This is a genomic window from Psychrobacter glaciei, assembly GCF_014652895.1.
Taxonomy (GTDB): Bacteria; Pseudomonadota; Gammaproteobacteria; order Pseudomonadales; family Moraxellaceae; genus Psychrobacter; species Psychrobacter glaciei.
The window spans coordinates 1-57,671 of record NZ_BMZR01000006.1; the positions used below are offsets into that span (position 1 = coordinate 1).

59 protein-coding genes and 2 tRNA genes (1 of these 61 running past the window's edge) are annotated in these 57,671 nt (G+C 43.2%); 50 read left to right on the plus strand and 11 right to left on the minus strand.

The features are described from left to right. Positions 1-452 precede the first annotated feature (452 nt). The 16 genes from IE130_RS11705 to IE130_RS11775 all read left to right on the plus strand — a co-directional run bounded on the left by IE130_RS11705 (position 453) and on the right by IE130_RS11775 (position 14,908). Positions 453-779, plus strand: a complete 327-nt coding sequence (locus tag IE130_RS11705; protein ID WP_025653165.1) for a hypothetical protein — start codon at positions 453-455, stop codon at positions 777-779. A 133-nt stretch (positions 780-912) separates the two neighbouring features. Continuing rightward, positions 913-1,185: a hypothetical protein gene (locus IE130_RS11710; RefSeq protein WP_101205939.1), complete on the plus strand. Its 273-nt coding sequence runs from the start codon at positions 913-915 to the stop codon at positions 1,183-1,185. 61 nt (positions 1,186-1,246) lie between these two features. Next, positions 1,247-1,837 (plus strand): c-type cytochrome, encoded by a 591-nt coding sequence (locus tag IE130_RS11715; protein ID WP_102078921.1) that lies wholly within the window; start codon positions 1,247-1,249, stop codon positions 1,835-1,837. 165 nt (positions 1,838-2,002) lie between these two features. Next, complete coding sequence (locus IE130_RS11720) at positions 2,003-2,641, plus strand: DUF411 domain-containing protein (protein WP_189586180.1); 639 nt, start codon at positions 2,003-2,005, stop codon at positions 2,639-2,641. A gap of 67 nt (positions 2,642-2,708) precedes the next feature. Then, on the plus strand, positions 2,709-4,406 hold the full coding sequence (locus IE130_RS11725) for a copper resistance system multicopper oxidase (RefSeq protein WP_189586183.1): 1,698 nt from the start codon (positions 2,709-2,711) through the stop codon (positions 4,404-4,406). A 31-nt stretch (positions 4,407-4,437) separates the two neighbouring features. Next, positions 4,438-5,625: a copper resistance protein B gene (locus tag IE130_RS11730; RefSeq protein ID WP_189586186.1), complete on the plus strand. Its 1,188-nt coding sequence runs from the start codon at positions 4,438-4,440 to the stop codon at positions 5,623-5,625. 95 nt (positions 5,626-5,720) lie between these two features. After that, positions 5,721-6,197: a DUF305 domain-containing protein gene (locus IE130_RS11735; RefSeq protein WP_201574525.1), complete on the plus strand. Its 477-nt coding sequence runs from the start codon at positions 5,721-5,723 to the stop codon at positions 6,195-6,197. A 145-nt stretch (positions 6,198-6,342) separates the two neighbouring features. Further along, positions 6,343-7,686 carry an APC family permease gene (locus IE130_RS11740; RefSeq protein ID WP_240991030.1) on the plus strand — a complete coding sequence of 448 codons (1,344 nt, stop codon included), beginning with the start codon at positions 6,343-6,345 and terminating at the stop codon, positions 7,684-7,686. Positions 7,687-7,815: 129 nt separating this feature from the next. Then, the gene (locus tag IE130_RS11745; RefSeq protein WP_068037334.1) at positions 7,816-8,469 is read left to right on the plus strand and encodes a methyltransferase family protein; all 654 of its coding nucleotides are present in this window, start codon (positions 7,816-7,818) and stop codon (positions 8,467-8,469) included. 112 nt (positions 8,470-8,581) lie between these two features. Next, positions 8,582-8,860, plus strand: coding sequence for a DUF5676 family membrane protein (locus tag IE130_RS14365; protein ID WP_025645689.1), 279 nt, complete (start codon positions 8,582-8,584; stop codon positions 8,858-8,860). A 98-nt stretch (positions 8,861-8,958) separates the two neighbouring features. Continuing rightward, positions 8,959-9,114 carry a hypothetical protein gene (locus tag IE130_RS11750; RefSeq protein WP_156770962.1) on the plus strand — a complete coding sequence of 52 codons (156 nt, stop codon included), beginning with the start codon at positions 8,959-8,961 and terminating at the stop codon, positions 9,112-9,114. A 138-nt stretch (positions 9,115-9,252) separates the two neighbouring features. After that, complete coding sequence (locus IE130_RS11755; protein ID WP_189586189.1) at positions 9,253-11,862, plus strand: copper-transporting P-type ATPase; 2,610 nt, start codon at positions 9,253-9,255, stop codon at positions 11,860-11,862. Between the two features lie 80 nt (positions 11,863-11,942). Next, a complete protein-coding gene (gene tatA / locus IE130_RS11760; RefSeq protein ID WP_011959992.1) occupies positions 11,943-12,227 on the plus strand; it encodes a Sec-independent protein translocase subunit TatA in 285 nt (94 codons plus the stop codon). A gap of 55 nt (positions 12,228-12,282) precedes the next feature. Further along, positions 12,283-12,669 (plus strand): Sec-independent protein translocase protein TatB, encoded by a 387-nt coding sequence (tatB, locus tag IE130_RS11765; RefSeq protein ID WP_036599454.1) that lies wholly within the window; start codon positions 12,283-12,285, stop codon positions 12,667-12,669. Next, entirely contained in the window at positions 12,666-13,535 is an 870-nt protein-coding gene (gene tatC / locus IE130_RS11770; protein ID WP_068037325.1) for a twin-arginine translocase subunit TatC, read from the plus strand. The genes tatB and tatC overlap by 4 nt, the downstream gene beginning before the upstream one ends. Before the next feature lie 83 nt (positions 13,536-13,618). Beyond that, a complete protein-coding gene (locus tag IE130_RS11775; RefSeq protein WP_189586191.1) occupies positions 13,619-14,908 on the plus strand; it encodes an ATP-grasp domain-containing protein in 1,290 nt (429 codons plus the stop codon). A gap of 48 nt (positions 14,909-14,956) precedes the next feature. Here IE130_RS11775 and IE130_RS11780 read toward each other — a convergent pair whose 3' ends face one another. Then, positions 14,957-15,316: a hypothetical protein gene (locus tag IE130_RS11780; RefSeq protein ID WP_227676212.1), complete on the minus strand. Its 360-nt coding sequence runs from the start codon at positions 15,314-15,316 to the stop codon at positions 14,957-14,959. Positions 15,317-15,703: 387 nt separating this feature from the next. Between IE130_RS11780 and IE130_RS11785 the strand changes: the two genes are divergently transcribed. Further along, complete coding sequence (locus IE130_RS11785) at positions 15,704-16,093, plus strand: DUF6122 family protein (protein WP_189586198.1); 390 nt, start codon at positions 15,704-15,706, stop codon at positions 16,091-16,093. Between the two features lie 692 nt (positions 16,094-16,785). On the opposite strand, the gene IE130_RS11790 is transcribed toward IE130_RS11785, so the two are convergent. Continuing rightward, positions 16,786-16,862 (minus strand) — tRNA-Arg (locus IE130_RS11790). A 364-nt stretch (positions 16,863-17,226) separates the two neighbouring features. On the opposite strand from IE130_RS11790, the gene IE130_RS11795 reads away from it, so the two are divergent. The 9 genes from IE130_RS11795 (at position 17,227) to IE130_RS11830 (ending at position 24,245) form a co-directional block, all read left to right on the plus strand. Further along, positions 17,227-17,907 (plus strand): c-type cytochrome, encoded by a 681-nt coding sequence (locus IE130_RS11795; RefSeq protein WP_189586201.1) that lies wholly within the window; start codon positions 17,227-17,229, stop codon positions 17,905-17,907. 426 nt (positions 17,908-18,333) lie between these two features. Then, positions 18,334-19,296, plus strand: a complete 963-nt coding sequence (locus IE130_RS11800; protein WP_189586204.1) for an ABC transporter ATP-binding protein — start codon at positions 18,334-18,336, stop codon at positions 19,294-19,296. Between the two features lie 32 nt (positions 19,297-19,328). Further along, entirely contained in the window at positions 19,329-20,102 is a 774-nt protein-coding gene (locus IE130_RS11805) for an ABC transporter permease (RefSeq protein WP_189586377.1), read from the plus strand. 89 nt (positions 20,103-20,191) lie between these two features. Further along, positions 20,192-21,064 (plus strand): hypothetical protein, encoded by an 873-nt coding sequence (locus IE130_RS11810; RefSeq protein WP_189586207.1) that lies wholly within the window; start codon positions 20,192-20,194, stop codon positions 21,062-21,064. Between the two features lie 56 nt (positions 21,065-21,120). Next, positions 21,121-21,243: a hypothetical protein gene (locus IE130_RS14340; RefSeq protein ID WP_264997272.1), complete on the plus strand. Its 123-nt coding sequence runs from the start codon at positions 21,121-21,123 to the stop codon at positions 21,241-21,243. A gap of 102 nt (positions 21,244-21,345) precedes the next feature. Further along, on the plus strand, positions 21,346-21,951 hold the full coding sequence (locus tag IE130_RS11815) for a hypothetical protein (protein ID WP_189586210.1): 606 nt from the start codon (positions 21,346-21,348) through the stop codon (positions 21,949-21,951). A 27-nt stretch (positions 21,952-21,978) separates the two neighbouring features. Next, positions 21,979-22,818, plus strand: coding sequence for a hypothetical protein (locus IE130_RS11820; RefSeq protein WP_189586213.1), 840 nt, complete (start codon positions 21,979-21,981; stop codon positions 22,816-22,818). A gap of 63 nt (positions 22,819-22,881) precedes the next feature. Further along, entirely contained in the window at positions 22,882-23,757 is an 876-nt protein-coding gene (queF, locus tag IE130_RS11825; RefSeq protein ID WP_189586216.1) for an NADPH-dependent 7-cyano-7-deazaguanine reductase QueF, read from the plus strand. An 86-nt stretch (positions 23,758-23,843) separates the two neighbouring features. Then, complete coding sequence (locus tag IE130_RS11830) at positions 23,844-24,245, plus strand: lysozyme inhibitor LprI family protein (protein WP_189586219.1); 402 nt, start codon at positions 23,844-23,846, stop codon at positions 24,243-24,245. An 87-nt stretch (positions 24,246-24,332) separates the two neighbouring features. Here the strand turns inward: IE130_RS11830 and IE130_RS11835 are convergent, their stop codons facing one another. Then, positions 24,333-26,051 (minus strand): proline--tRNA ligase, encoded by a 1,719-nt coding sequence (locus tag IE130_RS11835; RefSeq protein WP_010196605.1) that lies wholly within the window; start codon positions 26,049-26,051, stop codon positions 24,333-24,335. A 614-nt stretch (positions 26,052-26,665) separates the two neighbouring features. Between IE130_RS11835 and IE130_RS11840 the strand changes: the two genes are divergently transcribed. Both IE130_RS11840 and IE130_RS11845 read left to right on the plus strand, forming a co-directional pair. Continuing rightward, complete coding sequence (locus IE130_RS11840; protein WP_189586222.1) at positions 26,666-27,424, plus strand: DUF4230 domain-containing protein; 759 nt, start codon at positions 26,666-26,668, stop codon at positions 27,422-27,424. A gap of 295 nt (positions 27,425-27,719) precedes the next feature. Beyond that, a complete protein-coding gene (locus IE130_RS11845; protein WP_189586225.1) occupies positions 27,720-27,944 on the plus strand; it encodes a hypothetical protein in 225 nt (74 codons plus the stop codon). Between the two features lie 82 nt (positions 27,945-28,026). Here the strand turns inward: IE130_RS11845 and IE130_RS11850 are convergent, their stop codons facing one another. Continuing rightward, complete coding sequence (locus IE130_RS11850) at positions 28,027-29,661, minus strand: cryptochrome/photolyase family protein (RefSeq protein WP_189586228.1); 1,635 nt, start codon at positions 29,659-29,661, stop codon at positions 28,027-28,029. 171 nt (positions 29,662-29,832) lie between these two features. On the opposite strand from IE130_RS11850, the gene IE130_RS11855 reads away from it, so the two are divergent. From IE130_RS11855 to IE130_RS11900, 10 genes are all read left to right on the plus strand, one after another. Further along, positions 29,833-30,504, plus strand: coding sequence for a phosphoribosylanthranilate isomerase (locus IE130_RS11855; RefSeq protein WP_189586231.1), 672 nt, complete (start codon positions 29,833-29,835; stop codon positions 30,502-30,504). A 192-nt stretch (positions 30,505-30,696) separates the two neighbouring features. Continuing rightward, on the plus strand, positions 30,697-31,899 hold the full coding sequence (trpB, locus tag IE130_RS11860; protein WP_189586380.1) for a tryptophan synthase subunit beta: 1,203 nt from the start codon (positions 30,697-30,699) through the stop codon (positions 31,897-31,899). 84 nt (positions 31,900-31,983) lie between these two features. Continuing rightward, on the plus strand, positions 31,984-32,685 hold the full coding sequence (locus IE130_RS11865; protein ID WP_189586233.1) for a hypothetical protein: 702 nt from the start codon (positions 31,984-31,986) through the stop codon (positions 32,683-32,685). Between the two features lie 85 nt (positions 32,686-32,770). Then, positions 32,771-33,595: a tryptophan synthase subunit alpha gene (gene trpA / locus IE130_RS11870; RefSeq protein WP_189586236.1), complete on the plus strand. Its 825-nt coding sequence runs from the start codon at positions 32,771-32,773 to the stop codon at positions 33,593-33,595. 500 nt (positions 33,596-34,095) lie between these two features. Next, positions 34,096-35,058 carry an acetyl-CoA carboxylase, carboxyltransferase subunit beta gene (accD, locus tag IE130_RS11875; protein WP_189586383.1) on the plus strand — a complete coding sequence of 321 codons (963 nt, stop codon included), beginning with the start codon at positions 34,096-34,098 and terminating at the stop codon, positions 35,056-35,058. A 182-nt stretch (positions 35,059-35,240) separates the two neighbouring features. After that, on the plus strand, positions 35,241-36,593 hold the full coding sequence (gene folC / locus IE130_RS11880; RefSeq protein ID WP_189586239.1) for a bifunctional tetrahydrofolate synthase/dihydrofolate synthase: 1,353 nt from the start codon (positions 35,241-35,243) through the stop codon (positions 36,591-36,593). 335 nt (positions 36,594-36,928) lie between these two features. Next, positions 36,929-38,131, plus strand: a complete 1,203-nt coding sequence (locus tag IE130_RS11885; RefSeq protein WP_189586242.1) for an SPOR and LysM peptidoglycan-binding domain-containing protein — start codon at positions 36,929-36,931, stop codon at positions 38,129-38,131. 296 nt (positions 38,132-38,427) lie between these two features. After that, positions 38,428-38,958 carry a DUF2726 domain-containing protein gene (locus IE130_RS11890; RefSeq protein WP_189586245.1) on the plus strand — a complete coding sequence of 177 codons (531 nt, stop codon included), beginning with the start codon at positions 38,428-38,430 and terminating at the stop codon, positions 38,956-38,958. 250 nt (positions 38,959-39,208) lie between these two features. Then, complete coding sequence (locus tag IE130_RS11895; RefSeq protein ID WP_189586247.1) at positions 39,209-40,669, plus strand: hypothetical protein; 1,461 nt, start codon at positions 39,209-39,211, stop codon at positions 40,667-40,669. A 118-nt stretch (positions 40,670-40,787) separates the two neighbouring features. Further along, a complete protein-coding gene (locus tag IE130_RS11900; protein ID WP_189586250.1) occupies positions 40,788-42,050 on the plus strand; it encodes a hypothetical protein in 1,263 nt (420 codons plus the stop codon). 74 nt (positions 42,051-42,124) lie between these two features. Here IE130_RS11900 and IE130_RS11905 read toward each other — a convergent pair whose 3' ends face one another. The 7 genes from IE130_RS11905 to gatC form a co-directional block, all read right to left on the minus strand. Continuing rightward, complete coding sequence (locus IE130_RS11905; protein ID WP_189586253.1) at positions 42,125-43,081, minus strand: DUF1853 family protein; 957 nt, start codon at positions 43,079-43,081, stop codon at positions 42,125-42,127. A 101-nt stretch (positions 43,082-43,182) separates the two neighbouring features. Next, the gene (locus IE130_RS11910; protein WP_189586256.1) at positions 43,183-43,362 is read right to left on the minus strand and encodes a hypothetical protein; all 180 of its coding nucleotides are present in this window, start codon (positions 43,360-43,362) and stop codon (positions 43,183-43,185) included. A gap of 118 nt (positions 43,363-43,480) precedes the next feature. Beyond that, positions 43,481-44,449, minus strand: coding sequence for a hypothetical protein (locus tag IE130_RS11915; protein WP_189586259.1), 969 nt, complete (start codon positions 44,447-44,449; stop codon positions 43,481-43,483). After that, a tRNA-Pro gene (locus IE130_RS11920) sits at positions 44,416-44,492 on the minus strand. Before IE130_RS11920 ends, IE130_RS11915 begins: the two co-directional genes overlap by 34 nt. A gap of 114 nt (positions 44,493-44,606) precedes the next feature. Continuing rightward, entirely contained in the window at positions 44,607-46,133 is a 1,527-nt protein-coding gene (gatB, locus tag IE130_RS11925) for an Asp-tRNA(Asn)/Glu-tRNA(Gln) amidotransferase subunit GatB (protein WP_189586262.1), read from the minus strand. Next, positions 46,133-47,629, minus strand: coding sequence for an Asp-tRNA(Asn)/Glu-tRNA(Gln) amidotransferase subunit GatA (gatA, locus tag IE130_RS11930; protein ID WP_189586264.1), 1,497 nt, complete (start codon positions 47,627-47,629; stop codon positions 46,133-46,135). The genes gatB and gatA overlap by 1 nt, the downstream gene beginning before the upstream one ends. A gap of 70 nt (positions 47,630-47,699) precedes the next feature. Then, positions 47,700-48,014 (minus strand): Asp-tRNA(Asn)/Glu-tRNA(Gln) amidotransferase subunit GatC, encoded by a 315-nt coding sequence (gene gatC / locus IE130_RS11935; protein WP_189586267.1) that lies wholly within the window; start codon positions 48,012-48,014, stop codon positions 47,700-47,702. 662 nt (positions 48,015-48,676) lie between these two features. Between gatC and IE130_RS11940 the strand changes: the two genes are divergently transcribed. The 12 genes from IE130_RS11940 to rplV all read left to right on the plus strand — a co-directional run. Next, complete coding sequence (locus IE130_RS11940) at positions 48,677-49,714, plus strand: rod shape-determining protein (protein ID WP_026037076.1); 1,038 nt, start codon at positions 48,677-48,679, stop codon at positions 49,712-49,714. 284 nt (positions 49,715-49,998) lie between these two features. Then, complete coding sequence (gene mreC, locus IE130_RS11945; protein ID WP_010196660.1) at positions 49,999-50,865, plus strand: rod shape-determining protein MreC; 867 nt, start codon at positions 49,999-50,001, stop codon at positions 50,863-50,865. Between the two features lie 136 nt (positions 50,866-51,001). Further along, positions 51,002-51,487: a rod shape-determining protein MreD gene (mreD, locus tag IE130_RS11950; protein ID WP_189586270.1), complete on the plus strand. Its 486-nt coding sequence runs from the start codon at positions 51,002-51,004 to the stop codon at positions 51,485-51,487. A gap of 161 nt (positions 51,488-51,648) precedes the next feature. Beyond that, complete coding sequence (locus IE130_RS11955) at positions 51,649-52,314, plus strand: Maf family protein (RefSeq protein ID WP_189586272.1); 666 nt, start codon at positions 51,649-51,651, stop codon at positions 52,312-52,314. Positions 52,315-52,485: 171 nt separating this feature from the next. Next, positions 52,486-54,096: an Rne/Rng family ribonuclease gene (locus tag IE130_RS11960; RefSeq protein ID WP_189586275.1), complete on the plus strand. Its 1,611-nt coding sequence runs from the start codon at positions 52,486-52,488 to the stop codon at positions 54,094-54,096. A gap of 407 nt (positions 54,097-54,503) precedes the next feature. Continuing rightward, positions 54,504-54,815, plus strand: a complete 312-nt coding sequence (gene rpsJ, locus IE130_RS11965; protein ID WP_010196670.1) for a 30S ribosomal protein S10 — start codon at positions 54,504-54,506, stop codon at positions 54,813-54,815. 48 nt (positions 54,816-54,863) lie between these two features. Continuing rightward, positions 54,864-55,502 (plus strand): 50S ribosomal protein L3, encoded by a 639-nt coding sequence (gene rplC, locus IE130_RS11970; protein ID WP_010196672.1) that lies wholly within the window; start codon positions 54,864-54,866, stop codon positions 55,500-55,502. A 14-nt stretch (positions 55,503-55,516) separates the two neighbouring features. Beyond that, entirely contained in the window at positions 55,517-56,119 is a 603-nt protein-coding gene (rplD, locus tag IE130_RS11975) for a 50S ribosomal protein L4 (RefSeq protein WP_010196673.1), read from the plus strand. Beyond that, a complete protein-coding gene (gene rplW / locus IE130_RS11980; protein ID WP_010196677.1) occupies positions 56,116-56,466 on the plus strand; it encodes a 50S ribosomal protein L23 in 351 nt (116 codons plus the stop codon). Before rplD ends, rplW begins: the two co-directional genes overlap by 4 nt. Before the next feature lie 11 nt (positions 56,467-56,477). Next, the gene (gene rplB, locus IE130_RS11985; RefSeq protein WP_010196679.1) at positions 56,478-57,305 is read left to right on the plus strand and encodes a 50S ribosomal protein L2; all 828 of its coding nucleotides are present in this window, start codon (positions 56,478-56,480) and stop codon (positions 57,303-57,305) included. 12 nt (positions 57,306-57,317) lie between these two features. Next, entirely contained in the window at positions 57,318-57,593 is a 276-nt protein-coding gene (gene rpsS, locus IE130_RS11990; protein ID WP_010196682.1) for a 30S ribosomal protein S19, read from the plus strand. Positions 57,594-57,603: 10 nt separating this feature from the next. Next, positions 57,604-57,671, plus strand: partial view of a 50S ribosomal protein L22 gene (gene rplV, locus IE130_RS11995; protein WP_010196689.1) — the beginning only. It continues 262 nt past the right edge of the window; 68 of the gene's 330 nt are visible here — the first part of the coding sequence; its start codon is at positions 57,604-57,606; its stop codon lies off the right edge, out of view.

Genomic DNA, 57,671 nt, shown 5'->3' on the forward strand with positions numbered 1-57,671 from the left:
TCCATCAGTATCACGCTAAACTCTTCCGTCATCAATGCGTGATAGCCATCTAAACCTGTTAGGTGATGGTCAACAATAAACCCCGCTTCCGTTAGCCCTTTCTTTATATACTCTCCAAGTTTTTTCTCATCTTCTATCAATAGCACTTTCATAGTTTTTCCACCTAATGTCATTATAGTTATCAATAAAGTCTATCAAGCCCTTTGTCATAAACGATTGCTTTGGATAAAAGTATATTCTGACGCCTAATATTAAGAGAAGAAAGATGACAAAGTTGTATTGTTTATGACAAACATGTCATGTCTCAGTCATCAAGCTGTCAGTCACCATTTAGTATTATAAATCAACGCTACATAGAAGCTCTTCTATAATACAGATAGATTCTATAAATTCAGCGGTTATTTTAATTAGACATTCTATTACTCATCTACTCATCTTTAAAAGGACTTCACATGAAAAATTATAGTTCACTCAAAAAAGCGGTACTACTATCAGCATCGATGCTTATCGGTGTAACAGCGGCTAATGCGCATACGACCAATCTAAGCACTTCAATTATCGATAGCTGCGATAACGTTACCAAGTTTGCTAAAAACCTAGATCACAATAATGCAAATGTATCGGATGCTGAAATGAAAAGCTATATCGATGCTAGAGTTGCTTGTGAAGTTCAGCATCAAGATCAGCACTTGCAGTCTGAAAAGGATTTCGTGAACAAATATGGTCGCGATCGCGATAGAAGCCCTCAAGTCATACTAAAGGATTCTATTAAGAATTAAAATCTAAAGCGGTGAGAATGACAGAATTGTAATCTTAACGTCATCTGCCAGTCAGAATAAATGATGTATCATTTAGGCTGGTTTAACAGCTATTGAACTCAATAACCTTTAATCCAAATAATAGGAATTAATCATGTCACAATTTAAATTACTGTCTAAATCAATCGCAATGACGGTCATCGCTCTTGTCGTATCGACCTCAGCTATGGCGCATGATCCAAAATTGCATGCTAAAAAAGATCAAATGAACTGTGAAAAAATGCAAAAGAATATGCAAATGATGCAAAAAATGGATCATAGCAAGATGGATATGAAAGATCCTGCTATGAAAGCAATGATGGCTAACATGGGTAAAATGAAGCAAATGTACCAAAAAAACTGTGTTACTAACGACAGTAAATCTTAAAAATTTTAGCTCTGCTAAATAGCAGTCAACACTTAACGAAAATAAAGTTTTAGGAAAACATATGAAATTTTTATTGGGTGCGCTCTTTACCGTATTTGTGGCAATCGTTGGCGTGTTTGCGGTTGTTACTAGTGGTGTTGTCAATGTGGGAGCTGACCAAGAGCATAGCCCAATGATGTTTAGCTTTTTGGAAACCGCTCGCAATCGTTCCATAGCAAATGCCAGTAAAGATATTGTGGTACCAGACTTAGAGAAGGTCGATATCATTTCTGGGGGCGCGGACTATAAGGATATGTGTGCAGGCTGTCACTTGTCTCCGGGAGTGGCACAAACTGACTTTAGTGAGGGCTTATATCCAAAGCCGCCCAACTTTACCAAGGCTGATATTGTCAAACGTTATCAAACAGAAGACGGTGCAAAGCAAGGCTTTTGGGCAATCAAGCACGGTATTATGGCATCTGGAATGCCTACGTGGGGCGCGTCCCATGATGACGCTAGAATGTGGGCAATGGTCGCTTTTATCAGATCGTTACCTGAATTAGATGAAGCTCAGTACACGATGCTAACCACTAGGATAGATGGCGATATGATGGACATGTCATTTGACGGTGATATGAATATGTCGGATGATGGATCTGGAATGCAGCATTAATACTTTCTAGATATGAAAGCCTCCTAACTCACGGTTGTCGCTATCACCAATGTAGTACTGAACAGTGCTGCATTTAATGTTTTTAGTTAAGTACATAAGAATTCAAATATAGGGTGTAAGTTTTTAGAATATCGAGCATAATAATAGACGTTTAGGAGTAATTTAATGAGACATTACACACATGTGCTTTCTAATGGACATAGCTGGTTATCCGGTCGTGTCCTTTTATTGGTGGTGACATCGTCACTCTCGTTAACGCTAGCCGCTTGCAGCCAATCTAATACCAGTGGCTCTGATTCTCAACCAGTAAAGGTTGAACAGTCTGCTACCCAGAATGCACAAGTACAAAATGAAAGTTCTGCTCCTACAAATGCTCCCGTTAACAGCTCGTCATCATTACTCAAAAACGTCTCAGCCACGGTTTATAAAGATGCCAACTGCGGCTGCTGTAAAGAATGGGTAGGCTATGCCGAAGGTCATGGTCTAAGCGCAACTGCGCAAGACGTTACAGATTTATCTTTATTTAAAGAGCGTTATGGCGTACCACAGCAAATGCGCTCTTGTCATACCACCGTTACCACCGACGGTTTTGTCTTTGAAGGGCATGTCCCTGCCAAATACATGGCACAGTTTCTAGCCAATCCGCCAACTGATTCCATCGGTCTTGCGGTACCGAGTATGCCAGTTGGTAGTCCGGGCATGGAATATCAAGATAAATTTATGCCCTATAAAGTCATGCAATTGAACAAGGATGGCAGCACTCAAGTGTATGCGGCTATTGAGTCGCCAGCGCAGCAGCTGTAGTTCTATTAATAAGTTATCAGATATATAAGTTCAACTCTCATTTCATGGATTAACTTAGGTCAATATTATGAATAAAAACAGATTTAACCGCAGGCGTTTTTTGACAGGGTCATCTACGCTACTTGGCGCGTCGATGCTATCCACACTACCGACGATGGCTAATAGTGCTTTAACTAAAAGCCAAAATGTCGTAGTCAATAGTGATAGAGCCGATCACATTGTACCTATACTGACAGGCAAAGAGTTTGATCTTTATGTCAGCAAAAAACCCATCATTGTTGATGGCAAGTCAAGCACGGCGACGCTCATTAATGACTCATTACCAGCGCCAACGCTAAAAATGCGCGAGGGCGATACGGTAGTGATACGCGTCCATAACCAAATGAATGAGTCGACCTCTATTCATTGGCATGGTCTACTAGTACCGTTTGAGATGGATGGCGTGCCCGGCATTAGTTTTGATGGTATACCAGCAAATAGCACCTTCACGTACAAATTTAAACTGATACAGTCAGGCACTTATTGGTATCACTCGCATACTGGCTTCCAAGAGCAGACCGGTATGCGCGGGGCTATTGTGATTGAACCTAAAGGGCGCGAACGCTATCCTATCGAGGAAGATCACGTTATCCTGCTTAGTGATTGGACGCATCGCGATCCGCATAATCTGCTAAAACTACTTAAGCAGCGTGCTGACTTTGATAATTATCATCTGCCAGACTTTAAAAAGCTATTGTCCGATATTGCCGCTACGGATCTTGAGGCGGCTTTTGATAAGCGCAAAACGTGGAATCAGATGCGGATGATGCCGACAGACTTTACTGATTTATCTGGTGAGACCACGTTTACTTATCTTATGAATGGTAAAACCACAGCGGCTAACTGGACGCAACTTGTCAAGGCTGGACAGCCTGTCAAACTACGTTTTATTAATGGTTCAGCGCAGACGATATTTGATGTACGCATCCCCGGCCTAAAAATGAAAGTCGTCGCGACGGATGGGATTGATGTCAGTCCCGTCGATATCGATGATTTCCGTATTGGGGTGGCCGAGACTTATGATGTCATCGTGACGCCCACTAAAGACGCGCATACCATATTTGCTCAAAACATAGATCGGTCAGGCTATGTTGCGACAACGCTTGCTACCAAAAAAGGTGCTCGTCCTGCGATACCTGCTATGGACAAAATCGAATGGCTGACGATGGCCGACATGATGGGCGCCATGGGATCGAATGGCTATAACGCTAAACATGCCAAAACAGAATATGACTTTAAGTCCGATATGCGCGTTGATAGTCCGCGTATGAACCTTGATGACCCTGGTATTAATCTACGTAACATTGATAGAAAGGTTTTGAATTATAGTCAGTTGCGCTCTGTCGGCGATGAGATAATGGCAGAGCAGCGCAAACCCACCAGAGAGATTGAAATACATCTGACGGGAAACATGGAGCGCTATATTTGGGCTCTAGACGGGGTTATGTTCAAAGATGCCGCACCGGTCAATATTAAGCCGGGTGAGCGCGTACGTATTACCTTAGTCAATGACACCATGATGAATCATCCCATGCATTTGCATGGTATGTGGAGCGATCTGCGGATGCCTTCAGGTGAGTTTCAAGTACGTAAGCATACGATAATGGTACAGCCTGCACAAAAGATAAGCTTTGATGTCACCGGAGAAGCTGGCAGATGGGCATGGCATTGCCACTTGCTCTATCACATGGAAGCAGGGATGTTTAGAGAAGTTGCCGTTGTTTAAGCAAATCTTTGGTTGATAGGTGAGAGATGAGATGAAAATACATAAAGTAGGTTTACGGTTCGCCGGGGTATCATCATTGGTATTATTAGCATCATCATTTGCTAATGCTGCTGACCCGTCCACGGTTAAAAAAGACATGACTATGTCAGATATGGACCATAGTAGTATGGACATGTCGAACATGGATCATGGCAGTATGGACATGTCTGGTATGGATATGTCTGGTATGGATATGTCAGATATGGATCACAGCAGCATGGATATGTCGGGCAATATGTCAGATATGGACCATAGTGGCATGGATATGTCAGGCGATATGTCAGATATGGACCATAGTGGCATGGATATGTCAGGCGATATGTCGGATATGGATCATAGTGGTATGGATATGTCAGGTGACATGTCAGATATGGATCACAGTGGCATGGATATGTCAGGCATGGACCATAGCAAAATGGATATGTCAGGCATGGACCATGGCAGTATGGATATGTCAGGTACGCAAGGTGGTAAAGCTCCAGCTGATGCTCGCAGTCCTGACTATTCAAACGGCGTTCCCTATGGTCGCTTTGGTAAGCCTGTGATGATGGATAGCTTACCGTTATGGGGTGTGTCAGTAGAAACTTTGGGCTATCAGTTTGAGAATGACCAAATCGATTTTGAGTTTGATACGTGGTACGGTACTGATAGTAATCGTGTCACTCTACGCAGTGAAGGTAGTGCTCAAACTAACGATGATAAAGAGATCGATAGCTTAACCTCACTCGCTTATTGGAAGCCGCTCGGTATCTTCTGGAATGGAGAAGCGGGTATTGCTTATAATACTGAAAACGATAAGTCCGCAATCATGGCAGGCATTGTTGGTACGGCGCCGTACTTCGTTGAGACTGACGCAAGAGCTTATCTATATACTGATGGTCAAGTCCAGCTTGATCTTGGGACAGCGTACGAGTGGCGCTTAGATCAGCGTTGGGTGGTCAGACCAGAAGTGCAGTTGACTGCTTTCAGTAAAGATGATACTGACAACGGTATTACTAAAGGTTTTAATGAGCTTGAAACTGAAGTTCGGTTAGCTTATGAAACCCTAAGTCGTCAATTATCACCCTACGTTGGTTTTAGTTATGCATCAGCCTTAGGGGATGCACGAGACTTACGCCGCCAAGAAAACGTAGCCGTTGATTCTAATAGTCTGACTGCTGGTGTGATGTTTTGGTTCTAGTGTTAACCATGTAAGTAACAACAGTTTATAACACTAGCTCTAAAAAAAGGCACCTCTTTATTTAGGTGCCTTTTTACTAAATTAAGGACAAGAATATGAATAACCATATGGATAATAAACAGAAGCAAATGAACCCTTATGTAAAGTTCACAATCATGATTTTAACATCGACAGTCGTGATGTTTATCATGATGTATTTTAATACTTATCAATGGGATCACGTTTATTTTAGCGAAACCAGAGCTTATATGGCGCTGTATATGGGCGCGGTAATGGCAATTATCATGCTCGCCTTTATGACTAATATGTATAAAAAAACCAAGATAAACTTGATGGTTTATGGGATTAGTGTCGTGCTATTTGCCTTTGGTTTATGGGGCGTTAGATCACAACAAACGGTCGATCAAGTGGATTGGATGCAGGCGATGATACCGCATCACTCGATTGCTATTTTGACCAGTTCGCGTGCTGATATCGAAGATCCACGTGTACGTCAGCTTGCTGATGACATTATCGAAGCACAAAAGCGTGAAATCGGTGAGATGCAAGCACTTATTGATGAGTTGGAATAATATATTATGATACCAATAAGTAAGCTCTTCTTTAAAAACTATTTACTATATCGCGTCTTTTAATTCTAACTATACCTACTCCTTACTTCAAAAATAACCTGTAAAACTGAAGTTCTACGAAGAAATAAATTAAGGTCGAATAAGTATGAAGCAAGATAGAACGACTCGCTATCAGAAGGATAGTTTGACATTATCAGGAACAGTTATGCTAGGTACCGGTGTCATGATCGGTGCTGGTATTTTCGCTCTGACCGGTCAGATGGCTCAGATGACGGGTTCGCTTTTCCCACTTGCTTTTCTAGCCGCCGCAATCGTTGTTTCTTTTAGTGCCTATTCTTATATCAAAATCTCTAACGCTTACCCGTCGGCTGGCGGTGTTGCAATGTACCTGCATCAGGCATACGGAGATCGTTTACCGACTGGATTTAATGCCCTGCTGATGTATTTCTCCATGGTTATAGCGCAGAGCTTTTTGGCCCGGACGTTCGGGTCATACACTATGCAGTTATTCGGTGGCGATGACAGCGGTCGCATGGTATCCATCCTTGGCGCCGCGCTTATTCTTGCTGCGTTCTTTATCAATTTACTTGGTAATCGTTGGATTCAGGGGGTTGCATCGGTTATCGGTATTATAAAAATTGTCGGTATTCTTATATTCGGGTTGGTTGGTATCTGGCTAGCTGATAGCTTTGCAGTTGATTCTTCTACATTAGATGACACTAATACTATTGGTGACTTTCTTGGCGCAACGGCGCTAGGCATACTGGCATTTAAAGGCTTTACCACGATTACCAACAGTGGCTCGGAAGTAAAAAATCCTCATCGCAACGTCGGCCGTGCCATTGTAATATCAATCGCAATATGCGTAGTTATTTACACTCTAGTCGGTTTCGCGGTGTCTAGTAATCTATCTCTTGCCGAAATCATCGAAACTAAAGATTACTCCTTGGCTGCCGCCGCACGCCCAGCACTTGGCGACTATGGTCTATGGTTCACAGTTGCAATCGCAATGGTAGCTACCGCTGGCGGCCTCCTTGCTAGCATCTTCGCAGTCTCTCGTATGCTTGCTATGTTGACTGAGATGAAGCTGGTGCCTCATCGTCATTTGGGAATGCCGGGAAGCGTTCAAAAACATACGTTGGTCTATACTGTGGTGTTGGGTTTAGCTTTTACGACGTTATTTGACTTATCACGAATTGCAGCGCTTGGCATTGTTTTCTATCTAATTATGGATATCGCCATTCATTGGGGTGTTTTGCGATACCTTCGTCAGGATATAAAGGCGGTGATGTGGGTGCCTATAGTGGCCATACTTCTTGACCTGTTGGTTCTCGGCGGTTTTGTCTGGATTAAACTAAACTCAGATCCATTCGTACTTGGCGTAGCAGTCGTCACTATTGTAGTGATTGCTGTGGCTGAGCAGGTTTACCTGAAATCTTCAGCGAGGAAAAAAGCTATCGAAAAAGATACGCTTGCAGACCATCATTGACAGTAACATCAAAGAGTTTACAGAAAATTGTTTGGTTAAAAATTGCATAGATTTAAGTGTCTGCTTACTATCTTCAAGAATTGATTTCATGCAATACGATATTCATAAAGACAACAGGGAAAGTAAGCTATGAATGAGTCATTTAATCACGCTGGAACTTGGGGTCTCGCACTAATTGTTATTGTTCTGATTTCTTGGTTCTTTTACCGTTATTTCGCACCAAAGAACTGGCGTGAATGGGCGGGTGCTGGTGTAGTTCAGGCTTTCATTATTGCACTTTACGCAGAAATGTATGGCTTTCCGCTCACTATATATTTATTAGTACGGTTTTTTGGTTTGGACAGCCAATATGTCAGCGCTAGCTTATGGTCGACCCTTGTTGGTTTAGGTGAGACAGGCATGATGATCTCAATGCTACTCGGCTATGCTATTGCATTTTTAGGAGTCGGTCTTTTTGCTCAAGGTTGGCGCCAAGTCCACAAAGCACGAGGGGAAAATCGTTTAGTAACTGATGGACTCTATGCCTACGTACGTCATCCTCAGTACACCGGGTTGTTTATTGCACTGTTCGGTGAGGGTGTGGTGCATTGGCCAACTCTGTTTTCAATCGGTCTGTTTCCAGTGATTGTGCTTGTATACACATGGTTAGCTCGACGTGAGGAACGGCATATGTTTGAAGAGTTTGGTAAAGACTACCTTGCTTACAAACAGCAAGTGCCAATGTTTATTCCTCAATGGGGTCAATGGCGTCAACTTGCCGCCGCCGCACGAGTTAAAAAGTAATATCAATACAGGATAAAGCTTTAATTCATACAAATCCTTAGAGTTAGCATGGTTAGATACGATTGGTTATCTTGAGCTTGAACCACATCATACAATAGTGAGGATTACTAAGATGGTCAAATCAAACTTAACAACAAGTACTTTAAGGATTGCCCCTGTTGGCAACAGTGTATCGTTGTTTCTACTTATTAGTTATCTATTATGCATAGGGTTTGGTTTACTCGCACCCGAACAGATAGCGATGCACGAAGCTTGGGCACCTCTACTACCTGGCTTTGAGTGGTTAACATGGACAGGTTTTCTAATTGGACTTGTAGAATCATATCTTTACGGTTGGTATTTCGCCATCTTGTTCGTGCCACTATATCGTTGGTTCGCCAAAGTGCGCTAAAGATATTGATATATTAACAGTCAGTAAACCTCTTCGGTTCGAGTAAAAATTAATTGAAGAGTTGGAGTGATCACAGTTTAGACTGAGGAGAAATCATAATGAATGGGTCAATGCATGGCATGATGAACGGCTCAATGATGTATGGCATGGGCTGGGTTATGATGCTTATCTGTTTGTTATTCACCCTACTATTTTTCGCAGTACTAGTACTAACAATCATGGCACTGCTCAAGTATTTGCGTGATAAAAACTAAATTCCAATTGAAAAGTATAGAAATTATTTTTTAGAGGTTTTTAGATTAATGATTAGATGAATAGCAATCGAGGATTGATGATAGTGCTTTAAGAGTTGTACTTATTATCAATATTTATTGTCTTCAAGGAGTGATTTTATGAAACATATTGCCGATGAAAAATCTATCAAAGGTGGTCAGTACGATAAAGTGCCAGAAAACTATAGTGGTACGGTTTATATCTGCCCGATGCATCCTGAGGTTAGAGATACTGAGAAGAGCGATTGTCCGATATGCGGCATGTTTCTCAAACCTGAAGACGAGGTTGCTGAATCCAACAGTAATGAGGGCAGTCATGCGCATTGTCATAAAGCGGATGCTAATAATAGTACTGAGTTAAAGTCTGTCGAAGGCAATAAGTACGACAAGATACCAGAAAATTATAACGGCACGATTTATATTTGTCCTATGCATCCAGAAGTAAGAGATGTTGAAAAAAGTGACTGCCCAATATGTGGCATGTTTCTTAAACCTGAAGACGAAGTTGCTAAAGATGATAGTCACGCTAGCTGTCATGGAAAGGATACTGATAGTAGCGGAGTAAAATCTGTTAAAGGCGGTAAATACGATAAAGTACCTGCTGATTACGATGGCACGGTATATACCTGTCCTATGCATCCTGAAGTGAGAGACGTTAGAAATAGCGGTTGTCCGATATGTGGTATGGCGCTTGAGCCCGAAACGCTTACTATCGGTGAAGAGGACACCTCAGAGCTTGACGACATGACTCGTCGTTTTTGGATATGTACCGTGTTGACTGTACCGCTATTAATATATGTGATGAGCGGTATGTTTGGAGTTGACTTTAGTCAGTATGGTATCTCTTCAAAGATCTTACAATGGGCTGAGTTAGTGCTCGCGACCCCTGTAGTGCTTTGGGGCGCCGCCCCGTTTTTCGTCCGTGGCTGGCAGTCTATAAAAAGCCGCAATCTAAATATGTTTACCTTGATTGCGATAGGCGTAGGCGCTGCTTATATTTTTAGTATTGTCGCGACCTTTTTTCCCGATATTTTCCCAGACAGTTTCAGAGATGCCTCTGGTCAAGTCGGAGTCTACTATGAAGCGGCAGCGGTCATTGTGACCTTGGTGCTACTGGGTCAAGTATTAGAGCTCAAAGCTAGAAGTCAAACTTCAGGTGCGATTAGAGCTTTGCTTGAGCTCGCACCACCAACCGCAAGACGTGTCGATGAAAACGGTGAAGAAGTCGAAGTCTCGCTTGATGAGGTCGTCACTGGCGATAAGCTACGGGTTAAACCAGGTGAGAAACTACCCGTAGATGGTACAGTGATCGATGGTAATAGTAATGTTGATGAATCAATGGTGACGGGTGAGCCAATCCCTGTATCAAAAGTAGCAGGAGATACAGTGACTGGTGGTACGGTAAATGGCACCGGAACGCTATTAGTCGAAGCGGTCAATGTTGGAGCAGATTCAGTATTATCTAAAATTGTACAAATGGTTGCTGAAGCCCAGCGTAGCCGCGCGCCTATCCAGCGCTTGGTAGATCAAGTGGCGGGTTGGTTCGTACCTATTGTTATTGTCAGCTCTATCATAACCTTTATTGTCTGGGCGATATTCGGCCCTGAGCCCGCTATGGCCTATGCTTTGGTTAACGCGATTGCGGTACTGATTATTGCTTGTCCTTGCGCCCTTGGTCTAGCGACGCCGATGTCCATTATGGTTGGTACCGGCAAAGGCGCGCAAAACGGCGTCCTCATCAAAAATGCTGAAGCGTTAGAGAGTATGGAAAAAGTCGATACCATTGTCGTCGACAAGACCGGAACACTGACCGCTGGTAAGCCCGGGCTTACCGCAATTGATGCGCAGGTAGGTCAAGATGAAGACGAGTTCCTCGCATTGGTAGCCTCAGTAGAAAGCGCTAGCGAGCATCCTTTAGCAGAAGCTATCGTTAGAGCAGCTCAAGAAAGATCACTCATTATTCCTAAAGCTACTGACTTTAATTCGACTACTGGCGAAGGCGTACAAGCCGTGGTCGATGGTAAGAAAGTCGCTATTGGTAACTCTAAGCTTATGGAAAGCCTAAATAGTTTTGATAATGAGCTGTCCACTAAAGCTGATGTCCGTAGAAAAGACGGTGAAACGGTAATGTTTGTGGCTATAGACGGTAAAGCTGCTGGTATTATTTCAGTTGCTGACCCTATTAAACCAAGCACTAAAGAGGCTATTTCACTGCTTCATGACGCAGGTTTAAAAGTTGTGATGCTAACCGGTGACAACGAAAAAACCGCGCAGGCAGTCGCCAATAAACTAGGTATTGATGAAGTTCATGCGGATGTCTCACCAGAGGATAAAAACCGTATCGTCAAAGAAATGCAAGACAGCGGTAAATTGGTCGCTATGGCGGGTGATGGTATCAACGACGCACCAGCGCTAGCGCAAGCTAATGTTGGTATCGCTATGGGAACCGGTACCGATGTGGCGATGGAGAGTGCGGGCATTACCCTGCTAAAAGGTGATTTAATGGGCATTGCCAAAGCTTATAAGCTTAGCCGCGCCACCATGCGCAATATCAGACAGAATCTGTTTTTTGCCTTTATCTACAATGCACTTGGTGTTCCTATTGCCGCAGGTGTGCTCTATCCCATATTTGGGCTTCTGCTCAGTCCGATGATAGCAGCGGCAGCGATGAGCTTGTCGTCATTCTCGGTGATTGCTAACGCGCTGCGATTGCGCCGTTTGAAACTATAATTCTGGTACGGTAAAAAGTGTTCTAAAGCACACTGACACATACTGGTCTAAACAAGATCACAAAATATAAGGATACCGTTATGGGCAGCTTTTCTATTACACATTGGCTGATTTTATTGGTCGTAGTGGTGGTCGTATTTGGTACTGCCAAGCTTAAAAATGCAGGTAAAGATTTAGGCGGTGCGGTGAAAGGTTTTAAAGAAGCGGTCAAAGATGAAGAACCCGAGAATGCTCGCAAAAATCATGTGCTTAGCCATGAAAATAGTACGCCAGCTGCAAGTAATGATTTAAATACGCGTGTAGGTAATCAGGCTGATGATATGGAAATCAGCCCTATTTCCACTGATGACCAGCCTAAAGTATGAAGCGCGCCGCTTATAAATAGCGGCACTAAGTAGTCTATTAATATATGTGACTGTTATGTTTGATATTGGGTTTTCCGAATTACTCTTGTTTGGCGTCATTGCTTTAATCGTATTGGGCCCAGAAAAACTGCCGCAAGCCGCACGTACCGCTGGGCAATGGTATGCCAAACTGCGCCGTACAGTATCCACTCTACAATCTGAAATAGAAGCTGAGCTTGATCTAGCTGAAACACGTCAACAAATGCAAAATGAACTTGCGAAAATCCGTCAGACCGAGTCGGATATGAAGCGCGAATTAGCAGAAATGCGTGGCAGTATGCAAAAGTTTGAGCAGTCACAGAACCAAAGCCTAGACGCTTCACATCAGTCAATCACCCCTTATGATAAAGACCATCAACAGAATACTACCTCCTCGTTCATTAAACAGGAGGCGGATCAGTGAGCCTATTTAAACGGCAAAAAAGTCGACAAGAAAAAATAACAGATATAGAGTTTGAGGCGCCAACAGATACAACACAGAATAGTGAGTCTGGAGATACGTTAGGTACGCTTGGCGATATGCCTATTACCGGACATTTAATCGAGCTGCGTACGCACTTAATAAGAATATGCGTGGTCGTCTTAATTATATTCTTAGTATTGGTGGGATTTTCACGCGAGCTTTATAATCTTTTATCAGACCCATTAGTGGCGCAGTTACCCATCAATTCGACCATGATTGCCACTGATATAACGTCAAACTTTATGGCACCCATTCGCTTAACGATATTCGTCGCCGCATTTTTAGCAATGCCTTATATCCTGTATCAAATTTGGTCATTTGTAGCTTCCGGCTTATATAAAAAAGAGAAGAAAATTGCCATTCCTGTACTGCTATCTTCGATATTTCTATTTTATGCTGGTGTTGCTTTTTCCTACTTTGTCGTACTCAAAGGGGTATTGAAATTTTTTATTATGTTCGCTCCGCAGAACGTTATACCAATGACCGATATTGACAGTTATCTGAGCTTTGCCCTCAAGCTATTTATGGTGTTTGGACTGACTTTTGAGATTCCAGTGGTTACCTTATTGCTGATAATGGCCGGAATCGTTTCTACTCAAAGTTTAGAAGATAAGCGTCGTTATATCATAGTTGGCTGTTTTGGGATCGCCGCGGTAGTGACACCGCCTGATGGTGTATCAATGCTGTTGTTGGCGATTCCTATGTGGCTATTGTTTGAGCTGGGTTTACTCTTAGCAAAGATATTAATTAAAAATGAACGAAATAATGATTTAGTCTCAGGGAATGAAACATTAGAAAGTAGCTAGCACTACTTAAACACGCCAAGTACCTTTTTTACTTTTTACTAGAGTATGTCAGCGTGAGTACTCTACTTAGCGACGGACTCTAAATGGAACACCTAACCAGCAACAACGAGAAAAATGACGGTCTTGCAAATCGACTTAACCAAGAGTGCTACTGCATTACCCTTGATCGTAAAGCGCTTAATACAAGCCTTCAAGATCAATTGGTAGAAACTAGAAACAATCCAATAGGAGCGAACGAGCTTAATAAGCTTTTTTCAGCAACACCCGTGTTCGTTCCCAAAACAGAGATAGAGGCGATGGAGCGAATCGTCAGGGCTATCGAGTCAGCTGCCGAACTGCCATTGTATCAAGAGCAAGTGCTGTCGTGGGCACCAGAAATAGCTGCTTTCGACCCAGGCCCAATAGGGGCCCTCATGGGTTATGACTTTCACTTGGGTAGCGATGGACCTCAGCTCATCGAGGTCAATACTAATGCCGGTGGCGCATTTCTGAATGTGTTGCTCGCTCGCGCACAAAAACGCTGTTGCAACCCCTCAGAGCAAAGCGCTGCAACCAATCAAATGCTAGATAGGTTCGAGGAAGCAGTGTTTGACATGTTCAAACAGGAATGGCAGCGACAATCGGCTACTGCCATGCCTAATCACATAGCTATTATCGATAATGATCCCAAAAGCCAGTTCATGTATTTAGAGTTTCAGCTGGCTTGCCGACTACTTCAAGCTAAGGGCATTGATACCGTTATACTTGGTCCCTCTGAACTTAACTATGTTGATGGCAAGCTGACAGCGCGTGGTAAGCCCATTGATATGATCTATAATCGGTTGGTCGACTTTGCATTTGAAAACCCTAACCACGCCGTGCTTAAAAGTGCCTATCTAGAGGGTGCGGTAGTAGTAACGCCTAATCCTCATGTTCATGCTATATTTGCTAATAAGCGCAACTTAGCCTTACTATCCGATCCGCAGACATTGCGCGCTTGGGGTCTAGATGAGGCTGCAGCGAGGTACCTTGAAAAGTCTGTACCAAAGACTAAGCTTGTATCAAAAGACGAGGCAGCAGAGTTGTGGCGTACTCGGCGACAGCTGTTTTTTAAGCCAGTTGCTGGTCATGGAAGCAAAGGGGTCTATCGCGGTAGCAAGCTGACTCGACGCGTTTTTGAGAACATTCTGGATGAGGATTATATCGCACAGACCTTTGTTCCTGCAGGAGAGCGATCAATAAAAATCGATGATGTTGTGACGACCAAAAAGGTAGATATACGTCTCTATACCTATGCAGGACAGCTGTTATTAACTGCTGGGCGTATCTATCAAGGTCAGACGACCAATTTCCGTACACCAGGGGGTGGATTTGCGCCTGTTTTCCAAGTGTAATGGTGTAGTGAACTAAATAGCACCAACTGCCTTTAATGCTAACCTCTATTACTTGGATATCTGCCAACCTAGGAACATCCATTTGACAGTGTAGATTAACAGTATCGGAATGACTACCCACTGAACGAGCGGCAACGCACCTATGCTTAGTAACGGAACATCAGGCATCAGCCCACTATAATTCCACCTTTGGCCAGCGCCAGTTGCCCAGTATTCAAAGAGTATTGTTATGGTCAGGCCAACGGCAAGGTATATCGATAAAGTCGACAGACGCCACGGCTTTGCAATCCAGAGCCAATCTTTTATAAATAACGCCGCAAGCACGTAGGCGCCAAAAGCAATATTGGCATCACCGACGGTCGCACGCGTACAAAGCCAAACCACGTCCCAGTGTCTCGCTTCGGCCATACCGGAGAAGAACGGTACCTGTGCCATCTCCCAAAAAAAATGGAGAAAGAAACTTACGCACCATATCATTAGGGCAAGCACAGCTGATGTTGCTGCTCGGCGGGATTGGCTTACAAGAGTCATCATTCCTCCAAAAATAGCCATAGCAATAAATGCAGTTCTATGTTTACTCGTTCGTTATTACTAGACCGAAACGCCGCTTACTGGCGTCTCCCAACGGCAGATTAGTATGTTGCCTGCTGCGCGTGTTTATCAAGGTCAGGTGACTAACTTCCGTACACCAGGTGGTGGATTCGCGCTTGTCTTTCAGGTGTGAAGGTATACCTCAGATCGTGTATGATACTCTTAGAACACTTTTTAAAACACCCTCTTAGTTCGGAAAAAGCGATGAGTCAAACCGTTATCCATTATTTTCTACATTTTGGCATGCCGTTGATCATCGCCTATATGTTTTTTCGTAGTGACTGTAAGCGAGTTTATTTGATCCTATTAGCAACCATGCTAGTTGATTTAGATCATCTGCTAGCGACACCTATCTTTTCGCCCAATCGTTGTAGTATTAATTTCCATCTGCTACATACTTATTATGCGATGGCAGTATATGCGGGCATGTTGTTTTTACCAAAGCCCTATAAGGTAATTGGTTTAGGATTATTACTGCATATGTTGACTGATTTAAATGACTGCATAATGACTTATCTTGATTGTCCACAGTGCTTGAGTGAGGCTCCAGCCCGTGAGTTGGTAGCGTGGTTAGGCAGAGCTATTAAGTTTTAATACGGTTGGGACTACATCCCTTTGTGCCTCTCTCATAAATCATCTCTTTAATGACTCCTAGAAGTAGATATATCGCTATCCAATCCTAAATAAGTCCTCGCATTAGACCGCTTGTGTTCCAATTCGAGGATTGAGTTTGTCTAGCTTGTTACTCTAAGCTTAGTGAGATAGCTCTGTTTCTAATCAGGTATAGCGGCAAGAACTAACCGCTACTTCTTCAGTTTAGTATGACTATTCAATGTGCCACGTGTTGTATCAAGCAGATCGGCGACGTTATTTAATAAAATATAGTCTCTTTATCAACAAAAAAGGAATTTAAGCTATATCATTGATGATATTAGACAGATAAGTGGTTATGCAAGAGACGTGGGTATACTAGATAAGCTAGGCTACCATACGGTAGAGGAGCAGTCATCAAAGGTTGTTAGTCGCGTTGTTATCTACACTGATCAAGATAAGGGAAATAAGCTACCTATAGTTTAACTGTTGGCAAATCGATTGACAGGTGGAAGGCATGCACACAAACTCATAGCTCATTCGTTATTAAAGAGTGGACTGTCTCTTATGTTTTTATATGTATAAAATAGCCAGCCCTTATAAATAAAAGGCTTGATCTAAAATTCAGACACAAAAAAACCTCAAACAATATGATATTTGAGGCGAACCATGAATAAAACTTAAGCTATAAATAGTGGTGCGCTCGGCGGGAATCGAACCCACGACCCTCGGCTTCGGAGACCGATACTCTATCCAACTGAGCTACGAGCGCATAATACGAGTTGACTGCCAATCATACTCAATACTGCGTTTAATTGAGTATGATTGGCAGGGCAGTCTGTCGAAAAATAAAGACCGCCTAGTCTAACAAATAAAAGCCAGAAAGCCAATGAGCGAAGCCCGCTATTGACGTTTTTTAAGAAAAAACAGGATAGTCAGTAAACAAGCATGGCAATTTGCCCGTCTTTTCCCTTATAATGTCAGGGAAAATTCATATTTATAATCACCGATTACAAGTGCGCGCGCTGACGGGATGGCTGTTTGCTATTGATGACGAAATGTTTGTCGTCGAAGGAGGATAAACAGAATGTCCAAATCATGCGAGCCCTTGTATCTGTAATAAGAGAACGTGACGAATGAGAAAAGTAGTGATGTTATCGGCAGCTGCCATTCTAGGAATTGCTAGTATCGCGGTGAGCCAAGCGGAAGATGTTGCAGGCACACCTGTAACTGTCTCTGATGTAGCAGAAGCGCAAGATGTGGTCGAAAACGCGCCACAACAGTTAGGTGATGATACCCAAGCTGCCGCCGATACTACAGATGACACTGCTGCGGTCGATGCGAGCGGGCAAGCAGACGGTATTACAGATGACGCTGCGGCAACGGAAGAAGTGGCAGCAGCAGCGCCTGCGGCGGATGAAGAACCCATTCCACAAGATACGCCGCAAGTACAAAAGCTCATTGCTTTGTATCCTAACTTGATTGCTCGTATTCAGCCTGTCGCTACAGTATGTTTCGAAGATGATGAGGTTTGTGATGTAACGGCACGCTCATCAGGTCCTTCGGCAGGTGATGGCCCTCGCGATGGCAAAGCAGTATACAATGCCGTGTGTCAGACTTGTCATGCTTCAGGTTTGCTTGGTTCACCTATGTTAGGGGATGCAGGGGCTTGGGGACCACGTATAGCAAAAGGTAAAGATACTCTATACACCCATGCGATCAATGGCTTCAACGCGATGCCTGCTAAAGGTGGTGCGGATATCCCTGATGAAGAAGTTCAAAATGCGGTAGATTATATGGTTGGTGAAGCCAGCTAATTATTGCTCAGCCATTACTGACCGTGATGAATAGCTTACTAAGCTTTTAAGATACGCATTGACTAAGCGCTTATTTCATTTAATGAGGTAGGCGCTTTTTTAATGATGAGTATTATTAATATGGTGCTTCTAATAGAACACAGTTGAAATTCGTTGCTAATAGCCTCACCTTAAGACATTAGATTGTCTCTGCCAAATATTAGGGCCTGTCATCAATTAGCGTATTTACACATTTGCTGGTCTTAAAATAACTAAAGCCTGTTAAACACTGTTAGAAATCTTGTCAATATATTCATATCTACGGCGATTTCCTTCTTACTTAGCAGCAGTACTTCTCATTTTAAGCCGCACGATCTAAATGATGCCACGCCCTAGTATTTTAATAGTCAATTTTTACATAAATTTATAACAAATAAAGAGGTTTGCATGTCTGAGGCACCAGCGCTTACGATAAAAAATTTATCCAAGACTTATGACAATGGCTTTTCGGCATTGAAGGGAGTAGATCTAACAGTACCACAAGGTGGATTCTTTGCGTTACTTGGTCCCAATGGGGCGGGTAAATCAACAATGATTGGCATCATCAGCTCACTTTTTAAGCCCACAACAGGCAGTGTGCATATTTTTGGCAATGACTTGTTAGAGAACCCTTCGGTTGCTAAGCAATATCTTGGCGTAGTACCGCAAGAGTTTAACTTTAATATGTTCGAAAAAGTCGAAGATATTCTGATTACACAAGCAGGCTATTTTGGTATTTCTGCCAAAGAAGCAAAACCTCGGGCCGAGAGGTTATTGACCGCCCTTGGTTTATGGGACAAGCGCGACAGTATGTCACGCGAGCTGTCAGGTGGTATGAAACGTCGTTTGATGATTGCCCGAGCGTTGATCCACAAGCCTAAGCTATTGATTCTCGATGAACCAACCGCAGGGGTAGATATTGAGCTGCGCCGTTCTATGTGGGAATTCATGCAGCAGATTAATATCGAAGAGAACACCACGATTATTCTGACCACTCATTATCTTGAAGAGGCAGAGCAGCTTTGTAAGCGTATCGCTATTTTAGACCATGGTGAGATTCGAATTAATACGGATATGAAGGATTTGCTTGCACAGTTATCGGTTGAGACTTTTGTCTTCGATATCTCTACTCCGCTTGAGCATCCGTTACAATTAACAGGTGTCACCGAAGTGACGCAGCCAGACGATTTTACGCTTGAAGTGACCTTAACAGAAGGTGAGTCATTGAATGGCGTATTTGCGCAATTGTCTGAGCAAGGTATTACGATTGCTAGTATGCGCAATAAATCCAATCGGTTAGAAGAATTGTTTATGCGCCTTGTCGACAAAAATATCCAGAATGGAGACAGTATGAAGGAGTCAGGACTATGAATCAGAAAATAGTAGTAGACCCTAATGACAGCATGTCATGGTCCAAAAAATGGATTGCTTTTCAGACGATTTTGCTAAAAGAAGTGCGCCGTATTTTACGTATTTGGCCACAGACTTTATTGCCACCCGTGATTACTATGACGCTATACTTCGTTATCTTCGGTAGGATGATAGGCGACAGAGTGGGCGAGATGGGCGGTGTGCCTTATATGCAATTCATCGTTCCTGGTCTTATTATGATGGCGGTGATTACCAATAGTTACTCTAATGTGGTCTCCAGCTTTTTTAGTGCCAAGTTTACTTCGAGTATTGAGGAGCTGTTGGTTTCTCCTGTCTCTAAGCACGCTATCTTGATGGGTTATGTCAGCGGTGGTATCTTCCGCGGCTTGGCCATTGCTATTATCGTCTCCATCGTCGCGCTGTTTTTTACAGATCTTGGCATTGAGCATTTATTTGTGACGGTATTTACTGTGCTTGGCACTTCGATACTCTTTTCGCTTGGCGGCTTTATTAACGCCGTCTTTGCCCGCTCATTTGATGATATTTCTATTATTCCGAGCTTTGTATTAACCCCTTTGACTTTTTTGGGTGGGGTGTTTTACTCAATGGAAGGGTTATCAACATTTTGGCAAACCGTCTCCTTACTCAATCCCATTGTCTATATGGTAAACTCGTTTCGCTACGGGATTTTAGGGTATTCTGATGTCAATGTCTGGTATTCAATGGCAGCGATTTTTGTATTCTGCGTGGTGTTTTATATCATCTCGTATCGTCTGCTCAGTGATGGTTCGCGTGTGCGATTGTAAATATGATAGCCATCATTTGTCATAGATAGCTTGTAATCAATAGACTGATAACCTTATCATAAGAGCCTAATATTGTTGGGCTCTTTTTTATGCTTAAAATTTCTGTAAGAAGTATGAGTAAGGCTTTTACAGCCACGTTATTGAGTACAATTACAAGCATTGCCATCGCAGCCCCATTTGCGACAATGGATGATTATGATTGGGTCGTCATGAAGACGCCTTTAGACCCTGCATCGTATAAGTATAATTGCCATAATGACTACAACTATGAAACTTATGATGCTTTACAAAACTGCCTGTATAACTTGAGGGAAGATGCAGATAATGCATTTAGTAAGCAATGGGGTATCAGCGATAAAGTAGTTAGAGAGCGAAATGCAATTTATATTAAAGTCGCTAATCGTAAAAACCCACTAGTATTTGTTGATTATTCCAGTCCTTATGAGGAGGATTTTAATCCTTATTATTCTCTACAAGACTACGATAAATCACGGAAATTACTGACAATACATCAAAGCTTTTATGAAGGAGAGAGATTGACAGTAGTTAATTTGGCTACTGGATTTTGGCAAGATTTTAGTCTCAGAAAGCTAAGTGTCTCTCCTGATATGAGATACATAGTCGGTTTTGAAAGTGAGATGGGGGCGACGGAACATGTCAACATTTTGGAGCGACAAGATAGTGGTTACTATGAGGGCTACTATAAACAAGTCTATAGCAGTAGTGAAGATTCAAAAAACTACGACAGTCATAAAAATTTTTATCAAGCAGATAAAGCGCAGCAGGTTTATGATAGCGAAACCTTTACTTGGGTAGATGATACTGAGTTTAATGGTGACAAGCTCTATGTGGATTCTTTTTATAAGTTAAATGAAGCAGATTCAGCGGCTTTTCGAATACGATATACCTTTGTACGCGATGACAAAACAGGTGCGTGGCAAATGCGCAAAGGTAGCGTCTAGTGATTTCTATCTCTTTTAATGTAAGGATAACGTTGATCATCGCAGGGCTATTTGTCTTGATCACAATAGCACCCTTAAATGCCCAAGCAGCATCTTCAGCCTTGCCTTCAGCGTTAACGCCATCGACCAACGATGATTTTTGGATAAAAGTTGCTACGCCTGTGGCAGCAGAAAGGTAGTTGTCGATAAGGTTACACTGACTATCAAACTTTGACAGATTATAAAAACTGTATTTTTAACTTGTTGGAGCACAATGACAACTTACAAGTCAAAAGTGGGGCTTGAGTGACCATGTTATTCGAGAAAAAGATACTATTTATATCAGTACACCTTATATCCGTACACCCCATCATAAGCAGCCATTGGTATTTAAGGATTACCTTGAACCATTTGAAGAAGAGCATAGAATTCATTATTCATTGCAGGATTATGATAAATCACATCATCTGTTGCAATTACTACGTACCTTGTATGAGACACAGTCCACCATTATCGTCGATTTAAATACAGGACATTGGCAAGAGCTCTACGCTACTGACCTTATGTTTTCAGACGATATGACTCATATTGTGGGGTTTAATGGTAGGCAAGGTACGACTCAAGACATCATTATTTGGGAGCGTCAAAAAGATAGTAATGATGGACGTTATACAAGGGTATTTAGTAGCAATGAACTGTATGAGCAACAGTATGATGATAATAAAAAGAATGAGGTATACGAAGCACGAGATATCAATTGGACAGCTGATAACAAAATCAATGTTGATTTTATTTATCGGGTAAATCCAACAGATACCGTAGCGTTTAGATCGCGTTATATTTATGCGACTGATGATAAAGAGGGTACCTGGCAGAGAGTTTTACCTGATAACGATATTAATAATTAAGCAATGATAAAAAGGTCTTACTCTCATATGCAAGTAGCTCAAACAGTCGTTAAATTAATCCGTATTTGTATGGCAAGTACATTACTTTTAGTGCTATCAGTGTCAGCGCAAGCAAAATTACCCAAAGCAACAATGGATGATTATGTTTGGGAGGTCATAGACGCCCCTATTTATCCTAACTTGGGTGAGACTTGTAATAGTAAAAATGAGCTGAAACATCGAGATTGCTTGGATCAGAGTGCGATGATTTATAATCAAAATCTCATCGAAAAACTACAATTATCAAAATATGTTTCTCGTCAGCTAAACCAGACCACTATTACGATACCCAATCATGAAGCGCCTATCATATTGACCGATAAGCCTGTACAAGACGAAGACGGGGACGGCCTTAGATATGTTTATCTCATAAATCGCTACGATAAGGATAAAAACTGGCTTTACCTATCTGGACAAATCTATGAAACTAATAACACAGTATTGATTAATCTAAACACCGGTTCTATACAAGAGTTTGAAGGATCGCATTTGACATTTTCACCAGATATGACTTATGCAGCCACGGTTAAAGTTGAGTTTCCAGGTGAAGAAGAGGTTATCATTTGGAAAAAAGACAAGTACGGTAGCTATCAGTATGATAAAAACAATATAGATTACGATAAATTTCGGCAACACTTCAAGTTTTATGACAGTCGTAAGTATAGTCCCATGCCTTATAATGCAAATCTTGAATGGGTTACCAATGATAGCTTATTAGTAGATTTTTATTTTAAGATGAATGAGCATGACACTATTGCTTATCGAGTACGATTTAATTATGTGAAGACAGAGCCTACCTCAGACTGGCAAATGATTCCCATAAAATAGCCCATTGCTGTAAAATAACGTGTTTCTGTTTCATTATATTTAAGTATGAAAGGTAAGTGATTTATGAGTATCCACGGTATTTTAGGTGAGCAAACAACCGACTATCCAACTGAGTATAGTCCAGAAACCTTGTATCCTATTGCCCGCAGTATGGGGCGCGCTGCTATTGGCTGGCAAGACGATAAGTTGATGGTTGGCGTCGATTGGTGGCAGGCATTCGAGATGTCTTGGCTTAACCAGCAAGGTATTTCACAGGTTGCCATCGCGCGCTTTAGTATACCCGCTAGTTCTCCATTTATCGTCGAGTCAAAATCACTCAAGCTGTATCTAAACAGTATCAACTTTACTGAATTTGCCAGTTGGGTAGAGGTGCAAGCATTGATTGCCAAAGACTTATCGGCCTGTGTGCAAGCAGAAGTAACCGTTGAGTTGTTTGGTCTAAATGATGACCTGAATGATAAAGCAACAGGCTTATTAATTGCACAGCCTGAAGGTGTTTGTATCGATGATGCCTTAGCAGGTAGTAATGATAAAGTCGCATTATGCGAGCATCCCGATGCCTCGCTACTGAGTAACGCTGAAACGAATGTTAATTTAGAAATAGAAAGCTCTCAGCCTTATAATTTTTATTCAAATCTATTGCGCAGTAACTGTCCGGTGACCAATCAGCCCGATTGGGGCACGCTTGCGGTTTCGATTATCAGTGATAAGACAGTCGACGAAGCTGCAATGCTGCGTTATATTTTAAGTTTCCGTCAGCACAATGGCTTTCATGAACAGTGTGTGGAACAAATATTTGCTGATTTGAGTCAATACTATGAGCCAAGCGAGCTGATGGTTCGTGCGTGGTATACGCGCCGAGGCGGTATCGATATCAACCCTTGTCGCGTGAGTGATATAAGCTTATTGCCGAAGCCAAGCCGTTTAATTCGTCAGTAGACTATAAGAGTACTTGCTAATATTCATCAAATCCGTTTATATACTTATATAGGCAAATGTTATTTTGCTTTGCTTGGGAGGTCGAGATGAAAGATGCAACTGGTTTTTTGACGGCGCTAGCGGCAGCTGCTTTGTCTGTTTCTCTCATGCAATCGGCACAAGCGGAGTTTATCGAAAATCAATATAACTGTGAAGACGCTTATATGGAAGTGGCTTATGATTGTGGTAACGATGCGATTATAGTCGAAAAAAATCGTCTTAATAAAATTTATATGAGTGCTTATCGTACTTTGAATACGACACAAAAAGAGCAGTTGGATAAAGAGCAGCGTATATGGTTAAAGGATCGTAATGATAAGTGTGACTTTGAATACGAAGGTCCAATGAATAATTCTGTGGTGTACGCCCAGATTTACGCTAATGTCTGTACTGCTAATGAGAGTCAGAAACGTAGTAAGGCGATTGCTAAAAAATATAATATCAAATAACAATTTTCATTTTTTTATAAGTAAAAAAAGCGCCTATCTCATTAATTGAGATAGGCGCTTTTTATGGCACAGTCTGTGCTAATCAGACTATTTGCCGCTTACTTTTGCTATGACTTCTTCACGGCTAAGCATTTGCTTTTCTGCTTCACGGCGATTGACGTACTCGTATTTGTCTTCAGCAAGATTGCGGTCAGAGACCACGATACGATGCGGAATACCAATCAATTCAAGATCAGCAAACTTAACACCTGGACGCTCGTTACGATCGTCGAGCAACACATTGACACCTTGAGACTTTAGCTCTTCATACAGCGCAGTAGCGGTTTGCATGACGGTTTCTTCTTTTGACTTCATCGGTATGATAGCGACTTCAAAAGGCGCAATCGAGTCAGAAACAGTCGGCGTTTTTGGCCACATGATACCGTTTTCATCGTTGTTCTGTTCGATTGCAGCGGCGATGATGCGACTAACACCAATACCGTAGCAACCCATCATTAGGGTAACTGGCTTGCCATCTTCACCTGAAACCTTGCAGTTCATCGCTTGTGAATACTTATCACCCAGTTGGAAGATATGACCCACTTCGATGCCGCGTTTGATTTTCAGGCTACCTTTACCGTCAGGAGAAGGGTCGCCCTCTTGCACATTTCGAACATCGACGATGCGGGTGAGACGGGTATCTCGTGCCCAATTCATACCAATAGTGTGCTTGTTAACTTCATTCGCACCAGTGACAAAGTCTGACAAGGCTGCTGCCGAGCGATCGACAAACACAGGCATATCTAAGTCAACACCAATATAACCTTTATGCAGACCAGCTGCTTTCAGTTCTTCATCAGAAGCTAGCGTCAACGGCACGTTTGCTTCTTCGATTTTTTCTGCTTTGATGGTGTTTAATTGATGATCACCGCGCAGCACAATCGCAATCAGCTGTGGCTCATCGTCTTCGGTATGACCATGGACGATTAAGGTTTTGACTGTGGTGGAGAGCGGAATGTCTAAGTGTTCTGCAACCATTTTACAGCTGGTCATATCTTCGGTTAAGACGTCTTCGCGTGCCATCTTAGGCGGCTGACGCTCAGCAGTGCTGACAGATTCTGCTAGTTCAACGTTGGCTGCATAGTCAGATGAGTCTGAGAATGCGATATCATCTTCGCCACTGTCTGCCAAGACATGGAATTCATGCGAGGCAAAACCACCGATAGAGCCTGTGTCCGCTTGTACTGCACGGAAATCGAGACCCAAGCGGGTAAAGATACGCGTATAAGCGTCATACATATCATGATAAGTTTTAGCCAATGAGGCCTGATCAACATGAAATGAATAAGCATCTTTCATGGTGAACTCACGCGCACGCATCACGCCAAAACGTGGACGAATCTCATCACGAAATTTACCTTGAATCTGAAAAAAGGTAATCGGTAGCTGTTTATAACTACGTAGTTCGCCTTGGGCAAGATTGGTGATGACTTCTTCATGGGTTGGACCAAGCACAAAATCGCGATCATGACGGTCTTTAAAGCGCAACAGCTCAGGACCGTAATCATCAAAACGTCCGGTCGTTTGCCAGAGTTCTGCTGGCTGAGTCATTGGCATGAGCACTTCTTGTGCACCGACATTTTGCATCTCTTCACGAACAATACGTTCGACTTTTTGTAAGATGCGCAGCCCCATGGGCAACCAAATATATAGTCCAGAAGCGATTTTGCGAATAAGACCGGCGCGCACCATCAACTGGCTAGAGGCGATATCAGCATCACTAGGGGTTTCTTTTAGAGTGGCAAACAAAAATTGACTGGCTTTCATAAATAAAGCGTAACCTTATCAACGATAAAAAAAATAAGAAATAGTAGGATGTTGAGCGTGTGGCTGAGAGTTTCAGAACCGCCGCAAGCTTACCTTTATTACTTGGTAATAGGCTAGGACATCGCCTAGCTAAAGGATGATTTCACAAAAAATACTTCAGTAACTTCTTCCTGCATACAGCAGGGGAAGTTTTTAATTTATGCATCAATATATCGGGCTATTCAAACACCAATTTTCAGGCTAGAAGCCCGAAAAATAAATATATGCTGACATTTTTGTTCATGCAATCTGACTATGTTAGGTAAAGTTTGCCTAAGACGCAATGACTTTTTGTTTTTTCAGGTCGAACGTGACGTAAACAGGTAAATATCACGACAGTAACCCGATGATTTGCTGATTTTAAAGGCATTTGTGTGGAAATGTGTGGAAAGATATCGTGCTTTACATAGAGGTATTCATTAAAGATTATGTAGAGGATTGGTAGTTATTACTTGAAGTCGTTGCTCAAAAATAGCATTTATCATTTAGGACGTGATCTTTTGTGCAGTCCTAACTGTGTAGTCCTAAAAGTGTGTAGTTATAAAAATAAACGATGAAACTTTAAAGGTGCTTATATGAACCGTCCTGATAATCGATCTTCTGTTAATGCTAATAAGACCAATCCACAAGGCAAAAAACCCATCGCCACAATGTCGTGGATTGTATTGCTTTTTGGTTTGGCAGCGCTCGTTTTTGCTATTTATACTGCGCAAAATATAACTGAAGAAGCACCGATAGAGACCATCACTCGTGAGGGTGTGGTCACGAAGATTCAGCAGCTCAATCGCCTACAAACGGTCGCCTTTAGCGTAGATACTGTCATCACAAGCCAGCGTCCAGGGAGCTGGATGAAGTTATGGCAAGATGAGCAAAAGGGCTTGTTTATCGCCCGTGGTCGCGTAGAGGCAGGGATTGATCTGAGTGCATTGACGCCTGGAATGGTGCAAGTGATACCACCTACTACAGCACAAATTAATGCCACACTAGAGGAAGCGCAGGAAGGCGATAATAATACTCCAGCTTCTATAATGCCTCAGATTAATATTACTTTGCCACCTTCAGAGATATTTTCAGTCTATTTGGATGATATCGAGATTTATGATTGGCAGACAGGGGCTTTTGGCATGATGCAAATTGATCCTAAGATATTTGACCAAGCACAGAGTATGGCCAAAAAAGAAGTGCTTGAACGTGCTTGTCGCGGTGATGTAATGAATATGGCATTACAGAACGCCCAAACGCAGTTGCAGCAACTGTTTGCGTTGACAGGTGCAATTGTGACGGTTACTACTCAAGGGGCAGGCGCGTGTCAATTGCCAGTAAGTACGTCGTAGATTTTGAGACCTAAATGCTTATTGAGGGCTCTAGTCAAGGCATCTCTTCATTTTTAGCCCACTTAGTTGCTTCCATTCAGATTGAGGACACGCCCTAATATTTTTAGTTTGAAATTATCGATAACCACGCTATTATAGTGGTATATAATGAATTTATTCTAAAAAAAGAATAAAGTACTGCTGAAACCAATTTTTCAAAGCCTACGTCTAAATGATGACACGTCCTAGAAAAATTTATACCAGTCTTATAAATATTGATGATAAGAAAACTCATATAATATAAGAGGTGATGCATATGACAATTTTCAATAATCAACCTGCTACTAATGATAAGCGCGATAAATCGAATAAAGACCTCAAGCTAACAGAAAGACTTCCGTTTGCGACATCGATATTGTTAATTATCAGCTTCACCTTATTAGCATTTGCTTTGTATAGCATTCTAATAAAAACATTAGAGACGCCAAATAACACTCACAATGTTGATGTTCCCGAAAGCACTATGACGGAAGTTAAGTAGCGAAGCGGTTAGTCAGTCACGTGTTTTTTAGCCAATAGACCTTATTCTATGAATATTCGTCTCCCTATGATGCCGTGCTTCATTATTTTTTAAATTCAGCAATCGCCAGTTGCCGTACCGCTTTGTGTTCGACCATTGGTGCGGGGTAATCTACCTTCCCAAACATATCGTCGGTGTTGATAGCTTTACGTATTTTGTCTTCGCTATGCAAGGTGCTGGCAGGCATATCCTTTAATTCAGGTAACCATTCCTTTATAAATTCCCCATCAGGGTCATGCGTTTTGGCTTGGCTAAAGGGATTCATAATACGGAAGTAGGGTGCAGAGTCCGTACCGGTCGAGGCGCTCCATTGCCAACCGCCATTATTAGAAGCAAAGTCGCCGTCTATCAGCTGCTGCATGAAATAGCGCTCGCCCCACCGCCAATCAATCAGTAAATCCTTGGTCAAAAACATCGCGGTGACCATGCGCAAGCGATTGTGCATAAAGCCTGTCGCATTTAAGCACCGCATCGCGGCATCGACTAAGGGCACACCAGTCCTGCCCGTACACCACGCATCAAAATCATCTTCATTGTATGACCAATTAATCTTAATATCGGTCTCATGTTTATAAGCCTGATGCTGAATAAGCTTTGGTTTATCCGCTAATACATGACGATAAAAGTCTCGCCACGCCAGCTCACTGATCCAGCGGTTAATATCTTCATTGTCGCCATCATTACCATGCAGTTGCTCTTGTGCTTTAGCGGCTTGCAAGTAGCAAAGTCTGGGACTGATGACCCCAATCGTCAGATATGCTGACAACTGGCTAGTGGCGTGCAAGCTTGGCACATCGCGGCTCACATCATAGTTATGAATATCATCCGCAACGAATTGATCCAAGCGGTGACAAGCCACCACTTCTCCAGCAGGATAGGCGTCACGTGCGTTAGTAAGCTGTGCCTCACTATCAATATGGCTGAGCTGGGTATTATCTGCTAATGACTGTTGGTAGTCTTCAACCACTTTTTGGCTTAATGCTTCTATCGCGTCAACGGTGTTTGCTGCCTTTTTTGAGATTTTCAAAGCAGCCTTGTTGCTATCGATGTTGCTATCGATTGCTAAAGCTTTATGCAGTTGTATGTTGCTAACTTCCAAGGTATGCCGCCACTTTTTATAAAATGGAGTAAATACCTGATACATACTATCGTCATTGGTGGTGATGCTTTTCGGTGGTAAAATGCATTGATCATGCCAGCGTATAAACTCGATGTCATTTTTTGCAAGCAGCTTGTTCGCTTCTTCATCACGTTCAATCTCATTACCCTCGTATTCATGATTGGCCATGACGCCGCTAATATTATTGGCTGCACATAAGGCGCTTAATGAATCCGCACAATCAGAGAAACTATCGCAAACTTGTACATGCAAGGTGATATTTAATTGTTTGTGCAAGTCATTTGCCAATATAGGCAAGGTACGGGCGATATGATCGAGTTGAACCAATGACATATCGTGCGTTTGCCATTGCTCAGGCGTGAGGAAAAATACAGCGCTTACTGATGCGTCATTATCATGGGCACGCTCACAAAGCGCTGCTAAAGCGGTGTTGTCATGTAGGCGTAGATCACGGCGAAACCACATCAAATAATGGGCGGGGCTAGTGCTGTTATTATCATTGTTATTGTCAGTGTTGTTATCAATGGTATTGGTAGTTGCCGACGCAGTGTTAGACATTAAGTATCCTCATATTAATCAATCGCAATCATAAACAAAACTATGAATAAAAGTATGCTAGGATAAGTTTTTGGATGCAATTGATTTACTCATTGAGTAACAAATCCTCATCATTTTATGCTCAATCGCTATGACAGCCAATCACTGGCTGCTGTATTTTAAGGTCACACCATGCACGTGAAGTTTTGCGGGTTTACCGACGTAGCTGATATTCATACCGCCACCCAATTGGGTGTAGAGGCGGTCGGCTTGGTATTCTATCCGCCCAGTCCACGTGCTGTGACCATGGAACAAGCCAAAACCTTAATCACAGCCGTTCCTGCCTTTGTCAGCGTCGTCGCCTTGGTGGTTAATATGTCACACGAAGCGCTGGTTGAACTGGCGGACAATGTCGCATTTGATATCATTCAATTCCACGGTGATGAAAACCCTGAGCAGTGCCAACAATTGGCAAACGCGGTCAATAAACGCTGGATAAAAGCCTTACGCATCAATGCGGAGCAAGATACGCTAGATAGTGTGAGCGCACGTATTGATGGCTTTGCAGCGGCAGGGGCAAGTAGTATTTTGCTCGATGCTTATCATCAGCATAAATATGGCGGTACGGGTGCGCGCTTTGATTGGAGCCTTATTCCTCACCATAGCTCGCTACCGATTGTCTTAGCGGGCGGTCTTGATGCCCAAAACGTCGCTGCGACGACAGCGCTACCCATTTATGCCGTTGATGTCAGCGGTGGCATCGAGGCAGCTAAAGGTAAAAAAGATGCTGCCAAAATGCGCGCATTTATGAAAGCGGTCAAACGCGATCGATGGCAAAGCGTGACGGTCACTGACGCCATCTAAGCGATTCATAAAGCACCTTTATCCTTATTTGGTCGTTATTCCGATTTTCTGCTTAAATCTTATTTTTTCGTTCTCCACTATTTATATTAAAAAATACCACTTATTACAGTAGGAATTATCATGAGTCATGTCGCTAACAAAGATTTATCAGCCACGGCACAAGCCGTCAATACTTTTACCAATCCAACTGATGTGCAAGACTTCAATCAGTATCCCGATGCCCGTGGGCACTTTGGTGTGCATGGTGGTCGTTTTGTCTCTGAAACATTGATGGCAGCACTAGAAGAGCTAGAAGCGTTATATAACAGAGTTAAAAAAGACCCTGCATTCTGGGAAGAGTATCACAACGATTTGGTCAATTATGTCGGTCGCCCAACCCCGCTTTATCATGCCAAACGTCTCAGTGATGAGATTGGCGGCGCGCAAATTTACTTTAAGCGTGAAGACCTTAACCATACTGGCGCGCATAAGGTAAATAACACCATCGGACAAGCCTTGCTAGCCAAGATGAGCGGCAAGCAACGTATCATCGCTGAGACGGGCGCAGGTCAACATGGCGTAGCCACGGCGACGATTGCCGCACGTTTAGGGTTAGAATGTATCGTCTATATGGGTGCCGATGATGTCGAACGCCAAAAGATGAACGTCTACCGTATGCGTTTGCTTGGTGCGACGGTTGTGCCAGTCACTTCTGGCTCACGTACCCTTAAAGATGCGATGAACGAAGCGATGCGCGACTGGGTCACCAATGTCGATAGCACCTATTATATTATTGGTACGGTCGCTGGCCCGCATCCTTATCCATTGTTGGTTCGTGATTTCCAAGCGATTATCGGTAAAGAAGCGCGCATTCAGCATTTGCAAATGACTGGCAAATTACCTGATGCCTTGGTCGCTTGTGTCGGTGGTGGCTCGAATGCGATTGGTCTGTTCTTTGACTTCTTAAATGATACTGATGTCAAAATGTACGGCGTCGAAGCGACGGGTGATGGTATCGAAACGGGTCGTCATTCAGCGCCACTTGCTGCTGGTCGTATTGGTGTATTGCACGGCAATCGTACTTATCTAATGGCAGATGATGACGGACAGATTCAAGAGACGCATTCTATCTCTGCGGGTCTTGATTATCCGGGCGTTGGCCCTGAGCACAGCTTCCTAAAAGACATGAAGCGCGTTGAATATGTGGGCTGTACCGATAAAGAGTCGTTAGAAGGCTTTCATGAAGTCACGCGCAAAGAAGGTATTATCCCTGCGCTCGAATCTGCGCATGCCGTCGCTTATGCATTGAAGCTAGCTAAGACGATGACGCCTGATCAAACGATTATTGTGAACATGTCGGGTCGTGGTGATAAAGATTTGCACTCAGTAATGAAAGCAGAAGGGATTGAGCTTTAGATTACTACGATTTTAGAGTTCCTATCATTCGAATCTACTTTAGTTCCATTATTAACTTGAGAGTTATCTGATGTTGAGGGTACGGTGAATCATAATTTATTTGAGCTAAATAGCTTTCCAGATAAGCTAACACTTAGCCTGCCCTTGAGCATTAATACGCTACTGCCTAAGAAAGAACTAAAGTTTTTTCAAAGTGAAAAGTTTGTTGATAGTATGCAACTAGCTTTGCTCTCGGTAGCGATCGGCTTTATTTTGTATCTAGCAGAGAAGTTCTTAGGTAGTAATGATTTATTAAAATTTCAATCCATTTTTGTTATATGTAGTATGTTCATGTTATGGCACATATTTTCTCATTACTTAGCATTTCGTAAAGAAAAAGGCCAAAACTTACCTAGTAAATATGTGGCAAAAAATATTGATTGGCATTTAGAACCTATTCTGTCTATTACCTCTGATAAATTAAGAGTCCTCTCAAATAGTCGCCGTAAAGAGAAAGTGATTTGTTTTGATAATATAGATGAAATTGTTTATAACATTGAAAAAGATGATAGTGGTATTTCAGTACTCTACAAGCCTAATACCAGTGAAAGGTTCGAGGATAATATTATTCCTGACTCACTTGATGGGGATGGGTTATCAGAATTTGTACTATTAAAGTCAACGCTTGGAAGTTATGTTTTAAACGATAATTTAGACAATCATTATCAGATTCATAGAATACAAGTAGCGTTATTATTAACTCATATACTCTATAACCGTACCGAACAGCTAAATATCGACTGGTAAGGTTATTAGGTTATTAGTAGAGAGACTATGTGTGTTACGCGACTCAATAATAAAAGATTAACTTTAAATTAATTAAGAGAACACTATGACCCGAATTGAAAGCACTTTTAAAACGTTAAAATTACAAAATAAAAAAGCCCTTATTCCTTATGTAATGGCAGGCGATCCCAATCCAGAGACGACAGTAGGCTTGCTTCATGACTTAGTGAAGCATGGTGCAGATATGATCGAATTGGGCTTACCCTTCTCTGATCCAATGGCTGATGGCCCAGTCGTTGCCTTAGCAGGTGAGCGTGCATTAGCCGCAGGTACCAGTACGCGTGATGCATTAAAAATGGTCGCTGAGTTTCGTCAAACAGATACACAGACGCCAATTATTTTGATGGGTTACCTCAACCCAGTTGAAATCATTGGTTATGATAACTTTGTGGCGCTGTGTGAGCAGTCTGGCGTCGATGGTATCTTGATGGTTGATTTGCCACCAGCAGAGGCGGGTAGCTTTACCCAGCACTTAACTGACAACTCGATAAATGAGATTTTCTTACTATCCCCAACCACTTTGCCTGAGCGCCGTAAGCAAGTATTAACCCATTGTGGCGGTTATATCTATTATGTGTCATTGAAAGGCGTGACAGGTTCAGCAACGCTAGATACAGCTGCCGTGGCGACCCAAGTGCAAGCCATTAAAGCCGCGACAGACCTTCCAGTATGTGTCGGGTTTGGTATCCGTGATGGGGCTTCTGCAAAAGCGATTGGTACTTATGCGGATGGTGTCATCGTTGGCAGTGCGTTGGTACAGAATTTTGCTAATATAGATGCGAGCGATGCGACGGCTGTTGCGGCGGCTCAGCAAAAAATCATGGCTAAGATGGACGAGCTACGCGGCGCGTTGGATAGCTTGAGCGCTTAGATTTATATGGTAATTGCCTTATATGGCGATCGCTATAGAAGTCATCGATATAGCAGAATGGGTAGCGTTTGCTGATGGCAGGCGACTCACTGGCATTCATCATTGACCTGATATAAGTTCCCCTGTATGAACCTGAGAAATAGTCAGTAGCGTAGCCACGTTGATTTACGGTTTATAAAGACTTAGTATTTATGAGCGCTTAATATTTATAAGCACTTAATATTTATGAGCGCTTAGTATTTATAAACACAAGATCAAATGACTTTGCTAAATTTAGTTTACGAGTGTAAACTAATATAATTATGATAGTGGTTTTTAAAATAGCATTTGTTGATACTCCTATCGCTGATATTTATCCATAAGTACGATAGACTGCGATATGGATATGTAAACGTGTCCCATAACTGCTCATGTTATGCTGGTATTTGACACTTTGTTTAGACAACCATTAAACTCTCAAGGACAAGGGAATGAGCCAACTTGTCGATAAGCCTTTGATGATGGCAAATAATATGACTGATACAATAACAAAACCTGATATGACTAATCCTAATAATACTGAAAAAAACAACGTCGAGCCGAACGGTAACACCGCTGGGCAATCGTGGTTTAATCGCTCGGTACCAGGTATCAAGCAGCAATTAACAGCGCCTTTGACGGCAGTAGAGACCGAACCGTCAACCAAGTGCAGTAATTGCCATTCGATGATTACCAACACGGCGCTTATCTTTAACTGCTATGTATGCCCGCATTGCGATCATCATTTACCGATGAGTGCTCGCGAGCGTCTGCATTGGATATTGGATCAAGTAGATGGTGAGCTTGGGCAAGAATTTACGGCAAAAGATCCGCTGAGATTCGTCGATAGTAAGCCATATCCAAAGCGTATGAGTGAAGCACAAGAAAAAACGGGCGAATCTGAAGCACTGATTGTCATGTATGGTAAGCTGCGCAATCTTGACGTCGTGGCTTGTGCTTTTGATTTTCGCTTTATGGGCGGCTCGATGGGGTCAGTCGTCGGCGATCGATTTGTCCAAGCGGCAGAAAAAGCGCTTGAAGACAAAGTACCTCTAGTTTGCTTTGCAGCCTCAGGCGGTGCACGTATGCAAGAGGGGCTGTTGTCTTTGATGCAGATGGCTCGTACCGCAGCAGCAATTGAACGCTTAAGAATTGCTGGCGTGCCGTATATCGTCGTGCTGACCAATCCCGTTTATGGCGGTGTGACTGCATCGCTCGCTATGCTCGGTGATATTCATCTGGCAGAACCAAAAGCCATGATTGGCTTTGCTGGCAAGCGCGTGATTGAGCAAACCGTCCGTGAGACATTAGAAGAACCGTTTCAGCGTGCCGAATTCTTGTTAGAGCATGGCGTGGTCGATGAAGTGGTACATCGTCATCAGCTTATCGATACCATTTATCGCTTGCTGGCGAAGTTATGTGGCGTTCCTAATGTTAATGCTTAGCACCAAATAAACAGCGGATTAAGTTTATAAGTTTTATAACTGCTTAGCAGCGTGTTAATATCTCTAAAATATGCAAAACTCCTTAATAGCATTTATCGTCATATAACGGTAAATGCTATTTTTGGTTTTAGTTAGCAGATACACGGTTTTTATTTTCATAAAATTATATATAGGTTTGCGCCATGTCTGATTCCCAAGCTTCTAATCCCGCTAGCCCCAATGATAAAGCCGACTTAACGGAATGGCTTGATTATATGCAGCAGATACACGTCTCAGCGATAGATATGGGCTTGTCGCGCGTGTTGCCAGTCGCTGAAGCACTGGGTGTGGTACAGTCAGCGAAAGATGATGCTTATGTATTTACCGTGGCAGGCACCAATGGTAAAGGCTCAACGACGGCAGTGATTGCACAGATGTGCCAAGCAGCAGGTTATAAAACTGCTCTCTATCAATCACCGCATCTCAGCGCCTTTAACGAGCGGGTACGCATCAATGGCGAAATGGTCAGCGACCAGACGCTGATTGAGGCTTTTAGCAAAGTAGAGGCAGCACGCTTACAATGCGATTTGACGTTGTCGTTTTTTGAGATGACGACATTGGCTGCTTTATTGATATTTGCCGAAGCCGACTGTGATGTATGGGTATTAGAAGTGGGACTCGGTGGGCGCTTAGATGTCGTCAATATTATCGACCCTGACATGGCGGTGATTACCAATATTGGTATCGATCATGTCGATTGGCTCGGTGACAATGTCGAAGATATTGGTCGCGAAAAAGCAGGAATCTTACGCAATGGTATTCCCCTAATTTATGGCGCTACCGACATGCCAACCAGCGTGCAACAGGCTATCGATAAGAATCAAGCAACTTGTTATCAAGTCGGGCAAGATTTTCATTATCGCGAGATCGACGCAATTACTTGGCAATACAGTAATGCTGCTGTTACTCTACAATTGCCACGACCAGCATTGTCATTGACCAATACTGCCAATGCCTTATCAGCAGTGTTAGCCAGTTCATTAGCTGTCGATATTGCTGCTATTGAGCAGGCGCTACGGACCGTTAAATTGGCAGGTCGCTTTGATTATCGAGAGTTAGAGAATCGTCACTGGCTATTTGATGTGGCACATAACGAGCAGGGGGTTGAGTTTTTATTAGCGCAATTATCACCGCTCTGGCAGTATGTAGCGAAGCAAAATAGTGATGAACAAACCAATAGCGCACCTGCAACCATTAAAATGCTATTTTCCATGCTGGCGGATAAAGATATCGACAAGGTCGTGCAGCGTTTGACCGAATCAGGCTTGCCGATTAGTGATTGGTTCATCGCTGAAATTGACTATCCACGTGCGGCGAGTACTCAGCAGTTGCAAGGTATCTTAAGCAACTATGTGGATAGTGCGCAGATACATGAGTTTAAACGTTTATCAGAAGCGACGCAGGCCGTTATAAATGGCAGTCAACCACAAGATCTCATTGTCGTTTGTGGCTCCTTCCATACTATTGGTGAGGCATTGGCGGCACTTGAAAAATGAGAAATTAAGTGAAAATATGACGGGTTTAATGTTAATCTTAACAGCAGCGTGAGAGCAGACAGCATAAAAAATATACTTTATAATCAAAGAGCTTTTACAAACAAAGAGGCTTTTTATAAGGTACTTTATAAAGTGTTTTATAAAAAGTACTTTCATAAAGAATAGCTTTCATAAAAAAGTGCTGTTATAAATATGACATAATCTTTGAGAGAGGATGGCAGTAACTGGCGGCAGTGGCTATTTATCAAGACGACTGGTAGGATATTAGCTGATAGGGTTTTAACAATAACCGCGCTGACCAATCAACCTTATTACCAACTAAGAGACGTAAACGGATGAACTTTTCGAGACAAGCCTTATTGGGCATTGGGATGATTATCGGCGGTAGCGTGATGCTATATGCCATGGTGCAACAAATTGGTGATGGTAATACATCCGAGCCAGCGACGGCAATGGTCGATAAGCCAAGTGCCGAGCAAGAGGCGCCGCAGCCACTGACCACTGACATCGACACTGAAAAGCGTATCCTGGCGCAAAAGCAAAAAGAACGTGCTGCGCGGGTAGCTGAGCAAGAAAAACGGGCGCAGCAGTTTTTGACGGAGCAAGAGACTGCAGAGGCGCAAGCCTTGGCAAAATCGCGTGCGGAAAATCAGCAGTATATAGCCAATAGTGCACCCGCTGCCGCCGATGACGACAGTTCAGAAGCTGCTCAAAATGTGGTTCAACCCTCAAGCGCACAGCCTAGTACTAATGATCAAGCAACTGCCGCGGCGATCAACACGAGCGATAGCGATAAGCAAAAGGCCACTCAAGCCCAGCAACAAGAAGCCAAAAAACAGGCCGTACTAAAAGAACAAGCTGCCGCCAAAAAAGAAGCAGAAGCCAAACGCCAAGCGGAAGCTAAAAAGCAAGCTGATGCTCAGACCATGGCTGAGAAAAAGAAACAAGCGGTGGAACAAGCAGCAGAAGCCGCCAAAAATGAGCCACCAAAATCGCCTTCTGACTATCAAGTAAAAAGAGGTGATGGGCTGATAAAACTGGCGCGGCAATACAATATGCCCGTAGAAGTATTGGCACAAGCGAATAATCTTTCGCCATCGACATCGCTACAACTGGGTCAGAGTATTACCATTCCATCGCGTAAGCAGGTGGATCGTTTGGCACGTGAAGCAGCAGCAGCTGAACAGGCTCGTGAAGAAAAACGCAAAAAAGAAGATGCGCTCGCAAAAAAATCGACTGATGCCAAACGCGACGCTCAGCAAAAACTCAGTGAAGCCCGTAAAGAAGTCAAAGAAACCGATGCTAAAGGCAGCTTTGGGGTGCAGGTTGCCTTGGCGAATGACCAAGCTAAAGCCGATGAGCTGGCCAAAAAATTCAAATCAGCAGGCTATCAAGTGAAGACCAGCGCTACCAGTCGCGGCGTCCGAGTCGTCGTAGGTCCTGAGCGTGGCAAAGTCGCGGCCTTGGCACTAAAAGACAAAATCAATAGCGATCCCAAAGTAAATACGACGAGCGCTTGGGTGCTTTATTGGCGTTAAGATAGAGGCTCGTCTACTATCATTAAATGATTACATCTGAATAGACGAGACATTTTTCAAGATATTGGTTGGGTCTTTATTCACTTCCTATCAAAACACGACATATGCTGTCGTGTTTTTTTGCTTTATAGATTGCCGATTGGCGCATCCTTAGTTAAGATAAGCGCCATTTTTACTATCTCTTTTTGTATAACCTGTCAGCCTATAAAGGTTGCCCTGCTGTGATCGGCCCGTCATGGATTCATTGCGAATGATGACACTCAGCTAATCACTTTCATATTGTATAAGGTAAAACCATGTCATTTGGCGTTATATTTTTAATATTGGCTGTTGGGTTTTTAGGGCTGATTACCGTACCAAAGCTATTGAAAAAACCCCCAGTCGTTGAGCCTGATCTAAAGCCAGTACGCGGCGATGAGCTGGCTATTTGGCCATTTGCACCGATGCCCATCATGACCGATACCGAGGTAATATTTTTTAATAAGTTAAAAAATGCATTGCCGGAATATCATATATTTGTCCAAGTTCAGCTGTCACGCATCATCGAAGCCAATAGTGATGAGACTTCTGAGCGTAGCTTTTGGTTCAATCGTATCTGCCGTCAAAGCGTGGATTATGTGATCGTGGATGTCGATGCTCAGACTACATTAGTCGCTATAGAGCTTGATGATTGGACGCATAGTAGCAAAGCACGTCAAAAAGCAGACGATAAAAAAGACAAAGCTCTAGCCAGTGCAGGCATTGCGATGGTTCGCTTTCACGCTGAGCGCATGCCCAGTGCCGATATGCTCAGATATGAGCTGATGCAGGTGATTGAGAGTTATTGATAAAGTATCTTTGGTAGACAATTGAAAGATACTAAAAGAGCGGCATTTATTTTTTGTGTAACATTGCTGTTATATCAGCTTACTTTATAGATAAGTTGTTTAAATAAGAGTATTATCATTTTATTTTAAAGCAAACTTAAGTTTTCTAAATTGATATGAGCGTTCTTTAACTATGTGAGCTTTCTTTGCTTAGTTGGATCACGTTCTTGCTGTCTTGACTCTTTAAAACATCTCTATAAAGGACTGTGTAATGAAACTTTTTAAATTGACTGCATTAGCACTAGCCAGCACGTTAGCATTAGCAGGCTGTGGCGATGACAATGATAACAACACCTCTTCTGGTAATGGTAACAATACTCCAGAGGTTCCAATTAAACCGCCTGTTGATAATAGTTTGTCTGAGCTTGAGCAAGCAAAAGAGATGATTCGTACTGCCAAGCTGTTTGTCAGTGATAATAAAGCGGTTACAGATGCTTATGAAGATGTCAGTGATATCCTTACAGAAAAGCAAGATACACGACTTGGCTACACCTTCGATATCCCAAGTGATCTGAAATACTATATGGAAGAGACTGATGTATCACAGCTCACAGCAGCTGATATTACTGCACTGGCCAATGATGAAGAGTTTGAAACAGCACTGGGCAATATAGCCTTAACCCCAGAAAAAGGGTTTTTAGCGACGCTAAGTACTGACGGGAAGTTTACCTTAACTGGTAGCACCAAGGTCAATATCGAAGAATACGATTACGTATATAATCCACAAACAGGTTTATATGACCCTGTTGTTGATAATAAAGACGTTTTCACCGTAGCGTTTGATGGTTTTGAAGATGCACTGATTTCTAATACCAGTACGACTAACTTCAATGGTAGCTTGGGTTTCAAGAGTATTAAAATTGGTACTGGTACGGACGCCGTTAGCCTCAGCTCAAATACTAAAGGGGCTACAGTCAGCGGTCAATTCAGTGATAAAGTCGTGGTCAATGATGAGTTTGATATCAATGACGCAAATAGAGAAGGTATTACTCTAGAAAAGGCTGTCATCAAATTAAGCAGTCTAAAGTTGACGGCTAACGATAGTGTAATCGAAGCAAAGGATTTTGAATTTGCTGCACTAGATGTCAGCAAAAAGCTGGCAGACAATAGCTTAGTGGTTAGAACCATTCCTTATAAACTTGCTATAACTGGCAAGATGACAAAGCAAAAACCTGAGACTGATGTAACGATTACTTTAAATGCTACTGCCAACGATGCTGATATAAAGAACTTCTTGATAGCGACTGACACAGGTAATGTGGAAGAGACCGCCAATAAATACATAGGTATGGAAATAGTGTTGGCGATTAAAGGCAAAGTAACCAAAGAGGGTGCAACGACGATCCCGCTTGATTTCCAAGCCAATCTTAAACGTACTGCTCGTAATGTTATTGAGCTACAAGGCCTGACTGCTAGCGTAGAGGGTAAGAAGCTATTCGTAACAGGTAAGTCAAGCTTAGACAATAACTATGATGTGATTAGTACCCAGTTTACCGTTGAGCAAAATAAAGCGTCGATCAAGTTAAATGTCGATGCTAATGGTGACTTCATAAAAGATAACATGGGTAAGCTCGGCGATATCATGGTTAATGGTAAAGACTACGGTGATTTAATGGATAATGATGGCAAAGTTACGGCCAAATTCACTGATGACAGTTTAATTATTCTATAATCAAACCATGTGTCACATCGACTCTCAAACGTTGTTAGTAGCGATTGAGGTATAGCAGCACAAAAAAGAGACAGCTTACTGTCTCTTTTTTATGCTCTCTAATAAACGTGAGAAATTTATGCCATATAACGTTTCAAGTCTCTATGGTTTTTTACCTAAAAGCTTAGCATTGCATCTATCCAGCCGTACAAAGTTAATCACTATGCCAGCGATTGCCGCTATGATGATATCCAGCGCTGCGGTTGCTGATAGTGCAGACATACCAGCTGCTGATACGAATTTTTACTTCTACCCCCAAGCGACAGGCTTGCTAGACAGTCAGACCAAACAATCAGACGCGCAGATAGAGTGGAGTTTGATGGCAACGGCTCATAGTCCAACACAGCCTATCTCAGCATTTTTGGACGATTGGAATGCACCTTTAGATTCAGGAGATCATGCTTATGCCCAAGGTCGAACATTGCTTGAGATTCGTCCTGCGGGCAGTGCGATTAGCTACGGTCTAGGCTGGCGTTATGATTATTTGATGACGTTTAGCAAAGAGACTGCCGAAGTTTATTGGCAGTATGAAAATAAACAGCCTTCAAGTACCAGTCAAACTTATCCGTTATTTTTAGAAGCCAAGCACAACGAGAGGATCGGCGCTAATGTTGGCTTGACGCAGCAGCTCATGCCCAACTGGCAATTGACGACTCGTGCCAATCTCTGGCAAGGACTGCATGCACTAGAAGGTAAGATAGTTGGCGATTTGAGCACCAGAGTGTTACCAAATAATGAGGTGACAGATATACGAGACAGTTTGGATAAAACCAACGCTTATATAGATTATTACTATGATGAACCAGCCTTAGGGGAGGAAAACCTAAACTGGAATCCCGCGAAACCTTCAGGATATGGTTATTCGCTCGATTTGCAGCTCACAGGTCAGTTGTCTGATAGCACGCAGTTGTCTCTGCGCGGCTACGATATCCTTGGACGCATGCATTGGAAAGACATGCCAAGCACTCGCTATGCGTTGGATTATGACGTCAACGGCAGACCTCTCTATACGATTGAAGGGCAGCTTAGCACTGACGATGTCACACAGACATTGCCATGGCGAGTTGAAGGTAGCCTTCAGCATCAGCTAGACAGTCAATGGCAGCTCGGTCTACATGGTCAAGTGAATGACATTCAAGACTTGTATCAATTATCCGCAGGCTATCAAACGTCCAATGATGCTTTTCCTATTACGGTGACGGGCTTAATAGAGCCGCAGACGCAAGCATTGGGTCTCGCTGTAGACAGTCGCTATGCTGGCATAAAATTGCTGACTGACAGTCTCGACTCAGACAAAGCCAAACGCAGTGAGATTAGCTTGTATGGACGCTATGCTTGGTAGCTTCATTGCATTGCATTAATAAAACAGATGGCTAAAGCGTCCATATACATGTCTATGTAATGCGGTGGACGTTACTAAAATTTATCATCTGTCTCATCATGCTGCTTCGGGTAAATGACGATGGGTCTATCACCCTCAAAGTATAATCCTGTTTTTAAGATACCGTTTTCAGAATGGATAAGTGCCGACGGACGTCCATCATAAAAGTCGCGTTTGCTAAACCATTCAATATAATGAGCAGCGCGCAAATCTCTGATATCAAGCATCGCGAGAGTGCTCGTGTCGTACTTATCGCACCATTCGTGCATGGGAAAGCTTGGTACTAGCCAAGACGGATAGAAGAGATTAGCGATGTTCTTTGGTAAAAAGAACCGTCCTTTTATCACGCCATAACGCTTGTCGATTTTGACTTGCCCATGATTTTCGGTATCTACCCATACGGTGCGAAACTGCTTGGTTTGCATATGGGTCATTTTGCGCTGCAAATTGTCATTGGAGTTGATGCCCACCCAATTCTCCGGCTTAAATGGCGCTGATCCCATAAAAAACTTAATCGCCAGCTCCCAATGCTCGACCAGATTTTCCGCATGGTTATATAAGATTAAATCTAGCTCACCCGTCGTCTGCTTGCCATTATAGAGCTGCACATTATTAGCCAGTGTCTCATACGGATGTAGTTTGCGCGCAAATCCATCCTCTAACCAAAATGACAGTAACCCTTCAAAGTGAAACCCCAGTCGATTGGGACTTGGGCGCTTGAGTAAATAACGAGTCAGCGCTTGATAGTCAGTAGTAGTATCGAGTTCTGTTAATCGTTGCCCATACGCCTCAAACTGTGTCCGCCAAAAGCTGGCATTATGCACTGAAATCGTATGTGTGGTTTGATGCGGTGCAAAGTCTATCCATTCAGTTAAGACGTTAGGACAAGCCAGCGCATAAGCCAAATCACGCACATAAGGTCGTCGGTACGCTTCCCAAGGGGCAGCATCTATAAGGCGGGTAGATGTGGGCTGATCGACAGGCTCGGACATAGGATAAACCATCGTAACGTTGTAGCATTTACCCTAACTGTTGGCTCTATGAAAGTCTATAGGACACGAGTATCGGCTAGGGTAGTGCTAAGCTTTTTGACTTAAAACATGATGTTAATGTGATGGATATGAATGCTGATATCAGGTGGCGATAGCAAGTAAGGTAATAGAATACTGAGTACCGTTTTGAATATTGGTAGTAGCCATTTTGGTAAGTTGCTAGGCGCGTTATGCGGTAGCTGTTGTTCTAGATTAGGTGGGGTGTGATCTTGCTGAGTCATGTTTAGCTCCATGTTAGCTGTAACGGTGTGCTACGGCTTACTTGGAACTATCCTAGGGGATAAGCTTGTTTAGGACATTGCATTTGCAATTTGTAGCTTGCATTTGCAATTTGTGAGATTAATATTTTTTTAAATCATTTAGTAATCTATTGGCATCTGAAAATATACCGTTTATATTCCTCGCTTTTAGACCTTTCAAATTCATTGCAGCGATATGCTCGGCTAACCCTGCTTGTGTTGGTTGGTTAGTGCTTTTCTGGTTGTCGGTCCTAAACATATAGGGTGTAGTGTTAGGATCTAATAGCAAATCCTTCAAAACTGCTATTAAATGATAAGCACTATCTTTGGGGTGGAATACTTCATCATTTTCTGAATGCTCTGCATGGCTTAGTATTTTATCATCTAGTAATTTTTGGGTAGGTTTATTTATCTGATTATCTATAGTACTGCTTGATAAGATTTCTTCGAACACACTGTCCAATTCACATTTAGGGATTCGAAGATGTCTTGCAGAAATATGTACACTGTTCTTTAAGAAGTAAGATCGTTCTTGATTCTGAGTGCTCAATTCATCTTTACCATATTTTGAAATATAGTGATCTAATTCAACTTGTTCTTCATTTATAAGTATATTTCTTAAAAGCGCTGTATCCACGTAATAATGAGCATTAGCATGGATATTATTGACTTCTTTATATATCGGAATTCTTACTGGTTCACCAGTACAAAGGTTCTCATCGTAATCGACTTCCTCTATTTCTTCTTGCAACATTCCATAATAATGGAATAAAACTGTCACGTTATTTTGAGTGTTTAGGTCATAGATTTTAGAATACAATCTTGTATATTCATGCTGTTTTTCCAAATCGTAGCTATATCCAAATTTCTCTAAATATATAGCTACCTCTTCAATGGATAGAAAATCCTCAGTCAAAATATTTATCATCTCAATCTCAAAAATAACTATATATGGAAGTTTAATTTTAACTGATATCAACAAAAAAAAGCCAACCATTGAAAACAATGATTGGCTTTTCTCTTTACTACTATGTTTGGTCGGAACGGCAGGATTTGAACCTGCGACCACTACACCCCCAGTGTAGTGCGCTACCAGACTGCGCTACGCCCCGATTGACTGACTATTTTACGCAAAATTAGGCATATTGCAAGGGCTATTTATTTTGGCCAAAATCTATAACCTTAATTTACGTATCACAGTCAGCATAACCAATCAGCAATTAACCTTAACCCAGTAGCTCTTTTAGGATTTGGTTGACTTGCTGCGGGTTGGCACTACCGCGACTGGCTTTCATGACTTGACCTACCAGACCGTTAAAGGCTTTTTCTTTACCGCCACGATACTCGTCAACCATCGCTTCGTTTTTAGCAATGACTTCTTCAACGATGGCTTTGATAGCGCCCGTATCGGTTTCTTGCTTGAGACCTTTTTCTTCGATGATTTTGTCAGCGGCATCATCAGCATCGCCGCCCGCGCGTTCATAGAGCGCGCTGAAGACTTTCTTAGCCAACTTGCCAGATAGCGTATCGTCTTTGATACGCGCTAGCATGCCAGCCAATTGCTTGGCGCTGATAGGGGAGTCGATGATATCTTTGTCATCTTTGTTCAGTGCGCCGAGTAGATCGCCCATGACCCAGTTGCCTGCCATTTTGGCATCTGATTGTCCTACTTCAGCGACGACTGCTTCGAAGTAATCGGCAATTTGACGGCTACCAGTTAAGATACGAGCGTCATACTCTGACAGACCAAGTGCTTCTTCAAAGCGAGCACGACGAGCCACTGGTAGCTCAGGCATCGCCGCTTTGATCGCATCAACCGTATGCTGCTCGATACGAACAGGCAGCAGGTCAGGATCAGGGAAGTAGCGATAGTCGTTGGCATCTTCTTTGGTACGCATCGTACGAGTTTCGTCGCGCTCTGGATCATATAGCATCGTCGCTTGCACAACTTTACCGCCGTCTTCAACGATGTCGATTTGACGCTCGATTTCACGATTGATGGCGCGCTCGATAAAGCGGAACGAATTTAAGTTCTTTAGCTCAGTACGCGTGCCCAATTCTGCACCTGGCTTACGCACAGAGACGTTACAATCGCAGCGGAACGAGCCTTCTGCCATGACCGCATCTGAGATACCTAGCCACGTGACCAGCTGATGAATGGCTTTGATATAAGCCAGTGCTTCGTGAGCTGAGCGCATGTCTGGCTCAGAGACGATTTCGATCAATGGCGTACCAGCACGGTTGAGATCCACACCAGTCATACCATCAACGGCATCATGGACAGATTTACCAGCGTCTTCTTCCAAATGCGCGCGGGTGATACCCATACGTTTCGGATATTCGTTCTTTTCGCCTTCATTAACCACGACATCGATATACCCTTCGCCAACGATAGGGTTGGCCATCTGAGTAATTTGATAGCCTTTAGGCAGATCAGGATAAAAGTAGTTTTTACGGTCAAAGGTATTAAATAGACCCAGCTCAGCATTGACGCCAATGCCGAATTTTAGCGCACGATCGACCACGCCCGCATTTAGCACTGGCAAGACACCAGGTAGACCCAAATCTACAATACTGGCTTGTGTGTTTGGCTCGTGACCGAAGTCAGTGGGCGCACTTGAGAAAATCTTACTTTCCGTATTTAGCTGGCAGTGAATCTCGATACCGATGACGACTTCGTAACCATCAACGAACAGCTCTTTACGAACAGCGTGCTCGCGAACGGCATTGTTATCAGTAGTTGCTGTGTTCATTATACCGTCTCCTTTGCGATGGCAGAGTGCTGTAGATGATGATCTGTATGCTGCTGGAATAGATGCGCAGTCGTGAGCAGTTGACTCTCTTGCCAATGCTTACCGATTAACTGTAAGCCAATAGGTAAGCCTTCTGAGTTTAAACCAACTGGTTGGCTAAGCGCAGGCAGACCAGCTAAGTTGACCGCGATGGTATAAACATCGCCTAAGTACATGGTCGCAGGGTCGAGGTCTTCAGCAAGCTTGTAAGCAGCCGTTGGTGCCGTTGGGCTGGCGATGACATCACAGTTGGCAAAGGCGTCTTCGAAGTCTTTAACGATTAAGCGGCGTATTTTTTGTGCTTTAGTATAATAAGCATCGAAATAACCAGCAGATAGCGCGTAAGTGCCCGTCAAGATACGGCGCTGTACTTCAGGACCAAAACCTTCAGAACGTGAGCGCGTGTATAGATCGATGAGATCTTTTGGATTCTCACAGCGATAGCCAAAGCGCACACCATCGAAGCGCGACAGGTTAGATGATGCTTCTGCAGGGGCTAGCATGTAGTAAGTCGCCAACGTGATTTCAGGATCAGTGATGTTCACTTCTACGATGGTTGCGCCCAGCTCTTCGTATTTTGTCAAAGCAGCACGTACGGCTGTTTCTACTTCAGCATCAAGCCCTTTACTAAAGTATTCTTTAGCGACACCGATACGTAGACCAGCAAAGGGTTTATCACCAGCGGCTGCTTCTGCATCATTGATGTCTTGTACGTAGTCAGGCATGTCATACTTGATAGACGTTGCATCACGCGCATCGTGCCCAATCATTGGTTGCAATAGATAAGCGCAATCTTTGGCGCTGCGTCCCATGCTGCCAGCTTGATCCAGACTTGATGCATAGGCAATCATACCAAAGCGTGACACTCGGCCATAAGTGGGCTTGATACCCGTTAAGCCACAGAATGAAGCAGGCTGACGAATAGAGCCGCCCGTATCACTACCGGTTGCGACTGGCACAAAACCTGCGGCAACCGCGGCAGCACTACCACCTGATGAACCACCAGGGACGCGCTCTAGATTCCAAGGGTTTTGCACCGTACCATAGTATGAGCTGCTATTGTCCGAGCCCATCGCAAACTCATCCATGTTGAGCTTGCCCAAGCTAATCATGCCTGCTTTGTCGATGTTTGACACGATAGTAGCATTATAAGGTGAGACAAAGTTATGTAGCATCTTTGAGCCGCAAGTGGTCAATACGCCTTGGGTACAAAAGATATCTTTGTGCGCCATCGGTACACCAAGTAATGGGCGCTGATCACCTTGCGCCCGCATCTCGTCCGCTGCTTGCGCTTGTGCGCGTGCTGTCTCAGACGTATGAGTGATAAAGCTATTAATCTTGCTGTCTAGCGCATCGATACGTTTAATATAGTGTTCTGTCAGCTCAAGGCTACTAAATTGTTTTTCTTGCAAGCCCGTAATAAGCTGCTGGGTACTTAATAAATGAAGTTCAGACATAAGGTGTCGTCCGTCAAAATGTTAATAGCATAAAATAAAATGAGATAAAGGCAGAAATAGAGCCGACCAATTATTCAATCACTTGTGGTACTAGGTACAAACCGTCTTCAACTGCTGGCGCGACCGATTGGTTACGTTCACGATTGATATCGTGTTTGGCGACGTCGGCACGCAAGTCTTGGCAAGCCTCATGGATATTCGATAGTGGTTTAACATCAGTCGTGTCCACATTACCAAGCGTATGCATCAGTTTTAATACTTTGCTGATTTCGTTGGCATAGCTGTTGGCGGTCGTTTCATCGACACCCAATCGCGCAAGGCTGGCAACTTCTAGGATTTCTTCACGGCTGACGTTGCTGTCAGACGTTGCTGGTTGCTGTGACATAGTTTCTCCAGTGAAGGACAGTTTTTGTTAGAGTTAGTAGGTTTAAAAGTAGCGCTTAAAACAAGCACTTAAAAAGCCGCTGTTAAAACCAGTTATTAAAATTAAATCGCTGTTAAAAGCAACCACTATAATTGGCTACTAAAATAAAAGTGAGATAGCATAGGCTTATTATAAAGCATCTGACCCAAGTTTACAGAGCCTGATGCTTGATTGCTGCACAATCTCAACCAAGCCACCATGATTCACAAAGATTTGCAAAATTGACCGCATGATTCTCAATTGCTTACCCATTACGTTCTGAAATACGTTACAGTATGCACCTGTGATGCTAGGCAAAACTATCATTTGCCTATAGAGCCTTGTTAGTTATTGAATTAAATGATGTTTCATTAGATCGAATGGTATTCACTGCCATTTCAAACTTTGTAACAACTTTTAGCGTTTAAGATCAAAATCCTGCCTTACTGATGCAAATACCTGTGTTTTTTTTGAGCTAAATCGGTATAATTTAGCTCAGTTTTGTCATTTCATCATTATTGCTTAGGTTTGACTTGTTGCGATGCACCAATTTCGCCACAGTTGATGTCTAACGACGACCTGCTCAACACTGAAGAGTAACCCTCTCAGTCACTCTCATTCGCCTCATTCGTAAGACGCTGGATATATTAGTCATGAACCTGTTTGGATTTTTATCAAATAATATCGCTATCGACCTTGGTACTGCGAACACTTTAATTTTTATTCCTAATAAAGGCGTGGTGCTCGATGAGCCTACGGTGGTCGCGCTACGAAGCAATCGTACCCATAACCCTACCGTTGCTGCGGTTGGCATCGATGCCAAGCAGATGCTTGGTCGTACGCCTGCCAATATCACGGCGATTCGTCCCCTAAAAGACGGCGTGATTGCTGACTTTGAAGTGACCCAAAAAATGCTTAAGCACTTTATCGGCAAGGTAAAGGCGAAGCGTTTTATGGCACAGCCCAACGTGGTCGTTTGTGTGCCATGCAAATCGACTCTCGTTGAACGCAAAGCCATCCGTGAAGCCGTATCATCAGCGGGCGCAAGCAAAGTGCTATTGCTAGAAGAGCCGATGGCCGCTGCTATTGGTGCTGGCATGCCAGTGCATGAAGCGAGTGGCTCAATGGTGGTTGATATCGGTGGTGGTACAACTGAGATTGCGGTTATTGCTCTATCAGGTTGCGTGTATGCCGAGTCGATTCGTATCGGTGGCGACATATTTGATGAAGCCATTATCACCCATGTACGCCGTACCCACGGTTGTGTGATTGGTGAAACCACTGCTGAGCGTATCAAAAAAGAAGTAGGCTCTGCCCTGAATGAAGACAGTCAATTAGAAGTCGAAGTTCGTGGTCGTAGCATGGCAGAAGGCGTGCCAAAGACCTTTACGGTCAATTCAGAAGAAGTGCAAAAAGCGTTAAGCGACCCACTAAGCGGTATTGTCAGTGCGGTAAAAGCAGCACTTGAGCAAACCCCACCTGAGCTGTCATCAGATATTGCCGAGCGTGGTATTGTCTTGACCGGTGGCGGTGCATTGTTGCGTGATTTAGACAAGCTGATTTCAAGAGAGACGGGTTTGCCAGTGACAGTCGCTGACGATCCATTGACTTGCGTCAGTCGTGGTGGCGGTATCGCCCTCGACTTCATCAATAATAAAAGCTTAAATATGATTTTTGTTTAAGTGACCATTCGTTTAAGTGGCTTTTTATTTAAATGAACATCAGTTGTTGTTAACCGTGATTTTTTACAAGCATGCTTCAGTGACGGTTAACACGATTGTCAAACATTCGATTTAACGATAAAAGTAAATAACGATAAAGGTAGCCAGTTGCGCTGCCTTTAATCATATTACTAATTGCCAGCTACACGCATCGCCACTAAATGCTGATAACGATGAGATCGTTAAACATTGTTATAACTAGCGCTAGGTATTGCTCACATTAGAAAACCTTAATTAGATGACTTATGACGCCAAGTATTTTTGCACGCCAGCCATTAGCACTTCGTAAGGCTGCTATTGTATTGATAGTAGCGTTGATAATGATGTGGTTCGATAGCAAAAATCCGGAATGGTTCAGTCCTGTACGCAATACCAGTCATGCCGCTATGCAGCCTATCTATGAACTGTCACTATTGCCAAGCTATGCTAAGCATTGGGCAAGTGGCAGCTTACAATCAAAAGAAGCGCTACGCCGCGAAAACATGCAATTAAAGTCGCAGTTGATTCACGCGCAGGCCAAGCTCCAGCAGCAAGACTATATTTTGGCACAAAATGCGCGCTTGCAAGGCATCTTGTCGACCACCAAACCTGAACAGTTTGAGCTAAATTTGGCACAGGTTATCGGTACAGACACCAATTTACTTCGCCAAATCGTCGTGCTTAATAAAGGCGCGCAAGATGGGGTGCAAGTCGGTCAAACGGTCATCGACGAAGACGGTATATTGGGTCAGATCATCAATGTTTATCCCAATACCAGTCGCTTACTACTCATTACTGATGAGCAGCAGTCGGTAGCAGTAACGGTTAAACGTACGGGTCAGCGGGCGATTGTGACGGGTCAGGGAATACCCACTTCTTTAAGCCTCAATTATGTCTTCAAAACCTCAGACGTGCGCGTGGGTGACGAGCTGGTTTCTTCAGGTTTAGGTGGTCGCATTCCAGCAGGCTATCGAGTCGGTCGGATCGCTCATGTCAAAGACACGCAAGCAGATAACTTCAGAAGTATTGAAGTCACGCCAGCGGCAAATTTTATCGATAATGCCTACGTATTAGTGCTTCAAGACAAGCTGATAGATAAAAGTAATGTGGGTTTCGATAGTAATGGTGGCTGATATTCAATTTATACATCGCTAACCACTTTGCTGGGCTCGCTCTATAGTGTCTTCACCCATACCTTTTTAGTGATGTTTTTTCAGCTAAATAGACGTTCAAATGGCCGCCGCCAAACACTCGCTAAGGTAGGTATTCATGACGTATTCTGACTCTAGGCACCCAATCGGGATCTTGCTCATTGCGATTGTTACCAGCTTTGTCGTTGCCTCATCGCTCAATGTCTATCCATTAAGTCCTAGTATGGCTACCTTGCGTCCCATGATTATGATCATGGTGCTGATTTTTTGGCTGCTGTTTCAGCCACGTTACGTTGGTATCTTTACCGCGTTTACCATTGGTTTAGTAGCAGACCTTTTGATGGACACCCACTTAGGTCAGCAAGCCTTTGCTGCTGTGATGGTGGCACTTGTTATCAAGATCAGTAGCATTTATGTCAGAAAGTTAAACACTGTCAATGCTTGGCTTATCGCCTCATTAGGCTTGCTGCTGTTTCAACTGAGTTTGTGGATGCTACAGATGTTTATCCAAAATATTTTTGTCGCGCAGTCTGCCTTTTCTTTATTGATGAGTATAGTCAGCTGGCCTCTAGTGCTACTAGTGTTACGAAAATTTGCGCGTTAATCAATTCAGTTACTACCTCAATAATTGCTTTTGAGAGCTTCTCTGTTATTAGTAGTGTTAATGTGATTGGCAGTAGAATTTATGCTCAACATGAAAGCTGCCAATCCTGAAAGCCTCTGTGCCTTTGATAATTGATATGATCATAAAACAAGAGAATAGCGATGGATATTATTTTAGCCTCTAGTTCACCGCGTCGTCGGGAGTTGCTCGCTAGAGCGCAGCTGGATTTTACGGTCATGAGCGTCGATATCGATGAAACGCCACAAGATAATGAGCTACCAAAAAACTATATTGAGCGTATGGTCGCTGCCAAAGCGGCTGCCGCAGTACAACAGTTAAATGACACCGTTGAAACAAGCAAAGATAACCTCGCTGAGCAGCTTATTATTTTGACCTCTGATACCATTGGTGTGCTACCAGATGGTCAGACGGTACTGGTAAAACCAGCCGATCGCGAGCACGCTTATCGCATGTGGCAGCAAATGTCAGATAATACCCATGAAGTATGGACGGCAGTACAAGCTACCCATGTATCCTTAGTTTCTACGCACACTCATACAGAAAACCATGAGTCAGTATTCCAAGTTGTCAAGCAACAACAAATCACCGAACGTACGGCAGTCACCTTTATACCTCTGACGACGGAGATGATGAGCTGTTATTGGGAGAGTGGCGAACCTGCTGATAAAGCAGGTGGCTACGGTATTCAAGGTTTGGGTGCTGCATGGGTTAGCCGTATCAATGGTAGCTATACCAATGTCGTCGGCTTGCCGCTTTCGCAAACGCTGGCATTGCTTAAAGATATTCTAGATACTGGCACTCATTAAAAAGCCACAATGGTAGAGCAGCCCTTGTCAATGCGCTAAAAGCCCGCCGTTCATTGTCTGCACATAACGACACGCTAGGGTAATGGGCAAGAGCAAGTTGCATTTGTTACACTGTAAATCTAATAGACGATGACTGTCTAACAAGAAAGCTGAAAGATAAGAGAAAACATTATGTCCGAAGAGCTGCTGATTAATATTAGTCCAATGGAGTCGCGTGTCGCCGTGCTAGACAACGGTATCCTAGGCGAAATCTATATTGAGCGACATCACAAACTGGGTTTGGTTGGTAATATCTATCTGGGTACTGTTGTGCGTGTCCTTCCGGGTATGCAAGCGGCCTTTGTTGATATCGGTCAGTCACGGACAGCGTTTTTACATGTCAATGATATGCAGCGCGAGCCTCGTCCAATAGTAGAAAGAAAAAATAAAGCACCTGATGAGGGTAAGAAGGAGGCAAATACAAATACAGACAACACTGTGGTGGAAAACGGTGTTGATAGTCTAGACGTCAGCCCGCCAGTGGTCAGTGCGCAAAGTACCGATGTCGTTCCTGTTTCTAAAACCCTTATCCAGCACCGCTTGCACGAAAGCCAACGTATTCTTGTCCAAGTGACAAAAGACCAATTGGGCAGCAAAGGCGCTCGCCTGACCACCAATGTCTCTCTGCCGTCGCGCTATCTGGTATATTTGCCATCGAGTGATCATATCGGCATATCACAGCGTATCGATGGCGAAGAAGAGCGTAACCGTCTCAAGACTGAGCTAAATAGTTTGATGCAAACCGTCAACCTAAAAGGCGGATTGATTGCCCGTACGGCTGCCGAGCGCGTGCCTGTCGATAAACTAGAAGAAGACATTTATTATTTGTTGCAGCTTTGGCGGACTATCTGCGCGCGTCGTCAGGAAATCAATCATCATCAAAGCTCAGAGCTTATTTACCAAGAGTTGGCTCTACCACTACGCTCGATTCGTGACCTAGTACATACCGATACCGCAAAAATCGTCATTGATAATGCACAAATCTACGAGCAAGTCAGGCAGTTCGCTAAAGAGTTCGTGCCTTTCGTCTATGATCGAATTGTGCATTATACCGCGGAGCAATCCTTATTTGACGTTCATCGGGTTGAAGACGATTTACGTGATGCTTTAAAACGTCGCGTTGACTTAAAGTCAGGTGGTTACTTAATTATTGACCAGACCGAAGCGATGACCACGATTGATGTCAACACAGGCTCTTTTGTTGGTGGACGTTCATTAGAAGATACGGTTTACAAAACCAACTTAGAAGCCACTCATGCCATCGCTCGACAGCTGCGTTTGCGTAATCTTGGCGGTATTATTATCCTAGACTTCATTGATATGCTGGAGCAGCAGCATAAAGATGACGTGCTGGAGAGTTTGCAGTCGCAACTGGCACAAGACTATGCCAAGACGAAGATTACCCAAGTCAGTGAACTTGGTTTGGTAGAGATGACCCGTAAACGTACTCGTGAATCGCTAGGGCAGCAGTTGTGTGAGCCGTGTTCAACTTGTCAAGGCCGCGGCTTTGTCAAAACCGCTGAAACCGTCTGCTTTGAGATATTCCGTGAAATCATGCGCTGTGCTCGTACCTATAATTCTCCTAAGAAGTTTACGGTGGTTGCCCATGCCGCAGTCATTGATTTATTACTCACCTCAGAGTCGGATACGGTAGCAGATTTAGAGTATCTGCTGGGTAGGGTGATTACTTTTGATGTCGAAAATCTCTATACCCAAGAGCAGTACGATATCGTTTTAGACTAACGGTTTGCCCATCACTAAGCTATTCAACGCAAATGATTGGCTATAAGTGATTTTGTTTATAAAGCCTAATATCTTGAAATGCCATAGATATTGCTCTTGCAATGACTAAAATACTATGTATAATATATACCACTGAATTATATATGCGCAGCCAATCAAACAGCTGGCGCTATGACAGCTAGAGCATCGTTTCTAGCACTATTTCATTATGCCTTTGCTGACATCCTATTATGGAAGGGTCGGCGGGGCTTTAAACTATTTTGCTTTTGGCACGCTACAAGTTCGGATAAAGAACTCATTCTGGTTAAGAACAGAAGGCAGCTTTAAGTAAATATTTAACCAAACGGCTTTTGGTCATATCTTTGCAAAGCAAGAATGACGAAAGCACATATTAGGAGCTTGCTGGCATGGCTAACCAGAGAATCCGTATCCGTCTTAAGTCTTTTGATCATCGTCTGATTGATCAATCTGCACAAGAGATTGTTGATACTGCAAAGCGCACCGGTGCGCAAGTTTGTGGTCCTGTACCGTTGCCGACTCGCATTGAGCGCTTCAACGTTCTAACCTCACCACACGTTAACAAAGACGCTCGTGATCAGTACGAAATCCGTACTCATAAGCGTATGGTTGACATTGTTCAACCTACCGATAAAACTGTGGATGCGCTAATGAAGCTTGACTTAGCGGCGGGTGTTGACGTTCAAATTGCTTTGGGTTAATGCACATAAACACCCAACCCATTAATATAAGATATAAAGAGGTCTAAAATGGCGATCGGTTTAGTCGGTAAAAAATGCGGCATGACCCGTGTCTTCACTGAAGCAGGCGCATCTATCCCTGTAACAGTGGTTGAGATCAGTGCTAACCGCATTACTCAAGTAAAAAATACTGATGTAGATGGCTATCAAGCCATCCAAATTACCACAGGCACCCGTCGTGACAGCCGCGTAACAGCAGCTCAAAAAGGTCACTTCGCTAAAGCCGGCGTTGCCGCTGGTCGTGGTGTTTGGGAATTTCGTGCCAATGACAGCGATCTTGAAGGTCGTGAGATTGGTGGTGAGATCCTAGCTGACTTGTTTGAACAAGGTCAGATGGTTGATGTCACAGGAAACAGTAAAGGTAAAGGCTTTCAAGGCGGCGTGAAGCGTCACAACTTCAGCATGCAAGATGCCACTCATGGTAACTCAGTATCTCACCGTGCCATTGGTTCAACTGGTCAAAACCAGTCACCAGGTAAAGTCTTCAAAGGCAAAAAAATGCCAGGTCAGATGGGTAACAAACGCGTTACCGTTCAAGGCCTAGAAGTGATATCGGTTGATGTTGAAAATGGGTTACTTGTCATCAAGGGTGCTATCCCAGGTGCCACCGGTGGCGATGTCATCGTACGTCCGTCAGTCAAAGCCTAAGCAAGGGGATTAACGTGGATTTAAAAACAGTTACAGGGGCGGCAGTTGAGCTTTCTGATACGGCTTTCGGTCGTGAATTCAACGAAGCACTAGTGCATCAAGTCGTCACCGCATATCTTGCTGGTGCTCGCCAAGGTACACGCGCTCAAAAGACCCGTGCCGAAGTTTCTGGCGGTGGCATTAAGCCATGGCGCCAAAAAGGTACTGGTCGTGCTCGTGCAGGCTCTATTCGTAGTCCTATCTGGCGTGGGGGCGGACGCACATTTGCGGCCAAACCACAAGATTGGTCACAGAAAGTCAACCGTAAAATGTATCGCGGTGCTATGCAGTGTATCCTAGCCGAATTGATTCGCCAAGAGCGTTTGATCTTGGTTGAAGAGTTGAGCGTTTCTGGACCTAAGACTAAAGAGCTTATCGCAAAGTTAGGTGAGTTAAATGCATCACGTGCATTAATCGTCACCAAAGAAGTTGACGAAAACTTATACTTAGCTGCTCGAAACATCCCACATGTCAATGTACTTGATACAAGTGAAGTGGATCCAGTGAGCTTGATCGCTTTTGATAAAGTGATCATGACAGTCGAAGCTGCGAAACAATTTGAGGAAGCACTAGCATGAATAACGCAAGACTTTATCAGATCCTAAGAGGACCTGTATTCTCAGAGAAATCTCAAATGCTTGGCGACTCACTTGGTGTGCAGGTATTTAAAATTGACTCTAACGCTACTAAGTTAGAAGTTAAAAAAGCAGTTGAGATGATGTTTGAAGGTGTTGAAGTTTTAAAAGTAAACACATTGAACGTTAAAGGTAAGACAAAGCGTTTTGGTAAAAGTATCGGCCGTCGTAATGACTATAAAAAAGCCTATGTTACCTTAAAAGCTGGTCAAGATGTACAAATGGCTGATGCTGGTGAAGAGGTCGCAAATACGACTGCTTCTACTAGTGAAACAGCGAATAACGAATAAGGATTACACTCATGCCTATCGTAAGAGCAAAGCCAACATCACCAGGCCGTCGTTTTGTTGAAAAAGTAGTGCATCCACACCTTTATAAAGGTCGTCCGTTTGCAGCGCTTCTAGAATCAAAAAGCAAGACCGGTGGTCGTAACAATAATGGCCGTATCACTACTCGTCACATCGGCGGTGGTCATAAGCAACATTATCGTATTATTGATTTTAAACGTACTAAAGACAATATCCCAGCTACAGTAGAGCGTATTGAATACGATCCTAACCGTACTGCGCATATTGCTTTACTTAAGTACGCTGACGGCGAACGTCGTTATATTATCGCTGCTAAGAAACAAGTAGTTGGTGATACTGTAATGTCAGGTGAATTATCACCAATTCGTCCAGGTAACTGTTTACCGCTAAAAAACATACCACTAGGTACTGTGATCCATAATATCGAACTTAAAATCGGTAAAGGTGCACAGATGGCTCGTTCTGCGGGTGCTAGTGTTCAGTTGCTAGGTCGTGACGGTATTTATGCTATTCTACGTATGCGCTCTGGCGAAACACGCCGTGTACACGTGAATTGCCGTGCTGTTATTGGTGAAGTTTCTAACACTGAAAACAACTTGAAATCACTTGGTAAAGCTGGTGCTTCACGTTGGCGTGGTGTTCGTCCTTCTGTTCGTGGTGTCGCTATGAACCCGGTTGATCACCCACACGGTGGTGGTGAAGGTCGTAATAAAGGTCGCCATCCAACTAGCCCTTGGGGTCAGAAGTCTAAAGGACTTAAAACGCGTCACAATAAGCGTACTGACAACATGATCATCCGCCGCCGCGCCAAGAAGAAATAAAGGAAGAATTTCATGCCTCGTTCATTGAAAAAAGGTCCATTCATAGACGCGCACTTATTTGCTAAAGTTGAAAATGCATTAGACACCAACTCACGCAAACCAATTAAGACTTGGTCGCGCCGCTCGATGATTCTGCCACAAATGGTTGGCCTAACTTTATCTGTTCACAACGGCCGTACTCACGTACCGGTTATTGTGAGTGAGCAGATGGTTGGTCATAAACTAGGTGAATTTGCCCCGACTCGTACGTATCGTGGTCACGGCATTGACAAAAAAGCTAAGAGATAAGGTGCTTACCATGGAAGTAACTGCAAAATTACGCGGTGCCGCCATATCGGCACAAAAAGTTAGACTCGTTGCTGATGA

What these genes read in the sequence shown, in the direction of transcription:
- IE130_RS11750 (WP_156770962.1), top strand. Translation starts at nt 8,959, where the DNA reads ATGAATGGGTCAATGCATGGCATGATGAACGGCTCAATGATGTATGGC.
- IE130_RS11780 (WP_227676212.1), bottom strand. Translation starts at nt 15,316, where the DNA reads ATGGCCGAAGCGAGACACTGGGACGTGGTTTGGCTTTGTACGCGTGCG.
- IE130_RS11795 (WP_189586201.1), top strand. Translation starts at nt 17,227, where the DNA reads ATGAGAAAAGTAGTGATGTTATCGGCAGCTGCCATTCTAGGAATTGCT.
- gatC (WP_189586267.1), bottom strand. Translation starts at nt 48,014, where the DNA reads ATGTCACAGCAACCAGCAACGTCTGACAGCAACGTCAGCCGTGAAGAA.
- IE130_RS11905 (WP_189586253.1), bottom strand. Translation starts at nt 43,081, where the DNA reads ATGTCCGAGCCTGTCGATCAGCCCACATCTACCCGCCTTATAGATGCT.
- IE130_RS11735 (WP_201574525.1), top strand. Translation starts at nt 5,721, where the DNA reads ATGAATAACCATATGGATAATAAACAGAAGCAAATGAACCCTTATGTA.
- rpsJ (WP_010196670.1), top strand. Translation starts at nt 54,504, where the DNA reads ATGGCTAACCAGAGAATCCGTATCCGTCTTAAGTCTTTTGATCATCGT.
- IE130_RS11730 (WP_189586186.1), top strand. Translation starts at nt 4,438, where the DNA reads ATGAAAATACATAAAGTAGGTTTACGGTTCGCCGGGGTATCATCATTG.
- IE130_RS11720 (WP_189586180.1), top strand. Translation starts at nt 2,003, where the DNA reads ATGAGACATTACACACATGTGCTTTCTAATGGACATAGCTGGTTATCC.
- IE130_RS11835 (WP_010196605.1), bottom strand. Translation starts at nt 26,051, where the DNA reads ATGAAAGCCAGTCAATTTTTGTTTGCCACTCTAAAAGAAACCCCTAGT.
- rplW (WP_010196677.1), top strand. Translation starts at nt 56,116, where the DNA reads ATGAATAACGCAAGACTTTATCAGATCCTAAGAGGACCTGTATTCTCA.
- IE130_RS11840 (WP_189586222.1), top strand. Translation starts at nt 26,666, where the DNA reads ATGAACCGTCCTGATAATCGATCTTCTGTTAATGCTAATAAGACCAAT.
- IE130_RS11775 (WP_189586191.1), top strand. Translation starts at nt 13,619, where the DNA reads ATGGAACACCTAACCAGCAACAACGAGAAAAATGACGGTCTTGCAAAT.
- mreD (WP_189586270.1), top strand. Translation starts at nt 51,002, where the DNA reads ATGACGTATTCTGACTCTAGGCACCCAATCGGGATCTTGCTCATTGCG.
- IE130_RS14365 (WP_025645689.1), top strand. Translation starts at nt 8,582, where the DNA reads ATGGTCAAATCAAACTTAACAACAAGTACTTTAAGGATTGCCCCTGTT.
- IE130_RS11755 (WP_189586189.1), top strand. Translation starts at nt 9,253, where the DNA reads ATGAAACATATTGCCGATGAAAAATCTATCAAAGGTGGTCAGTACGAT.
- gatB (WP_189586262.1), bottom strand. Translation starts at nt 46,133, where the DNA reads ATGAACACAGCAACTACTGATAACAATGCCGTTCGCGAGCACGCTGTT.
- IE130_RS11725 (WP_189586183.1), top strand. Translation starts at nt 2,709, where the DNA reads ATGAATAAAAACAGATTTAACCGCAGGCGTTTTTTGACAGGGTCATCT.
- gatA (WP_189586264.1), bottom strand. Translation starts at nt 47,629, where the DNA reads ATGTCTGAACTTCATTTATTAAGTACCCAGCAGCTTATTACGGGCTTG.
- IE130_RS11890 (WP_189586245.1), top strand. Translation starts at nt 38,428, where the DNA reads ATGTCATTTGGCGTTATATTTTTAATATTGGCTGTTGGGTTTTTAGGG.
- IE130_RS11715 (WP_102078921.1), top strand. Translation starts at nt 1,247, where the DNA reads ATGAAATTTTTATTGGGTGCGCTCTTTACCGTATTTGTGGCAATCGTT.
- IE130_RS11910 (WP_189586256.1), bottom strand. Translation starts at nt 43,362, where the DNA reads ATGACTCAGCAAGATCACACCCCACCTAATCTAGAACAACAGCTACCG.
- IE130_RS11845 (WP_189586225.1), top strand. Translation starts at nt 27,720, where the DNA reads ATGACAATTTTCAATAATCAACCTGCTACTAATGATAAGCGCGATAAA.
- queF (WP_189586216.1), top strand. Translation starts at nt 22,882, where the DNA reads ATGAGTATCCACGGTATTTTAGGTGAGCAAACAACCGACTATCCAACT.
- IE130_RS11900 (WP_189586250.1), top strand. Translation starts at nt 40,788, where the DNA reads ATGCCATATAACGTTTCAAGTCTCTATGGTTTTTTACCTAAAAGCTTA.
- IE130_RS11785 (WP_189586198.1), top strand. Translation starts at nt 15,704, where the DNA reads ATGAGTCAAACCGTTATCCATTATTTTCTACATTTTGGCATGCCGTTG.
- IE130_RS11885 (WP_189586242.1), top strand. Translation starts at nt 36,929, where the DNA reads ATGAACTTTTCGAGACAAGCCTTATTGGGCATTGGGATGATTATCGGC.
- IE130_RS11850 (WP_189586228.1), bottom strand. Translation starts at nt 29,661, where the DNA reads ATGTCTAACACTGCGTCGGCAACTACCAATACCATTGATAACAACACT.
- mreC (WP_010196660.1), top strand. Translation starts at nt 49,999, where the DNA reads ATGACGCCAAGTATTTTTGCACGCCAGCCATTAGCACTTCGTAAGGCT.
- IE130_RS11855 (WP_189586231.1), top strand. Translation starts at nt 29,833, where the DNA reads ATGCACGTGAAGTTTTGCGGGTTTACCGACGTAGCTGATATTCATACC.
- IE130_RS11960 (WP_189586275.1), top strand. Translation starts at nt 52,486, where the DNA reads ATGTCCGAAGAGCTGCTGATTAATATTAGTCCAATGGAGTCGCGTGTC.
- rplB (WP_010196679.1), top strand. Translation starts at nt 56,478, where the DNA reads ATGCCTATCGTAAGAGCAAAGCCAACATCACCAGGCCGTCGTTTTGTT.
- IE130_RS11710 (WP_101205939.1), top strand. Translation starts at nt 913, where the DNA reads ATGTCACAATTTAAATTACTGTCTAAATCAATCGCAATGACGGTCATC.
- IE130_RS11895 (WP_189586247.1), top strand. Translation starts at nt 39,209, where the DNA reads ATGAAACTTTTTAAATTGACTGCATTAGCACTAGCCAGCACGTTAGCA.
- rplC (WP_010196672.1), top strand. Translation starts at nt 54,864, where the DNA reads ATGGCGATCGGTTTAGTCGGTAAAAAATGCGGCATGACCCGTGTCTTC.
- IE130_RS11740 (WP_240991030.1), top strand. Translation starts at nt 6,343, where the DNA reads ATGAAGCAAGATAGAACGACTCGCTATCAGAAGGATAGTTTGACATTA.
- folC (WP_189586239.1), top strand. Translation starts at nt 35,241, where the DNA reads ATGTCTGATTCCCAAGCTTCTAATCCCGCTAGCCCCAATGATAAAGCC.
- IE130_RS11705 (WP_025653165.1), top strand. Translation starts at nt 453, where the DNA reads ATGAAAAATTATAGTTCACTCAAAAAAGCGGTACTACTATCAGCATCG.
- IE130_RS11810 (WP_189586207.1), top strand. Translation starts at nt 20,192, where the DNA reads ATGCTTAAAATTTCTGTAAGAAGTATGAGTAAGGCTTTTACAGCCACG.
- IE130_RS11805 (WP_189586377.1), top strand. Translation starts at nt 19,329, where the DNA reads ATGTCATGGTCCAAAAAATGGATTGCTTTTCAGACGATTTTGCTAAAA.
- IE130_RS11955 (WP_189586272.1), top strand. Translation starts at nt 51,649, where the DNA reads ATGGATATTATTTTAGCCTCTAGTTCACCGCGTCGTCGGGAGTTGCTC.
- IE130_RS11830 (WP_189586219.1), top strand. Translation starts at nt 23,844, where the DNA reads ATGAAAGATGCAACTGGTTTTTTGACGGCGCTAGCGGCAGCTGCTTTG.
- accD (WP_189586383.1), top strand. Translation starts at nt 34,096, where the DNA reads ATGGCAAATAATATGACTGATACAATAACAAAACCTGATATGACTAAT.
- tatA (WP_011959992.1), top strand. Translation starts at nt 11,943, where the DNA reads ATGGGCAGCTTTTCTATTACACATTGGCTGATTTTATTGGTCGTAGTG.
- trpA (WP_189586236.1), top strand. Translation starts at nt 32,771, where the DNA reads ATGACCCGAATTGAAAGCACTTTTAAAACGTTAAAATTACAAAATAAA.
- rpsS (WP_010196682.1), top strand. Translation starts at nt 57,318, where the DNA reads ATGCCTCGTTCATTGAAAAAAGGTCCATTCATAGACGCGCACTTATTT.
- IE130_RS11745 (WP_068037334.1), top strand. Translation starts at nt 7,816, where the DNA reads ATGAATGAGTCATTTAATCACGCTGGAACTTGGGGTCTCGCACTAATT.
- tatB (WP_036599454.1), top strand. Translation starts at nt 12,283, where the DNA reads ATGTTTGATATTGGGTTTTCCGAATTACTCTTGTTTGGCGTCATTGCT.
- IE130_RS11800 (WP_189586204.1), top strand. Translation starts at nt 18,334, where the DNA reads ATGTCTGAGGCACCAGCGCTTACGATAAAAAATTTATCCAAGACTTAT.
- IE130_RS11820 (WP_189586213.1), top strand. Translation starts at nt 21,979, where the DNA reads ATGCAAGTAGCTCAAACAGTCGTTAAATTAATCCGTATTTGTATGGCA.